Below are 56,723 nucleotides of genomic sequence, written 5' to 3'. Positions count from 1 at the left end.
TCGGACACCCGGGGCTGGCCACCTACATGCAGGTGCTGTTCCCGCGCGGCGAGGCCGGCGCGCGACTGCTGGCCGACGAGATCGCCGCGCTGGGCCGGCGCGGCTACACCGCCGAGGCTGCGGCCCTGCTCAGCAGTTCGGTGGCGGTGCTGGCCATCGGGCTGGCCGCCCAGCACGAACTCAAAGCCGAGGCCAGCGGCGGTGACGACGGATTCGTCACCGAGCGGGACGCGGCGGCCGAACGGCTGGCCGACGACGCCGCGCTGGCTCCGGTACACGCAGCGGGCACCCAACTGCGCAGCCCGCAGTACCTCGAATTTCTGATGAAGGCTCTGATCCGGGGACTGCTGACCTCCGTGGCGCCCGGCAGACCCATTACCGACATCGTGGCGGAGTTGACCGCCGTGAGAGAGGACCGCTGATGGCACGCGGATTTCAGGGAGTGATGATGCGCGGCTTCGGCGCGCGCGATCACCAGGCGACCGTGGTCGAGACCACCTACCTGACTCCCAACATGCTGCGCCTGCGCCTGCATTCGCCGACGGTGTTCGAGGATGCTGTCGCCGAGCCCACCTCGTATCTGCGCTTCTGGGTCCCGGATCCCGACGGCTCCAAGACCGAGTTCCAGCGCGGCTACACCATGTCCGAAATGGATCCCGACACCGGACATTTCGCGGTCGACGTGGTGCTGCACGAGCCGTCGGGACCGGCATCGAAGTGGGCCCGGACGGCCACACCGGGCGACACCATCCCGGTGATGAGCCTCGGCTCCAAGGGGTTCACCCTGCCGGAGGATCTGCCGGCGGGCTACCTGTTGATCGGTGACGCGGCGGCGATCCCGGCCATCAACGGGATCATCGGCATTGTGCCGCACGACATCCCCATCGAGGTGTACCTCGAGCAGCACGACGAGAACGATCGGCTCATCCCCCTCGCCGAGCATCCGCGACTGCGGGTGCACTGGGCCGAACGCCACGACGCGACGTCACTGGCCGCCGCGGTCGAGACCCGGGACTGGTCGGACTGGTACTGCTGGGTGACGCCGGAAGCCGGCTCACTCAAACACCTGCGCACCCGACTGCGTGAAGAATTCGGCTTTCCCAAGTCCGAGCTGCACGCCCAGGCCTACTGGACCGAAGGCCGGGCGATGGGTACCGATCGCACCGAGGCCGAGACGGCGCCCGAGGCCGTGCCCGAGGTCACGAAACCTGAGGCCGCCGAGCCTGTCACCGCACCGGCCGCCGCGTCGCCCGCCCGCGGTACCTGGCGCGCACAGGGAGCCGGTCGACTGCTGGCGCCGCTGAAAACCCCGCTGATCGTGTCGGGCGTGCTGCAGGCGATCATCACGTTGATCCAGCTCGCGCCGTTCGTGCTGCTGGTCGAATTGTCCCGGCTGCTGGTAGCCGGCGCCGACGAATCCCGGCTGTGGACTTTGGGTTTGACCGCGGTCTGGCTGATGGGACTGGGGGCGCTGCTGGGCGCCGGGCTCACCTTGTGGTTGCACCGGCTCGACGCGACGTTTGCCCGCGAGCTGCGCACCCGGCTTTTGACGAAGATGGCGCGACTGCCGTTGGGCTGGTTCACCGCCCGCGGCTCCGGCTCGATCAAACAGCTCGTGCAGGACGACACCCTGTCCCTGCACTACCTGGTCACCCACGCGATCCCGGATGCTGTCGCGGCGGTGATCGCGCCGGTGGCCGTGCTGGTCTATCTGTTCACCGTCGACTGGCGGCTGGCGCTGGTGCTCTTCATCCCGGTGCTCACCTACCTGGTGTTGATGTCGGTGATGACGATCCAGTCCGGTGCCAAGATCGGTCAGGCACAGCGCTGGGCGGACCGGATGAGCGGTGAGGCCGGCGCCTACCTCGAAGGTCAACCCGTCGTCCGGGTGTTCGGCGGCGCGGCCTCATCCAGCTTCCGCCGTCGTCTCGACGAATACATCGGCTTCCTGGTCGACTGGCAGCGTCCGTTCACGGGCAAGAAGTCGCTCATGGATCTGGTCACCCGGCCCGGTACATTCCTGTGGCTGATCGCCGTCGTCGGCACGCCGATGATCATCGGCGGTTCCATGGCTGCGGTCGATCTGATGCCGTTCCTCTTGCTGGGCACCACATTCGGGGTCCGGTTGCTCGGCGTGGGCTACGGGCTGGGCGGGATCCGCGGCGGCATGCTGGCCGCACGGCGCATCCAGAATACGCTCGACGAGGCGGATCTGGCGGTGCGCGACGACGCCACCAGTGCCGACGCGCAGGGCGCCCAGGGCGCTGTCGCGTTCGACCGAGTGACCTTCGGATACCGCCCGAGCGTGCCGGTGATCCACGATGTCTCGCTGACCCTGCGCCCGGGCACGGTGACCGCGCTTGTCGGCCCGTCGGGCTCGGGCAAGTCCACCCTGGCCGCGCTGCTGGCCCGGTTCCACGACGTCGACTCCGGCTCGATCCAACTGGGCGGCAGGGATATTCGATCGATGTCGGCTGAGGAGCTGTATCGCCAGGTCGGATTCGTCCTGCAAGAGACCCAACTGGTGGCCGGCACCGTCGCCGAGAACATCGCGTTGGCCGATCCCGACGCGTCCCTCGAGCGCATCGAACGGGCGGCCCGGGATGCCCAGATCCACGAGCGGATCCTGCGGCTGCCCGACGGTTACCAGACGGTGCTCGGCGCGTCGTCGGCATTGTCCGGCGGCGAGCGGCAGCGCCTGACCATCGCCCGGGCCATCCTGGCCGACACGCCGGTGCTGATCCTCGACGAGGCGACTGCCTTCGCCGACCCGGAGTCGGAATACCTTGTGCAGCAGGCGCTCAACCGGCTGACCAAAGATCGGACTGTGCTGGTGATCGCACACCGGCTGCACACCATCACCCACGCCGATCAGATCGTGGTCCTCGACGGCGGCCGCATCGCCGAGATCGGCACCCACGACGACCTGCTGACCGCCGGCGGGCGCTACCAGCAGCTGTGGCAGACCGGCCAGTCGCTGCACCCGGCAGATGCCGTCACCGCAGGAGAGGTTGCCCGATGATCCGCACTCTGATCACCCTCATCCCGGCCGACCGCCGGGGAAAGGTCAGCGTCTACGCCGCGCTCACGCTGGTCTCGGTGGTGATCCGGGCGGCGGGCACCGTGCTGTTGATCCCGCTGGTGGCAGCGTTGTTCAGCGATGTGCCACGTGATGCGCTGCCGTGGCTGGGCTGGCTCACCGCCGCGACCGTCATCGGCTGGATCGTCGACACCGCCACCTCGCGCCTGGGCTTCGATCTGGGCTTCGCGCTGCTGGACCACACGCAACACGACGTGGCCGACCGGTTGCCCAGCATCCGGATGGACTGGCTGGGCGGTGCCGCCGGCGCGAACACCGCCAATGCCCGCCAGGCGATCGCGGCCACCGGACCGGAGCTCGTCGGCATGGTGGTCAACCTGCTGACCCCGCTGATCGGTGCGATCCTGCTTCCGGCAGCCATTGCGGGCGCGCTGCTGTTCATCTCGGTGCCACTGGGCGTGGCCGCATTGGCCGGCGTGGCGATCCTGCTCGGTGCGCTGTGGGCATCGGGCCGGCTCAGCCGCAAGGCCGACGCCGTGGCCGACGAGACCAACCGCGCCTTCACCGAACGCATCATCGAGTTCGCCCGCACCCAGCAAGCGTTGCGCGCCGCGCGCCGAGTGGAACCGGCCCGCAGCATGGTGGGTGACGCCCTGGCCGCCCAGCACGGAGCGAGCATGCGGCTACTGCTGATGCAGGTGCCCGGGCAGTTGTTGTTCAGTGTGGCCAGTCAATTGGCGCTGCTGATCCTGGCCGGCATGGCCACGGTGCTCACGGTGCGCGGCACTCTCGGTGTACCCGAGGCGATCGCGATGATCGTCGTGGCCGTCCGCTATCTCGAACCGTTCACGGCATTGTCGGAGTTGGCGCCGGCGATCGAATCGACCCGGGCCACCCTTGATCGCATCGGGGCCGTGCTCGACGCCCCGGTGATGACCGCGGGCACGGCCACGCTGTCCGTCACGGACGCGCCGCGCATCGAATTCGACGGCGTCACTTTCGGTTACGGCGACACCCCGGTACTGCAGGAGGTCAGCTTCGTGCTGCAACCCGGTGGCACCACGGCGATCGTCGGTCCGTCCGGGTCCGGCAAGAGCACCATCCTGTCGCTCATCGCCGGGCTGCACCAGCCGACCGCGGGCCGGGTGTTGATCGACGGCGTCGACACAACCCAGATGGACGCGGAAACCCGCAGGGCGGCAACGAGTGTGGTGTTCCAGCATCCGTATCTGTTCGACGGCACGATCCGGGAGAACATTCTCGTCGGCGATCCGGACGCCGACGCCGAGCAGCTGGCGACCGCCGCGCGGCTGGCCCGGGTGGACGAGCTGACCGCCCGGTTGCCCGAGGGCGACGGCGCCAAGGTCGGTGAGGCCGGTACGGCCCTGTCCGGTGGCGAACGCCAGCGGGTCAGCATTGCCCGCGCGTTGGTCAAGCCGGCGCCGGTGCTGCTGGTCGACGAGGCCACCAGCGCGCTGGACACCGAGAACGAGTCGGCCGTCGTCGACGCGCTGACCGCCGACGAGCGGTCGCGCACCCGGGTGATCGTCGCGCACCGACTGGCCAGCATCCGCCACGCGGACCGGGTGCTGTTCCTCGACGGCGGACGGATCGTCGAGGACGGCAGCATCGACGAACTGCTGGCTGAAGGCGGCCGCTACTTCCGTTTCCGGGAGTTCTGGAATCAGCAGCGCGAAGCCGCGGACTGGCAGATCACGCACTAGCCGATCGCCTACTTGTACCCAACCTACTGTAACTATTACAGTTGGGCGTCCCGGAATGATGTCGGGGGCGGGTCGGGTGTTCCAGCGGGAGGTCATGGTGACGACGTCACAGGTGGTGTTCGATCCCTTCTCGGAGGACTTCTTCAACGGGCCCTACGAGACGTATCGGCGCATGCGGGTCGCCGGCTGGGCGCACGTACCGGTGCGGGTGCTGCGATGAAAAGCGGAAAAGACTGCGGCGCTGTGACTTACCGCATGCACGTGATCGCCCGTGACGCCGCGGAACTCGCCGCCAACGCCGGGGGCTTGATCGTCGACCGGATGATGAGTGGCTGGCGGGTCAGCGTGCAACTCCTCGAGAACGCCGGCGCCCCGGACGCGGCTCGGCCCGTCCAGATTCTCGGTGCGGAGCTTGTCGACGAGGCGGCAGCGCCCGGACTTCCGGATGAAGAACAGTGTGTTCTGGTCATGGGGGCCGACGCGTATGCACGTGCCATTTCCGGGGCCGGTCAACAGATCCCCACGGGGTGCGCCGAAGTGCTCGTCTGGGGTGAATCGCCGGACCCCAGCCACGTTTTCGGGCACAGCCTCAGCTCGGCCGCGCGGGCGTTCAAAGCACTGGCCGCGACCGCAGCGTGCATCTCTGCCGAAGACGTCGCCGCTGCGGAGGCCTTCACGTCGATGAACGCGAAGGGTGGCGGCGTTACCCTGCGCGCCTGAATGTCGTCATCGAATTGTTGAGCCTGCGCTGAGGGCGTTGTGGACTCGAACTGTCCCGCCCTCAGCGCAGCGTCAACGCCGGCCTCAGGCCTTGGCGAGTTGCTTCTGCTCGTAGAGGCGGGCCCACTCCGCGCGCGGGCGGATCGAGGTGTCGACGTCGGTGGCCTTGGCGCGAAGGGCGCCGACGTTGGCCTGATCGCGTGCGGTGTGCTTGAACGGATCCCAGCTGAAGAACCGGGCCGAGTTCTCCCACGTGATCTTGTTGATGTCCGAATCGCTTGCGCCGGCGGCGTTCAGCTCAGCCAGTACCCGCTCGGGGGCGTCGGGCCAGAAGCAGTCTGAGTGCGGGTAGTCGCACTCCCAGGCGATGATGTCGATGCCGATCTCATGGCGCAGCTTCAGCGACGTCTTGTCCGTCACGTAGCAGGCCAGTGAATGCTCACGGAACACATCGGAGGGCAGCTTGTCGCCGAAGTCGCGGCGCAGCCACTTCTGATTCGTGTAATGCCGATCGCTGCGGTCCAGATAGAACGGAATCCAACCGATTCCACCCTCGGAGAAGGCGAACTTGAGGTCGGGGTAGTTGCGCATCGCCGGGCCCCAGAGCAGGTCCTGGGCGCACATGGCCGAGACCTGGGTGGCCAGGATGATCAGGTTGTCGATCGGGGCGTCCTTGGCCATCGAGATCGCGCCGAACCCGGTGCCGATGTGCAGGCACATCACCACGTTCTCCTCGGACAGCGTCCGGAACACCGGGCCCCAGTAGTCCTCGTCGAAGTAGCTCGGCAGGCCTTCGAGGTGGGGCAGTTCGGGCATGGTGACCGCGCGGCAGCCTTTGGCGGCGACCCGGCGGATCTCCCGACACATGGCCTCGGGGTTCCACGTGGGCAGGATCGCGATCGGGACGAACCGGCCGGGGTACGACCCGGCCCACTCGTCGATGTGCCAGTCGTTGTAGGCCGACACCATCACCAGCGTCGACTCCTCGCGGTGCATGTTGAGGTGGCGGGCGGAGAAACCGGTGAAGGTCGGGAAACACATCGAGGCCAGGATGCCGTTGCGGTCCATGTCGCGGACCCGCTCGTGCACGTCGTACACACCGGGGCGCATCTCGGCGAAGCCGGCCGGATCGCGGCCCCACTCCTCGGCCGGCCAGGACACCACGGCGTTGAGCCCGGACACGCCCTGCGGGCGGCCCTGGTACATCCACTGGTCGACGCCCTTGTCGTCGGTGACGACGATCGGAGCCTCTTCCTTGTACTTCGCCGGCACGTGCCGGAGGAACATGTCGGGAGGCTCGACGACGTGGTCGTCGATGCTGATCAGAATCAGGTCGTCGGTCTGCATATCTAAGTAGTACGCTGCGAAAGCATGACCGTCTCTGCAACTTCGGACAGAGATTTAGCTCAATCGGCCAGGCCTCGGCACATCGACCTGCGTCGGGGCGGCCGGGCGGCAGCGGGCAGCTACCTGTACGAGGGTGAAGGGCTGATCACCGGTTGGCATTTCCACGACGTGCATCAGATCGAGTACGCGCTGCACGGGGTCGTGGAGGTGGAAACCGAGGCCGCGCACTATCTGCTGCCACCGCAACAAGCCGCGTGGATACCGGCCGGCCTGCACCACCAGGCCGTGATGAACCCCGACGTGAAGACCATCGCGGTGATGTTCGATCCCGAGCTGATCCGGGACGGGGGAGATCGAGCCCGGATCATCGCGGTGTCGCCGCTGATCCGGGAGATGATGGTCTACGCGCTGCGGTGGTCGATCGAGCGGGCCGACCGTGCCGCCGATGAACCCGAATCCGATTCGTTCTTCCGGACCCTGGCCAATCTCGTGGTCGAGGCACTCGACCACGAGGCCCCGTTGAGCCTGCCCACCACCGACCACCCGATCGTGGCAGCCGCATTGGCCTACACCAAGGAACACCTGGATTCGGTGACCGCCGAAGAGGTCAGCCGGGCGGTTGCGGTATCCGAGCGCACGCTGCGCCGGCTGTTCGCCGAAACCATCGGAATCTCTTGGCGCACATACCTTCTCCACGCGCGGATGCTGCGGGCCATGGCCCTGCTGGCCGGGCCGGAGCAGTCGGTGCAGGCCACCGCGACCGCCGTCGGCTTCGAGAACCTGAGCTCGTTCACCCGGTGTTTCACCCAGTTTTGTGGTCAGAATCCGTCGGCGTATCGGGCCCGCGCCCGGGCGGAGCTGTAGGGAGGGCCAGGCCCGCCCGCTCGACGCTGAGCAGGCTCTCGGTGTGATGCTCGGCGCGGTGCCGGCGCGGCTAGACCCGGCAGCTGAGCTCCATGCTGTCGCTGTCCCGGGCCAGGAAGTTCACGCTCACATAGCCGTTGGACGGCGCCCGCACGTGGTCCAGATACGGCTGGGTGTCGTCCATCGAGGTGTTGTCCGCGACCAATATCGCACCCGGCTTGAGTTGCGGCTCAAGGAGTTCGAGCACCGGTAGATAGAGCTCCTTCCAGCCGTCGAGCAACACGAAGCCGATGTCGCCGGTCACCGTCTTGAGCGTTTCGAGCGCATCGCCCTCGAGTACGGTGATGACGTCGTCGAGGCCGGTGTCGGCGAACGTCTGCCTGGCCGAGGCGATCTTGGTTGCGCTGAGCTCGGTGGTGAACACCCGCCCGGTTCCGTTGTCGCGCACCGCCGATGCCAGATGCAGCGCCGAGAGGCCGAACGACATCCCGAATTCGACGACGATCGCCGGCTTGGTGGCCCGCACCAGGGAGTACAACAACCGGCCGGCCTCCCGGGTCACCGGCATGTAGATGTCGCTGAGCGCATCGGCACGTTCCTGTGCGCTGGCGTGGGACAGGTCGGCGAACTTGCGGGACCCCTCCTCGCGCAGTTTCGCGAACTGTTCGGCCGACGCCGCGTACATCCGGTCCAATGTGTCTGCGACCCGGGGGTCCTCGAGAGTAGTCACCCTGTCGAAACTACGCCCGCTCGGTGAAAGATGGCCGTGTGCGAAAACTACGAGCACTGCCACTGCTGTCTGCGATCGTTCTCGTTCTTGCCACGCTGCTGGCGCCGAACGCCGGTGCGGGCGGATACCGTTCCATCACCCTCACCTTCGTCCGTCACGCCCAGTCGGCGGGCAACGCCTCGGGCCTGATCGACAGCTCGACCCCGGGACCAATCCTCACCGAGCTGGGGCGCAGCCAGGCCGTCGCCAGTGCGCAGCGGCTGGCATCCCACCGTTACGACGGCATCTTCGCCTCGACCATGGTCCGCACCCAACAGACCGCCGAGCCGATGGCCGACGCCTTGGACGAGCCGGTGACCGTGTTGCCCGGGCTCCGCGAGGTCGAGGCGGGCGTCTACGAAGGCCAACCCGAGGCGAGCGCGGTGAACACCTACTTTTCGGCGCCGGAGAAGTGGCTGCGCGGCGACCGCGCCGCCCGGATACCCGGATCGATCGACGGCAACGAGTTCGACGCCCGGTTCGACGGTGCCGTCCAGCAGATCTACGACACCGGCGACGACAATCCCGTCGCGTACTCACACGGAGCCGCGATCATGCTGTGGGTGCAGATGAACGTGGCCAATCCCGATCCCCAGCTGCTGCTGAAGCACCCACTCGACAACACCGGATATGTGGTGGTGAAGGGCAATCCCACCGACGGCTGGACGCTGGCCGACTGGGACGGGGCCGGAACCTAGCCGTCGCGGCCGGGCGCGGTTACTGTGGCAAGGCACGCGGAGATGGAGCGGGACTATGAGGTTTCTGTCATGAGGTTTCGAGTTTTGCCATACGTGACCGTCGAAGTCGACGACCGGGTCCGGCTGCGCGCGCGCCGGGCCGGGGAGCGGCTGCGGATCAACCTCAGGGCCTACCTGCGCAGTGCCGCCGACGACGTCGAGACCGCCAGCGGCCGGGTCCGCGACCTGTGCGATACCGCGGTGAACCGGGTCGACCTGGCCGTGGCAAGCGTCAACGACAAGATCGCCCCCGCTCCCGATGCGCCCGTTCCCGACGCGCCCGCTGCCACCACCGGCACCACCGACGAGCCGCCGAAGCGGCACCTGCAGGTCGTCTAGCCCCGCGCGGCGTATCCGCCGCCGGCGCTCTACGGTTGAAGGGCACGGGCCTTCTCCCCTCCGGAGAGGCCGACACACCGGCCCGGAAGGGGTTGACGAGGCTTGCTCGGCAACAGTCTTGCGGTGCTGTTCGCCCTCTGCGCAGCGGTTTTCGCCGCCGTCGGCATTGTGGTCCGGCAGCGCGCGACGATGGACGTCCCGCCCGAGAAGGGCGTCAGCAGTGTCATGCTGCGCACCTTGCTGCGCCGCAAGCTGTGGTGGGCGGGCACCGCATCGGCGGTGGCCGGGTATGTGTTCCAGGCGTTGGCCCTGGGATTCGGATCGTTGCTGCTCGTCCAGCCGGTGCTGGTCTCGGCGTTGTTGTTCGCGTTGCCGCTCAGTGCCCGGCTGGCCCACCGCCGGGTCAGCCGCGCCGAATGGCTGTGGGCGCTGCTGCTGACCGGTGCCTTGACCGTGTTCGTCGCGCTGGCCAGAGCCAGCACGGGAACCTACGCCGTCTCGGTGGCCACCACTCTCACCGTCGCCGTGGTGTGTGCGGCAGCGGTGACCGTGTGTGTCCTGGCCGCCACCCGCAGCACCAACTGGCGGCGTGCGGTGCTGCTGGCGTTGGCGGTCGGCGTGATGTTCGGCGTGGTGGCGGTGCTGACGAAGATCGTGATGCACACGATCGCCGTGGACGGGCTCCTCTCAGCGCTCACCACGCCCGCCCTGTACCTGGTGGTGATCCTCGGTGTGGTCGCGACGTTGCTGCAGCAGTCGGCTTTTCACGCCGGATCGTTGCAGACCTCGGTACCGACCATGCTGGTGCTCGAGCCCGTTGTCGCGGTGGTCATCGGTTCGGTCGTGCTGGGTGAGCACCTGGCGATCACCGGATGGGAACCGGTGGCACTGTCGATCGCCATCGGCGCGATGGCCGCCGCCACCGTCGCACTCGGCCGCGATGAGGGTGCTTACGAGGAGAAGCTCGAGGCCGAACTGGAGTACAAGGCAGCAGGCCGCTAAGGGTTGATGGTGTGCTCGCCGATCTGGCGGCCCCACACGTACTCGGTCACCAGCGGCTGACCCAGCTCGAAGTGGTTGTACGGCGCGATCGAGGCGCCGGTATCCATGACCAGGTACGGCGCCGGCCACAGATCCTTGGTGATCGGTTGCCAGCAACCGGGGCGTCCTTCCGGACCGCCGGTGGCGTTGACCCGGGGCAGGTTGTCGGGATAGACCCAGGCGTTCGGCGCGCCGACCAGGAAGTCGTGCAGTTCGAACGCATAGCCGTTGCGGGTCTGCTGCGCGAACTTCGGAGCAGCCTCGGCGTAGTTGTGGATCATGCAGTACAGCGCCGGGCTGTTGCGGTCGAAGTTTGCGCTGACCGGCAGCAGATCCTGCGCGCCGCGGACCAGATACGGGCCACCGCGTTCGAAGATGTCCCCGCCGGTGTTGCCGAAGCCGACCGCGGCCACCAACACCTGGTCGAGGTTGCCGCGCTGCTCGTTGAGCGTGTGCGCGGTGGTGACGGCGTTGGTCAGGCCATCGAACAAGTCTGGGGCCGCGTTGGCGTAGACCTCACCCAGATCGGCCAGGCCGGCGATGTCGCGGCGGATCTCGGGCATGCGCGGGTTGAGATCGCTCAAGATGTCGTTGCCGTTGACGATCGACTGACCGAACTTCTCGCCGAGGCCGTCGAGAGCCTGCGCGGTGGCGGTCAGAGTCTCGTTGAGTTTGATCGGGTCGATCTGTTCGGAGATTGCGGTGATGGTCTCGAACAGCGTGTTGAACTCCGTCGTCACCCCCTTGGCGCGAATCGGGATGGACGGGTCCACCCGCGCTGACGAGGGATTGTCGGGTGCGACGAACGAGATGTACTTGTTGCCGAACACCGTGGTGGCCTTCAGTTCGGCGGTGACGTTCTCGGGAATCAGCTTGAGGTACTTGGGCTTGACGTCCAGCGTGAGCTGGGCCTGCTGCTCGCCGTCGACATCGGCCACGCCCACGGCCGTCAACCGGCCGATGGGCACGCCGTTGAAGGTGACCTTCGATCCCGGGTCCATCGACAGACCCGAACGGTTGGACAGCACGGTGAGCTGCGTTTTCTCGTCGAAGGCGCCACGGAACTGCATCCAGGTCAACACCAGCACCGCGACGATCAGGATCGCCATGCCCGCGCAGGCGGACTTGTAAGGCGGGTCGTATCGCCAATGCTTGAACCGCTGTTGGAAGCGGTCCCGCAATGTCGCGGTGGATGAGGCCACGCGCAAAACCTCCGAATTATTGACGCAGCCAGCAACTAAAGGCCTGAAAACTGTCCCAAACAACCAGAGATAAGTGCAACTACTGAAGCCTCTGTGCGGCGAATCTCAAACCGCCGGTGCCAGGAGACCCCGATCACAGCGTAAGCCCTGAGCAGGGATTATGGCCGTGGTTCAGGCCCAACGAGCGCTCAGGCCGAGCGACGCGCCCGGGCCGCCGCCGATTCCGGCATCGGTTCGTAACGGGCAAATTCCCGGCTGAACGAACCCGCACCGTGCGAAAGTGACCGCAGATCAATGGCATACCGCGTCAGCTCTACCTGGGGAATTTCGGCTTTCACCAGGGTCCGATCGTCGTCGGCCCGGTCCGTGCCCAGCACCCGGCCGCGTCGTCCCGCCAGATCGCTCATCACCGTGCCCACCAGATCGTCGGGCACCACCACGGTCACCTCGTCGATCGGTTCGAGCAGGGTCACGCCGGCTGCCTCAGCCGCCTCACGCAACGCCAACCCGCCGGCCATCTGAAAGGCGAAGTCCGACGAGTCGACGCTGTGCGCCTTGCCGTCGACCAGGGTGACCCGGATGTCGACGACGGGATAATCGGTGATTCCCTTTTCCATCTGGGCCCGTACGCCTTTCTCGACGCTCGGGATGAACTGGCGCGGAACGGCCCCGCCGACGACCTTGTCGACGAATTCGAAGCCACTGCCCTGCGGAAGCGGCTCGACCTCGATGTCGCACACCGCGTACTGCCCGTGGCCGCCCGACTGTTTGACATGTCTGCCGTGGCCTTTTGCCTTGCCGCCCAGTGTCTCTCGCAATGGAACCCGCAGTTCTTCGGTGTCCACCGAGACCCCATAACGACGCGACAGGGCGTCGAGCACCACCGCGGCGTGGGCCTCACCCATGCACCACAGCACGATCTGATGGGTCTCCGGATTCTGCTCGATCCGCAACGTCGAATCCTCGGCGGCCAACCGCTGCAACCCGACCGACAACTTGTCCTCGTCGGTCTTGGCCCGGGGCGCGACCGCGACCGGCAGCAGCGGATCAGGCATCGTCCACGGCCGCAACACCAGGGGATCGCTCTTGTCGCTGAGGGTGTCCCCGGTCTCGGCCCGGCTCAGTCGTCCGATCGCACAGATGTCCCCGGCCACCACCGACGGCGCCGGACGCTGCTGCTTGCCCAGCGGAAAGGACAGGGTGCCGATGCGCTCGTCCTCGTCATGATCGGCGTGACCGTGTGCACCGGCCGGCGCCACGGAGCCGTTGAAGGCAGAAAAATGGCCCGACACATGCACGGTGGCGTCGGGCCTGATGGTGCCGGAAAACACCCGGACCAGGCTGACCCTGCCGACATAGGGATCCGACGTCGTCTTCACCACCTCGGCCAGCAGCGGTCCGGCCGGATCGCAGGCCAACGGTTCGCGAGCAACTCCGTTGGCGGTGAACACCTCGGGCAGCCGGTGTTCGGGCGGTGACGGAAAGCCCCGGGTCGCGACCTCGAGAAGTTCCAGTGTGCCGACTCCGGACCCACTGCACACCGGGATGACCGGGAAGAACGAACCGCGGGCCACGGCCTTCTCCAGGTCGGCGATCAACACCGCTTCGTCGATCTCCTCGCCGCCGAGATAGCGCTCCATGAGCGTCTCGTCCTCGGATTCCTCGATGATGCCCTCGATCAGGGCGCCCCGCAGTTCGGAGATCTCGTCGTCGAATGAGCCGTCGGGGGGGCGGTTGCTGAGGGTGATCAACCCGATGAGGCCACCGCCGGCGGAGCCGGCAGTCGAGCCACCGCCGGCGGGGAAGTACAGCGGCGCCACCTTGTCGCCGAAGGCCTGCTGGGCGCCGGCCAGCGCGCTGGCGTAGTTGGCCCGGGCGTGGTCGAGCTTGGTGATGACCACGGCTCGCGGCATGCCCACCGCCGCGCACTCCTGCCACAGCGCCTTCGTCGGCTCGTCGATGTCCTCGTTGGCGGCGATGACGAACAAGGCGCAGTCCGCGGCGCGCAGCCCGGCGCGCAGTTCGCCGACGAAATCGGCGTATCCCGGGGTGTCGATCAGGTTCAGCTTGATCTCGTTGTGCAGCAACGGCGCCAAGGCGAGCCCCACCGAGCGTTGTTGGCCGATTTCGGCGTCGTCGAAATCGCAGACCGTCGATCCGTCGGCCACCGAGCCCGCGCGGTTCAGCACGCCCGCGGCCACCAACAAAGCCTCCACGAGCGTGGTCTTGCCCGATCCCGACGGGCCGACGAGCGCCACGTTGCGTATGGAGGCGGGACTGTCCGCGGTGGGTACCGCTGCGTTGCCGGCCGAGTTCGACTTGTCCGCCATGGCGTTCCTCCTGGTGTCCCCCGGGGCGCCCCGCTACGGCCCGCCGGACCTGCCATCCACCATTCCCCGATGTGACCTGGAGCACAAGAGTCGTGGTCGCCGCCGCCGGGCCTCGAAGTTGGGACGCGCTGGTCGCATGGGTCTGTCGCTGGTAGCTGGACAACGCAAATCCCGTGACAAATGAGGTTGCTGGGATGCGAGAGGCAGGAGTATTCAATAGTGGTGTGACCAACGATGCTCACGATGCTGGTGCGGCGCCCGCGGGGTGTGTCGCCGTGCCGTGCCGAGCGCACACCGCACTCACCCCTGCCAACTCGCCCAACGCGTGACTCTGACCGTGATCACAGGGCCGTTCAACGCAATCCGTTCGTACTGCGGGTATTTGGCACGCAATAACCCGTAGCCGGTAGCCATCTCCTCGCCGCTGTGGTGGATGGCGGCCTGCCCATCGGCACGCACCCACCACAGATGTGTCCATTCGTCGACGTAATGATCGACCAACAGGCTGACCCGGGAATCGTTTTCGATGTTGGCCAGGCGGCGCAGACGCTGGGTGGTCTTGGGTTTGGCATCCACCGCGGTGTAAATCGTGGCCGGGACATCTGCCGACGTCGACAACTGCACGGCGAAGACCACCGGCACGAGGTGCGGTGCGCCATCGGCTCCCAGGGTGGCCAGCACCGCGACGGGCGCGTTCGCGAACTCGGTCACTGCCTCGAAACCGGCCATGGGTTCAGCTTATGGCTCAGTTGCGCGGATGCCTCGGCTGTGGGGCCACGCTGATCGGTGAGCGGGTCACCGGAGTGCGGGTCACGCCGATCTCGGGTTTCTTGGTCGGGGTCGGCCGGTGCGTGGGCCGGTACACCGGAGCTTGCTGGGTTTCCTCGGGCGGCGGCGGTGGCGGTGCCGGCGGCGCAGGTGGCACCCCGACCCGCAACGACGGTGAGGGCGACGGGCTGGTGGTCGACGGCGCGGGCGATGTCGTCGGGGACTGGGTGTCGCCCGGTGCCGAATCCCTAAGCAGCAACAGCACACCCGAGACGACGATGGCTGCAGCGGCCAGGCCGGTAGCGATCAGTGCGAGCATGGCGCGGCGGGTGCGGTACCAGGGCACCGGCGCCGGTTTGAACGACCAGTCGTGAAGATCGAAGTTGCTGACGGGTCCGGGGACAGACACCACGCGATGCTATCGCCACTGCCGCGACAATGAGCGCCCAGTTTGAAGAGGTCGCGGTAGGGTGCCGGTGCGCGTTGTCCGCGGACTCGTTCACTCCGGCGACAGGTTCGGGCAACCGCTGCGCCATGACGGCGCTTCCTGAGCATCGGAGGGTTTCGCAGTGATCACATCCAGGTTCGCGAAGGTATCCGTCCTGGCCGTCTCGGCCCTCGTCACCGTGGGACTGGCTGCGTGCGCACCGCCGCAGAAAGACACCGACGGTGCCGAAACCGACACCGGTGTGAAGATGGCCGAAGCCACGTCCGTTGCCGATTTCGGCGGCATCGACAAGCTCGTCGCGGCGGCGAAGGCCGAAGGCGAACTGAATGTGATTGCGTTGCCGCCGGATTGGGCCAACTACGGTGCGATCATCAAGGCCTTCTCGGACAAGTACGGCATCAAGGTGAACTCGGCGCAGCCCGACGCATCGAGCCAGGAAGAGATCAACGCGGCCAACCAGCAGCAGGGCAAGAGCACCGCACCCGATGTGTTCGACCTGGGGCAGTCGGTGGCGCTGGCGAATACCTCGATGTTCGCGCCCTACAAGGTGGCCACGTTCGACGACATCCCGGCGAAGCTGAAGGATCCCGACGGCACCTGGGTCAACGATTACGGCGGGTTCATGTCCATCGGCTTCGACTCGACGAAGGTGCCACCGATCACCAGCATCGACGATCTGCTCAAGCCCGAGTACCACGGCAAGGTCGCGCTCAACGGCGACCCGACCCAGGCCGGCGCCGCGTTCGCCGGAGTACTGATGGCCGCGGTCGCGCACGGCGGGTCCGCCGACGACATCGCCCCGGGCGTCGAGTTCTTCGCCAAACTCAACGAGGCGGGGAACTTCCTGCCGCTCGATCCCACCCCGGCCACGATCGAATCGGGGCAGACCCCGGTGGTGATCGACTGGAACTACCTCAACGGCACCGAAAGTCAGAAGGTGCCCGGCTGGCAGGTGATGGTGCCCCACGAAGCCCTGGTTGCCGGCTACTACTTCCAAGCGATCAACAAAGATGCGCCGCACCCCGCGGCGGCCCGGCTGTGGCAGGAGTTCCTGTTCAGTGACGAAGGGCAGAACCTGTACGCCAAGGGCGGCGTTCGGCCGGTCCGCGCCGACAAGATGATCCTGGCGGGTACGGCCGACCGGTCCGCTTTCGGCCAGCTGCCCATCATCGACGGGCCGGTCACCGTCGCCACCCAGGACCAAACCGACACCGCCAACGAGTATCTGGCCGACAACTGGGCCAAGGCGATCGGCTGAGACGCACCATGCCGGATCGGATCTCTGGCCGACGGGTGCGGGCGGGCATCCGCGACGCTGTGCCGCTGTTGCCGTTCGTGGCCGTGGTCACGGTGTTCCTGATCGTGCCCACGGTGACCGTGATCGTCATGGCGTTCTTCGCCGACGGCGCATTCACACTGGACCGCATCGCCGCCCTGTTCACCGGAACCGCGTTGACCGCGTTGTTCAAAAGCATTGCGCTGTCGGCCAGTACGGCACTGATCGGCGCGGTCCTGGGCACCGTGTTGGCCTGGTTGATCATCAGTAGTCCGCAGGCGTCGATGCTGCGGCGGACGGTGCTGGCGCTGTGCAGCGTGTTGGCCCAGTTCGGCGGGGTGGCACTGGCTTTCGCATTCCTGGCCACCATCGGGCTGAACGGGGTCCTGACGCTGTGGGTTTCCGAGCATCTGGGCTGGGACCTGTCGGGCTCCGGCTGGCTGTACGGGTTGGCCGGCCTGATTTTGGTCTACACCTACTTTCAGATCCCGCTGATGGTGATCGTCTTCCTGCCGGCCCTGGAAGGTCTGCGCGAACAGTGGCGCGAAGCCGCGGTGAGTCTGGGCGCGTCGCGGTGGCAGTACCTGCGTGAGGTGGCCGCCCCGTTGCTCGCCCCGGCGTTCCTCGGCTCGGCGTTGCTGTTGTTCGCCAATGCTTTTGCCGCCTACGCCACCGCGGCGGCCCTGGTCAGTCAGGGCAGTCCGATCGTGCCGTTGCTGATCCGGACCGCACTCACCAGTGAGGTGGTGTTGGGCCAGTCCGGCTTCGCCTATGCGCTGGCGCTGGAGATGATCGTGGTGGTGGCCGTGGTGATGTTCGCCTACAACGCCTTGGTTCGCCGGACGGCGAGGTGGCTCAAGTGAACCGCGTGATCCGCGGAGTGCTGTGGCTGCTGTTCGGCCTGTTCTTCCTGTTTCCGCTGTACGCCATGGCCGACTTCTCCACCCGCAACCTCATCGAGGGCGGACGCACCGCGGCGGCCTGGCGCAACCTGGTGGCCGACGAGGCGCTGTATCAGGCCATCGTGATCTCGCTTCTGCTCGCGGTGTTCACGGTGCTCGCAATGCTGATCCTGTTGGTACCCACGATGATCTGGGTGCGGTTGCAGGCCCGGTGGGCGGAACGGTTCGTGGAGTTTCTGTGCCTGCTGCCGTTGACCATCCCGGCGTTGGTGGTCGTGGTGGGTCTGCGCAACGTCTACCTGTGGGTCACGTACCTGCTCGGCGAATCGGCGCTCACCCTGACCTTCGTCTATGTGGTGTTGGTGCTGCCGTTCGCCTACCGGGCAATCGATTCCGCGCTGGCCGCCATCGATTTGCAGACCCTCTCGGAGGCTGCCCGATCGTTGGGCGCGGGTTGGATCTCCACGATCGTGAGGGTGATCGTGCCGAACATCTGGTCGGGGATTCTGTCCGCGGCCTTCATTTCCATCGCGGTGGTGCTCGGTGAGTACACCATCGCCTCATTGAGCGGCTTCGAGACACTACCGGTTCAGATCGTCGCGATCGGCAAGAGCGACGGACCCACCTCGGTGGCGGCCTCGCTGGCCACTCTGCTGTTCGGTTTCGCGCTGCTGTTGGTGTTGGCGGCAGTGACCCGAGGTCGCTCCCGGATGTCAGGAGCCAGGGCGTGAATACGAGTGTGGGCGTGGAACTTCGCAAACTCACCCGTACCTATGGCAACGTCAACGCGCTCGACGGGCTGAACCTGTCCATCGGGCCGGGGGAGTTGGTGGCGCTGCTCGGCCCGTCGGGCTGTGGCAAGACCACCGCGATGCGAATTCTGGCCGGTCTCGACGAGGCCACCTCCGGTGCCGTCCTCGTCGGCGGTCGTGACATCAGTTCGGTACCGGCCAACAAGCGCGACATGGGCATGGTGTTCCAGGCCTACAGCCTGTTCCCGCACCTGACCGTGTTGGACAACGTCGCCTTCGGTTTGAAGATGCGCGGAAAACCCAAGCGGCACAGGCTGTCCCGGGCTGGCGACATGCTGGACCTGGTCGGGCTGACCGCGCACCGGAACAAATTCGCCAGTGAACTGTCCGGCGGTCAACAGCAGCGGGTGGCACTGGCGCGGGCACTGGCGATCGAACCGAGAGTGCTGTTGCTCGACGAACCGTTGTCCGCGCTCGACGCGCAGGTACGGACCCAGTTGCGCGACGAGATCCGGCGGGTGCAACTCGAGGTCGGCACCACCACATTGTTCGTCACGCATGACCAGGAGGAGGCCCTGGCGGTTGCGGACCGGGTCGGCGTGATGAGCCACGGCAAACTCGAACAACTCGCCACCCCGACCGAGCTGTACGCGCGCCCGGCCACCCCGTTCGTCGCCGAGTTCGTCGGGCTGCACAACAAGGTGCCCGCGCGGGTGTCGGGCCGGCGGGCCCGGCTCCTCGGGACCGAGGTGCCGACCCTGCGCGGTTCGGTGACCGCAGGCGCCGGTACGGCCATGGTGCGGCCCGAATCCATCAGGCTGCGTGCCGATCCCGGCGGACGCGCGGTGGTGGCGTCGGTGGCCTTCCTGGGCTCGATCTCGCGGGTGTATCTAACGCTGCCGGACGGCACCGTGATCCACGCGCAGTTGCCGAGCTCGCAGGCCCGCTTCTTCGAGCCAGGTGCACCGGTGAGTGTTGCGCTGGAACCGCTGCCGGTGTTGGTGATCTAGCTCAGACCGGTGATCTGGCTCAGACGGCCCTAAACATCCTTGACCGGTTCGATTCCCAGATCGCGGTAGGTGACCAGCGCCGCGAACGGCACCCCGCGCGCGGCGAACCGTCCGGTGGCGACGTCCCCGCGGTCGACCATCGGGATGACACCGGTGACGACGGCGCCGACGGCGGTCACCCGCTCATAGGCGATCTCGGTGGACCCGCCGGTGCTGATCACGTCGTCGACCAGCAGTACACGCGTGCCCGGCTCAAGTCGGGTTCCCTCGATCCACTGTTCGCGCCCGCGGGACTTCTGTTCCTTGCGGACCGAGAACCAGGCCTTGCCGGTCACCATCGCCACACCGTGGGCCAACGGGTCGGCGCCCATGGTCAGGCCGCCGACCGCATCGAACTCGATGCCGCGCGCGGCGGCCAGGTCGGCGACCGCCCGGCTGACGATGGCCATCCGCTCACCGGTGTCGATGGCGTACTTGCCGTCGATGTAGTCGTGGCTCAATTGCCCGCTGGCGAGCCGGAACGGTTCCTCGCGGTGTTCGTAACCGCGGGTACGGATCAGATCGAAGGCGGCTTGCCAGGTCTCCGGGCGCTCGGGCATAGAGCGATCGTATTGCACGGGACCGACGGGCGCTCAGGCCTGCCTGGCGCGGCGCGCCAGCTCCGCTGTGGCAGCCCGCAACTCACCATATGAGCTGATCGGCGCGCTGTAGCCGACGCGGATGTAGGCCTGGCCGCGCTCGGTGGTGACGCGCAGATCGAGGCCGTAGCGGTCGGCCGCGGTGCACACCGCCGCGACGGTGTCGGGATAGCCGCCGAAGGTGCGGGCCATGTCGGCCAGGGAATCGGCATGGTCGGCGTTGAGGTGCTCGATCGCGCCGGCAGCCTGAGGCGAGACCGGGTCCGGCTCAGCGGCCGCGTAGGCCTGGCCGGTCGTCGAGTCCATCCGACCGTAGCCACCGACCCAGCGGACACGCTGTACCCGCAACACCCACAGGGAGAAATCGCTGAAGTCGATGTAGTAGCGGGCGGCGGCCACCGCGTCGAGGTGGGCCTGCCGGGCCGCGGCGAGCTCGTCACCGGCGGGGCGTTCGGCGACCCCGGCCAGCGTGATGCGGCTGCTCGCCAGGGGATCCGACCCGAAGCCGGGGTCAACGATCGAGATGCTGGCCCGCGGGTCACGGGCGAGGTTGCGGCCGTGCTCGGCCATGTTCGACACGCACAGCACGGGCGCACCGGCCAGCAAGCCGTAGGTGACGAAGGATGCCCACGGGTCGCCGTCGGCGGTGAGTGACGCCAGCGTGCCGGCGTTCGTCGACGCGGCGATCGTGCGGGCTTCTTCGGCTGCTGACGGACGAGCCCCCTCGGTCACCTCCGTCAACGGGGGAGGAACCGAAGGGGCGTCGCCGGGGTCACCATGATCGCGTGTCACGCTGTGACCCTATCGCCGGCTATCCGCCGAGCCGTCTCGCCGGCTCAGCCGCCGAGCGCGGCGATCAGATCCTTGATCTGAGCGGTCTCGGACTCGGTCGCGGGCTCCTCGGCCTCGACGGCCTCGATCAGATCCTTGCGCAGCCCGACGCCGTTGGCGGCTTCCTGGGTGGACAGCTTCGCGCGGTTGCGTGCGACGTAGAGACGCTGACCGAGCGTGGCGCCGGGCCCCTCGGACGCCGTCGTCATCAACTCGTCGTAGCGGTGGCGCACACCGCTGAGCGCGACGATGACCGACGGGGTGACCCGGCTGCGGCCGGCGGCCTCCGACAGCGAGGTCTGCAGCTTGCGCAGACCGCTGAGGACGAGCCCCGCGCGATCGGCGTACTCCGGGTCCCCGACGGGAGGTAGTGCGTCGATGGCGGCGATGTACATGTGCATCGCCGCATCGGACAGTCCAACGATTACTGGTGCTTCACCGTCATTTGGTGCGGACTCACCCACAGGCCATCCCTCGTCGAATGTTCGTGATCGCCGGCCCATAGCCGACGAGGAGATCAAATGCGGGAAAAACGTAACCCGTCCCGGTCTCTTATTCAACCGTTAGTTTTCCCGCAAACACGTCCCGACCGGCGAATCACGTTGCTGCAGGAACCTTTCGGAGTGTGCGGTCTCGTCCGGGTGTCGAGTACTGCCGAAGTGGGTACGTTGGGAGCCTGATGGACAACGTGCAAGCGGACAACGGTCAAGACCCTCGCGCGGTGGTCGAGCATCCGGCCGCCGAGGACTTCGTGCATGCCAGGACCCTGCCGACCGACCGTGACTGGTTCAAGCATGCGGTGTTCTACGAGGTGCTGGTGCGCGCGTTCTACGACTCCAACGCCGACGGCATCGGCGATCTGCAAGGCCTGACCCAACAACTCGACTACCTCAAATGGCTGGGCGTGGACTGCCTCTGGCTGCCGCCGTTCTACGATTCGCCGCTGCGCGACGGCGGCTACGACATCCGCGACTTCTACAAAGTGCTGCCCGAGTTCGGCACCGTCGAGGATTTCGTGACGCTATTGGACGGGGCACATCGACGTGGTATTCGGGTCATCACCGACCTGGTGATGAACCACACCTCGGACTCCCACGCCTGGTTCCAGGAGTCGCGCCACAACCCCGACGGACCGTACGGCGACTTCTACGTGTGGAGCGACACCAGTGACCGCTATGCCGACGCGCGGATCATCTTCGTCGACACCGAGGAGTCCAACTGGACCTTCGACCCGGTGCGCCGGCAGTTCTATTGGCACCGCTTCTTCAGCCACCAGCCCGATCTGAACTACGAGAATCCGGCCGTGCAGGAAGCGATGATCGATGTCCTGCGGTTCTGGCTGGACCTCGGAATCGACGGCTTCCGGTTGGACGCGGTGCCCTACCTGTTCGAACGCGAAGGCACCAACTGCGAGAACTTGCCGGAGACCCATGCCTTTTTGAAGCGGTGCCGCAAGGTGGTCGATGACGAGTTCCCCGGCCGGGTGCTGCTGGCTGAGGCCAACCAGTGGCCGGCCGATGTTGTGGAGTACTTCGGAGATCCGAAGACCGGCGGCGACGAATGCCACATGGCGTTCCACTTCCCGCTGATGCCACGGATCTTCATGGCGGTGCGACGGGAATCGCGATTCCCGATCTCGGAGATCCTGGCCCAGACGCCGCCGATTCCCGACATGGCGCAGTGGGGCATCTTCCTACGCAACCACGACGAGTTGACGTTGGAGATGGTCACCGACGACGAGCGGGACTACATGTACGCCGAGTACGCCAAGGATCCGCGTATGAAGGCCAACGTGGGGATCCGCCGCCGGCTGGCCCCCCTGTTGGAGAACGACCGCAACCAGATCGAGCTCTTCACCGCACTGCTGCTGTCGCTTCCCGGTTCTCCGGTGCTGTACTACGGCGACGAGATCGGCATGGGCGACATCATCTGGCTCGGTGACCGCGACAGTGTGCGCACCCCGATGCAGTGGACCCCCGATCGCAACACCGGGTTCTCCAAAGCTAACCCCGGCCGGCTCTATCTACCGCCGAATCAGGATGCGGTGTACGGATACCAGTCGGTCAATGTCGAAGCGCAGCGAGACAGTTCGACGTCGCTGCTGAACTGGACCCGCAACATGCTGTCGGTGCGGGGGCGACACGATGCGTTCGCAGTGGGCACATTCCGGGAGCTCGGTGGCTCCAACCCGTCGGTGCTGGCCTATATCCGTCAGCTTGAGGAGGACGGCGGGGACCGTGGGGACGCCGTCCTCTGCGTGAACAACCTGTCGAGATTCCCGCAGCCGATCGAACTGAATCTGCAAGAGTGGTGCGGGTATACGCCCATCGAGATGTCGGGATACGTGGAGTTCCCCAGCATCGGCCAGCTGCCGTACCTGCTGACCCTGCCGGGGCATGGTTTCTATTGGTTCGAGCTCCGCGAGCCCGAGCAGGAGGCCGGACAGCAATGAGTATCGAATTCGGTGAATGGCTGACCCAGCAGCGCTGGTATGCCGGTCGCGGCCGTGAGTTGGCTTCCGCCACACCGGGTCTGGTCCTCGGTCTGGGTGACGATCTGGAACTGAACCTGCTGGACGTTTCCTACGCCGACGGCACCGCAGAGCGGTACCAGGTGCTGGTGAAGTGGGACGCCGACCCGATCGACGAGTACAGCTCGGTGGCCACGATCGACAGCGTCGAGGGCCGGACCGCTTTCGACGCACTCTATGACCCCGAGGCGACGCGGTATCTGCTGCAGATGGTCGACCGGTCGGCCACCGTGGGCGAGTTGCGGTGTACCAGGGAACCCGAGGCCACCTTGCCGCTGGACGCCCCGCCGCGGGTGTCGGCGGCCGAGCAGAGCAACACGAGCGTGGTGTTCGGTCAGGACGCCGTGTTCAAGGTGTTCCGCCGGATCACCCCGGGCATCAACCCAGACATCGAACTCAACCGGGTATTGGCGCGCGCCGGCAATCCGCACGTGGCCAGATTGCTCGGGTCGGTCGAGATCGACTGGGACGGCGAGCCGTTCGCGTTGGGGATGGTCACCGAGTTCGCGGCGAACTCTGCCGAGGGTTGGGATATGGCCACCGCCAGCACCCGCGATCTGTTCGCCGAGGGCGACTTGTATGCCGACGAGGTCGGCGGGGATTTCGCCGCCGAGTCGTATCGGTTGGGGGAGGCGGTGGCCTCGGTGCACATTTGCCTGGCCGAGCAGCTCGGCACTGAGTCGGCACCGTTCCCCGCCGAGCTCATGTCCGCGCGGCTGGCCACTGCCGCCGAGGCGGTTCCTGAACTGCGCGAACATGTTTCATTGATCGAAGACCGCTACCGGAAGCTGGCCGACGAGCAGGTGCGGGTGCAGCGGGTACATGGTGACCTGCACCTCGGTCAGGTGTTGCGCACCCCCGAACACTGGCTGCTGATCGACTTCGAGGGTGAGCCCGGCCAGCCGTTGCAGCTGCGCCGCAGTCCGGACTCCCCAATCCGCGACGTCGCGGGCATGGTGCGGTCCTTCGAGTACGCGGCGTACGCGCGCCTGGTGGACCTGGCCACCGACGATGACCGGGCCCGGCAGTTGGCCGCCCGGGCTCGCGAGTGGGCCGACCGCAACAGCGCGGCCTTCTGTGACGGCTACGCCGCCGTGGCCGGTAGCGATCCGCGCGACCATGCCGCGCTGCTGGCGGCCTACGAGTTGGACAAGGCCGTGTACGAGGCGGCCTACGAGGCCCGGTACCGGCCGAGTTGGTTGCCCGTCCCGCTGGCCTCGGTGGCCCGGCTGATCGGCTGAGAATCGCATCGGTCACGGATTTCGGCGGGGTGTCCGACGTGCCCGCCTAGTAGCGACAATCGAGCGACAATCGGCACACCGGTATCGTGGCGTCTCACCAATCCCATTGTCGCTCGCCGTTTTTGACACAAGGGCACCTCTGGCCTCATGAACATCAGCTGTCCAGCGCCCGCATGCGAGCGACTCCGTCGCTGATAGCTGGACAACGCACAATCCGTGACCAATGGGGCATTTGGCATTGGAGTGACGTGAGTGGTGACCAGCGTCGGGGCGCACGGTACCTATGGTGCCGATGTGGCGATTGTCGCTGAAAAGTCGCTGCTAGGCGGGCAGATCGGCACCCCACCCGGGCGCCACTGTGCAGGCGCCGGCTCAGATAGGAACGCTAATCAATTATCTTCTGGGGATGCCTGAACAGCATGTGCAGCGATCGGCGTCCGGTGGACTGCTGATCGCCGTACTCGCGGCAGCGGGTATCAGCGTCTCCCTGATGCAGACGCTGATCATCCCGTTGATCCCGCAACTGCCCGCTCTGCTGGACACCAGCGCGGCCAACGCCTCGTGGGCGATCACCGCGACCCTGCTCACCGGTGCCGTCGCCACGCCCATGCTGGGCCGTCTGTCAGACATGTACGGCCCCAAGTGGATTCTCGTGCTGTGCGCTGCGCTTCTGTTCACCGGCTCGATCATCGCGGCGCTGACCACCTCGCTGATCCCACTGATCATCGGCCGCGGGTTGCAGGGGTTCGGTGCCCCGGTCATCCCGCTGGGCATCAGTGTGCTTCGCGCCGCCCTGCCGCCCGAACGGGTGGCCTCGGCGATGGGCTTGATGAGCGCGTCGCTGGGGGTCGGCGGCGCCTTGGGTCTGCCGTTGTCCGCGGTGATCGCCGAGCAGCTCAATTGGCACGCGCTGTTCTGGTGTGCCGCCGCGCTCGGCCTGGCCTCGGGCATCCTGTTCGTCCTGTTGGTGCCCCACCTCGAACCGCTGTCCGCCGATCACCGCTTCGATCCGTTCGGCGCCCTCACCTTGGGAATCGGCCTGGTGCTGTTGTTACTTCCGATCTCCAAGGGCGGGATGTGGGGTTGGAGCAGCGCCACCACCCTTGGACTGTTCGCGGGCGCGGCGGTGACCTTGACCTTGTTCACCTGGTGGCAGTACCGCGTGCCGTCGCCGATCGTGGACATGCGTACGACCCTGAAGCGCCCGGTGTTGCTGACGAATCTGGCGTCCATCGCGGTGGGTTTCGGCATGTTCGCGCTGTCGCTGGTGGGTCCGCAACTGCTGGAGATGCCCCGCGACACCGGGTACGGCCTGGGGCAGAGCATGATCGCCACCGGTCTGTGGATGGCGCCCGGCGGTCTGGCGATGATGGCAGCCGCACCCGTCGCGGCCCGGGTGGTGGCTGCGCGCGGCCCGAAGATCGTGCTGGTGATCGGCAGCGCGATCATCGCCGCGGGCTATCTGTCCGGCATGCTGTTGCTCGGCAGCGCCCTCGGCGTGATGGTGCTGGGCCTGATCGTCAGCTTCGGGGTCGGGTTCGCCTTCGCGGCCCTGCCGGCATTGATCAATGCCGCGGTCCCGGTCGCCGAAACCGCCTCGGCCAACAGCATCAACTCACTGGCCCGCTCCCTGGGCACCTCGACGTCGAGCGCGGTGATGACCGCAGTGCTGGCCCAGATGACGCTTACCGTGGCCGGGCAGGTGCTGCCCTCGCCGGCCGGCTTCCGCGTCGCGCTGCTGATCGCCGCGGCCGCCGCCGCCGGCGCCGCACTCATGGCGCTGGCGATACCGCGAGAACCGGCCGGGCGGTCCGGGTCAGAGCGTGGCGATCTCGTAGCTGCTCAACTGGCCGGCCAGGGTCGCTAGCTGTTCGGCGGACGTACCCAGGGTGTGCTCGATGGCGGTCAGCCGGGCGGCGTAATGGCCGATGGGGTACTCGGCGGTGACGCCGATACCGCCGTGCAGCTGGATCGACTCCTGCGCGATATGTCGCCCCGAGCGTCCGATCTGAAGCTTGGCCCGTGCCGCAATCACCGGATCGACCCGTTCGTCGGCAATCGACATCGCCGCGTAGGTGCCCATGCTGCGGGCCAGCTCCAGCGACATGTACATGTCGGCAGCGCGTTGCGTCAGTGTCTGGAACTTGCTCAAGGTGACGCCGAACTGCTTGCGGGACTTGAGGTAATCGGTGGTCAGGCGCAGCGATTCGTCCATCGCGCCGACCGCCTCGGCACACAGACCCGCCGAGATCCGCACCAGCGCATTGGCGATCGCGGCACCGGCAGCGTCGGCGTCGACGGCCTCACCGAGCGGCTCGGCAGCCGTGGCATCGAGGGTGATCTGCGCGCCGCGCTGGCCGTCGAAGGTGCGGTAGCCCTGGCGGCTCACGTTTGCGGCGTCGACGAGGAACAGGCCGGTGCCACCATCGGGCAGGGCCGCAGTGACGATCAGGGTGTCGGCGACATCGCCGGCGAGCACCGGGTTCTTGGTGCCGGTCAGCGTCCAGCCGTCGCCGCTGCGCGTCGCGGTGGTCGTCACACCGGACGCCCCGCGGACGCCAGGCTCGGTGTGGGCGAAGGCCAGGATCCGCTCACCGGAGGCGACCTCGTCGAGGAGGGCACGCTGGGCGTCGGTGCCGACCTCAGCGATGATCGCGCCGGGGCCGAGAGCACCGTGCAGTACCGGCTCGGGGGCCAGCCGGCGCCCGATTTCGTTGAGCACCACCATGATCTCGATCTGGCCACCGGAGTCCTCGTCGAAACCCAGGCCCAGAACCCCGATCTCGGCGAGCTGTCCCCACACCTGGCGGTCGAATCCGGGCTCGGTTTCCACCACCTTGTTCCGCTTTTCGGTGTCGTAGCCGCTCAGCAGGTCACGGGTGGTGTCGGCCAGCAGGTTCTGTTCGTCGGTCAGCTGAAAGTCCATGGCTCAACTCACAATCCGAGAATGGTGGACGCGATGATGGTGCGTTGCACCTCGTTGCTACCGCCGTAGATCGAGGTCTTGCGGTAGTTGAGGTAGTGCGGGGCGGCGTGCTGGGCCCAGTCCGGTGAGGCGATGTCGCCGGCCTCGTACGGCAGCGCGTCGGCGCCGGCCACCTCGACCAGGAGCTCGGTGGCGATCTGCTGCAGCTGGCTGCCGCGCAGCTTGAGCACCGAGGACGCCGGGCTCGGCTTACCGTCGGCCGAATCGGAGGTGACCCTCATCTGTGTGAGTTCCAGTGCCAGCACGTCGTTTTCGGCCTCGGCCAGCCGGGCGGCGAACAGCGGGTCGGCGATCAGACCGTTGGCGGTGGCACGTTCCTTCACCTCGGCGAGGCGCACCTTGGTGCGCGCCACCTGGGCGATGCCGGTGCGCTCGTTGCCGAGCAGGAACTTGGCGTAGGTCCAGCCCTGGTTCTCCTCGCCGACGAGCTGGTCGGCGGGGACCCGGACGTCCTCGAAGAACACCTCGTTGACCTCGACGCTGCCGTCGATGAGCTTGATCGGGCGCAGTGTGATGCCGGGCGTGTTCATGTCGATCAGCAGGAACGAGATACCGGCCTGCTTCTTGGGGGCCTGTGGGTCGGTGCGCACCAGGCAGAAGATCCAGTCGGCGTGCTGGCCCAGTGTGGTCCAGGTCTTCTGACCGTTGACGACGTAGCTGTCACCGTCGCGGAGCGCGGTGGTGCGCAGCGACGCCAGGTCGGACCCGGCCTCGGGCTCGGAGAAGCCCTGGCACCACCAGATGTCCAGCGCCGCGGTCGGCGGCAGGAAGCGTTCCTTGACCTCCTGTGAACCGAACTCGGCGATCACCGGGCCCACCATCCGGGCATTGAAGGTCAGCGGTTCCGGAACGCTCGCCAACTGCATCTCGTCGAGCCAGATCTGGTGCTGGTTGGGCGTCCAGTCCTTGCCGCCCCATTCGACGGGCCAATTGGGCACAGCCAGGCCGTGCTCGTGCAGGATCTTGTGCGCCGAGACGATGGCGTCTTTGCCGAGCGGCAGGCCCAGCCGGTTCCGTTCCCGGATCTCGGCGGGGATCTTCGTGGTGTAGAAGGTGCGCAGCTCGTCGCGGAAAGCTGCTTCCTCCGGTGTGAGCGCCAGTTGCATGACCGTCTCCCTCTCGGTGGATCTGACTGCACACTAAACCACCCGGTTGGTTGGGGATCGGGAGGGGCGAACGCGAGCAACACCCATACTTATAGTTATTAGTCTGGAATTAACCCAACATGTATTGATAAGCAAGCAGGACCGGGGCCATTCTTGACGGCATGCAAACCCTCAAGCGCTACGACGTCGTTGTCGTCGGAGCCGGCATCGTCGGCCTGGCCCACGCCTACCACGCCGTGCGCCACGGCTTGTCCGTTGCGGTGATCGAACAAGCCGACCGGGTCGTCGGGGCCTCAGTGCAGAATTTCGGCCACGCTTGCATCACCGCCCAATCGGGTCCGGCGCTGCGGTATGCCCGCGCCGGCCGGGCGCACTGGCTCGACCTGGCGCGCAGCGCCGGATTCTGGGCCGCCGAGCCCGGCACACTGTGCGTAGCCCGGCATGACGACGAGCTGGCCCTCATGGAGGAGTTCGCCGCACTGCGCGGGCCGGAGGAAGTGGAACTTCTCGACCGTCGCGCGATCCTGGCGCGGTTGCCGATCCGCGACGAGGGTGTCACCGGCGGGATGCACATGCGCGACGACCTTCAAGTCGATCCGCGGACGGCGGCTCCCGCCATCGCCGACTGGCTCGACAGCGTCGGTGTCGACTTCCACTGGCGCACAGCCGCGGTCGGCTTCGATCCCGGAGTGGTACACACATCGCGTGGCGACGTGGCAGCCGAGTGGATCTTCGTCGCGGTCAATGTCGACGTGGACCGGTTGTTCCCCGGTTACGCCGACCGTGACCGACTGCAACGCTGCCGACTGCACATGCTGCGGGCCCGGATGCCGTTGCGCTTTGCACTCCCGACACCGTTGTTCACCGGCTGGTCCATGGTGCGATACTCCGCATTCGACCAGTTGACAGCCAAACCGGCTGTGCTGCAACGGCTCCACCGGCAATACCCGGACTATGCCGAACTCGATCTGCACCAGATGTACACACCCCAGCCCGACGGCACGATCCTCATCGGCGATACCCATGCCAGGGACACCTCGACCTCCCCGTTCCAATCCGAACGGGGATTCGCAGCGCTGATCGATGCGGCCGAGGCGCTGTTCGGGGTTCCGGTGACGGTGACCGAACGCTGGCAAGGGGTCTACTCGTCTGCTCCCGACAAGGAGTTTCTCATCGAGGAGCCGATGCCGGGCGTGCACGTCGCCACCGTGACGACCGGGATCGGCATGACCACGTCGATGGGGCTGGCCGCCGAAAGCGTCGAACGTTCGCTGAACCACGATGGCATCCCGGTCGAAGTCTGAATTCTCTGTCCGACAAACCAACTCACCCCAAGGAGAAAACTGATGTCAGTTCAACTGGTCGTGTTCGACATGGCCGGAACCACCGTCGAAGACAGTGGGCTGGTGCAACAGGCCTTCCTGATGGCCGACGACCATGCCGGGCTCTCCGGTACTCCCGCGGAGCGAGACGACATGCTGCGCTACGTCACCGAAACCATGGGCCAATCGAAGATCGAGGTGTTCCGGCATCTCAGTGGCGGTAACGAGGAGCAGGCGCAGGCCGCGAACAAGGCCTTCGAGGCCGGTTACGCCGGACTGGTCGCCCAGGGGCGGTGCAGTGAAATCCCGGGTGCGACCACGGTCATCGCCAACCTGCGGGGGCGGGGGATAAAGGCAGCGCTCACAACCGGCTTCGCTCATGAGACGCAACAGGCGATCATCGACACCCTCGGCTGGAACGAGGTCGCCGACATCGTGTTGTGCCCGGGGGACGGCCTGCGGGGGCGGCCATACCCCGACATGCCGCTGGCCGCTCTGATCCGCACCGGGACCGACTCGGTGCGCGAGATGGTCGTGGTCGGCGACACCGCCTCGGATGTACTGAGCGGGGTGCGCGCCGGCGCCCTTGCCGTGGTCGGGGTGCGGACCGGCGCACACCACGACGATCAGTTGCGGGCCGCCGGCGCCACCCACGTGATCGACAGTGTGGCCGACCTGCCGGCACTGCTCGACACCTTGGGCTGATGATCCGGCTGCACAGCCACCGTTTTCGACGATTACCGATCTGCCCGCGGCCGAGTGAGGCCGAGCCCTCGACCCGTCGCGGCCATCGCGTCGCGCGGGTCGATGGTGCGTGAGTTGATGATGCTGAAGGCAACCCGGTCGGGGCGATAGCGGTCATCCGCGTACTCGAACGCTTCTCCGGCGGAATTCCACGAGCACCGTCGCTCCCGCAGAAGGGGCGCACCGGTATCGATTTCGAGAGTCTCACTGTCCACCGCGTCGGCCGCCACCGCGTCGAGCACATGCCTCATCGAATCGAATCGCACCCCGTTGGAGGTGAGATAGTCGGTGATCGAACCCGAGTCGGTGTCGAAATCGAACAACAACGAGCCGACCTCCTCGGTGTACGTGGCCCGTTCCAGCATCGTCGGTTCACCGTCGAGCAGGCGCAGCCGCAGAAGCTCGACGACGAAGTCGCCCTCGGTCAGACCCAGTGCGGTACGGGCGGGTTCGGACACTCTGCGGCGAGCGATCTCTACCGTGCGGCTCCCCGCGGTGCGCCCGGTCAGGCGCGCCCACTGGGTGAACGGGGTGAAGGTGTCGAGTGTCTGGGTGGCGTCGAAGCTTCGCACCACGGCGGGCTTTCCCCGCGACACCGAGACCATCCCCTCGTTCTTCAGCATGGCCAGTGCCTGTCGGACCGGACCCCGTGACACCCCGAATTGTGCACACAGCATGCTCTCGCTCGGCAGTGAGTCGCCGACGGCGTACTCCCGGCGCAGGATCTGCAGCCGCAGTTCACGCGCAACGATCTCGTAACGCGGCTCAGTCACGGCCGAAACCTCCGTTCGACTCACGGGTTGATGTCCGATTCTAAAGAACCCGGTTACGGCACCAGCCTCCGCGAGGCGAGCGAGTGGCAGTCAGGTGAACACCGAATGAATCGGGAAGGCGGCGCACGCGGCAAACCCGCTGAGAAGCCGCAGCCGTGGCCGCAGGGTAGTTGCCGCCGCTCTTCGGCTCGTACCCGCCGGCCCGCCCGGCCGGTGACATCGAACTAGCGCTCAACGTCTACTGAGGCGGCCACGGCTGCTACATGTTCAAGGTACCAGACTTCCTGGTTACGGCAGGCGGATCGACGCGATGAGCAACGCTTCGAATTGACGCTCAATCTGATTCGGCGTGGAGGACAAGCACCGCGCGGGCGTCGACGCTGACCGTGTCGCCGGCGGCGATCGGGTCCGCGCTCGAGTTTGCCGACGTGCTGATCGCCGGAACCCATCGCGCCGCGAATTGTGCCGGTGGTAAAGCAAACTCGATCGGTTCGTGATGCGCGTTGAAGCACAGCAGGAACGAGTCGTCGACGACGCGCTGACCGCGCATGTCGAGATCGGCGATACCCTGCCCGTTCAGATAGACCGCCACCGACTTCGCGTACCCGGTCTCCCAGTCCTCTGTCGTCATGTCCGATCCGTCGGGGGCGAACCAGGCGATGTCGGGCAACACCGCCGCCCCCGCCTCGCGGACCGGTCGGCCGTCGAAGAACCGGCGGCGCCGGAACACCGGGTGCGCGGCGCGCAACGCCGACACCGAACGGGTGAACTCGATCAGATCCGTGTCGGCACTGGCCCAGTCGATCCAGGAGATGTCGTTGTCCTGGCAGTACACGTTGTTGTTTCCGCGCTGCGTGCGACCCAGCTCGTCGCCGTGCGAGATCATCGGAACACCCTGGGAGAGCAGCAGAGTGGTCAGGAAATTACGTTGTTGACGAGCCCGTAAGTCGTTGACGGCGGGATCGTCGGAGGGCCCTTCGGCGCCGCAGTTCCACGACTTGTTGTTGCTCTCCCCATCGCGGTTGTCCTCGCCGTTGGCCTCATTGTGTTTCTCGTTGTAGGACACCAGGTCACGCAACGTGAAACCGTCATGGGCGGTGACGAAGTTGATCGAGGCGAACGGTCGTCTGCCGGTCTGCTCGTAGAGGTCGGCCGAACCGGTCAGCCGGGAGGCGAACTCATCGAGTGTGGCCGGCTCGCCACGCCAGTAGTCACGCACGGTGTCACGGTATTTGCCGTTCCACTCTGTCCATTGCGGAGGAAAGTTGCCCACCTGGTAGCCGCCGGGCCCGACGTCCCACGGTTCGGCGATCAGTTTGACCTGGCTGACGACCGGATCCTGTTGCACCAGTTCGAAAAATGTGCTCAGTCGGTCCACATCGTAGAACTCGCGGGCCAGCGTGGCGGCCAGGTCGAACCGGAACCCGTCGACGTGCATCTCGAGCACCCAGTAGCGCAGCGAGTCCATGATCAGTTGCAGTGCGTGCGGATGTCCGACGTTGAGACTGTTGCCGGTGCCGGTGTAATCCATGTAGTACTGCTTGTCGTCGTCGACCAACCGGTAATAGGCGGCATTGTCGATGCCGCGCATCGACAGCGTCGGACCCATGTGATTGCCCTCGGCCGTGTGGTTGTAGACCACATCGAGGATCACCTCGATCTCGGCCTCGTGCAGGGCCCGCACCATGGCCTTGAACTCCTGCACCTGACCGCCCGCGGTCGAGCTCGAACTGTACTTGGCGTCGGGCGCCAGGAACCCGATGGTGTTGTAGCCCCAGTAGTTCGACAAACCCTTGTCGATCAAGGTCGAGTCGTTCGCGAAGTGGTGCACGGGCATCAGCTCGACCGCGTTGACCCCCAGCGCCTTCAGGTGCTCGATGATCACCGGGTGCGCGACGCCGGCGTACGTGCCGCGGATGTTCTCCGGGATGTCGGGATGGGTCTGCGTGAGCCCTTTGACGTGCGCCTCGTAGATGACGGTGTCGGCGTATTCGTGACCGGGCGGTCGGTCCACACCCCAGTCGAAGTACGGGTTGATCACCACGGACTTGGGCATGCTGGGCGCGGAATCGTCGTCGTTACGGGTGTCCGGATCGCCGAAGGTGTAGCTGAACAGTGACTGATTCCAGTCGAAGGTGCCGTCGATGGCCTTGGCGTACGGGTCCAGCACGAGCTTGTTCGGGTTGCACCGATGTCCGGCGGCCGGGTCGTAGGGCCCGTACACCCGGTAGCCGTAGCGTTGGCCCGGCTCGATCCCGGGAATGAACCCATGCCAGACGAATCCGTCCACCTCGGGCAGCGGCAAACGGGTCTCGTGCTGGGCACCGGACTCGTCGGTGTCGAACAGGCACAGTTCGACGCGTTCGGCGACCTCGCTGAACAGCGCGAAGTTCGTGCCCGAGCCGTCGTAGGTGGCACCCAGCGGGTAGGCCTTGCCACGCCAGATTTCCAGGGCATTTTCGTCGGTTCGTTCCACGGCGGTCACAAATCGACCATACGGCGCTCGGCGGACTGCGGCCCGGCGAATGAGCAGCGGTACGTTGGGCAACCGTGGGCAGTACGTCTGATCTGCCGGACTACCGGACGCTGCGGGTCACCGTCGACGGGGCGGTGGCGACCATCACCTTGGACCGGCCGCAGCAACGCAATGCGTTCGGTGGCGGAATGCGCGAGGAGCTGGCCGACGCGTACACGCGGTGCGACGGCGACGACGCGATTCGGGTGATCGTGCTGACCGGTGCCCCGCCCGCGTTCTGCGCCGGAGCCGACCTCGGCGCCGGCGAGCACACCTTCACCGGACCCGGTGAGCAGTTCAGCGCGGCCGGTCTGGCCGCCCCGGCCTGGGACCTGTCCAAGCCGGTGATCGCGGCGGTCAACGGACACGCCATCGGCATCGGGCTCACCCTGGCATTGCAGTGCGACATCCGGTTTTTCGCCGCCGACGCCCGCTACGGCGTGGTGCAGGTCCGTCGCGGCATGGTGGGGGACGCCTACTCGCATTGGGTGTTGCCACGGCTCGTGGGCCTGGCCAACGCAGCGGAGATCCTGTTGGCCGGGACCACGTTCGACGGCCACCGCGCCGTGGAACTCGGTCTGGGCAGTCGCGCGTTACCTGCCGAGCAGGTGCTGCCGGCAGCGCTGGAACTCGCCACGGACATCGCCGTCAACACCGCGCCGATGTCGGTAGCGGCCAGCAAGCGGTTGCTGTGGGACTCCTACGACCTCGACCGGGGCGCAGTCGGCGCCCGGGAGACTCAGATCCACCTGCGGTTGATGGCACACGACGACGCCCGCGAAGGCGTGCGGGCCTACGTCGAACGGCGCGAACCACATTGGACCGGCCGTCCCGTCGACCCGACTAGCTGATTTCCACCCCGGCCGAACGTAATTCGGCCAAGGCGGCCGCAGAACTCTCGGGCGCCACCCCGGCCGTCAGGGCGGTCAACACCCGGGTTCGCAACCCGGCCTTGACGGCGTCGGCAGCCGTGGCCGCGACGCAGTAATCGGTGGCGATGCCCACCACGTCGACGGCCGCGGCGTTCCGTTGGCCCAGCCAATCCGTCAGCGTCGTCCCCGTATCGTCGATTCCCTCGAACCCGCTGTAGGCCGCCGAGTAATGCCCCTTCTCGAACACTGCCTCGACCGGGGCGGGGTCGAGATCGGGGTGGAAATCCGCGCCGGTCGTCTCGGCGACGCAGTGCCGTGGCCAGGACGTGCGGTAGTCGGGAGTCTCCGAGAAATGGTCGCCCGGATCGATGTGGAAATCCTTGGTGGCCACCACGTGGTCGTAGCCGTGGTCGGTGGCCAGCAGATCGGTGATGCCCTGCGCCACGGCCGAACCGCCCGAGACCGCCAGCGAGCCGCCCTCGCAGAAATCGTTCTGCACGTCGACGATGATGAGCGCGCGGGTCTGCCTGGACCTCTGCATGCCCCCGAGGCTACCCGCCGAACAGCAGGTAAAGCCCGGTGAAGGTATAGCCGACCATCACCAGCATCGTCGCGAGCTGCCCGGTGAGCTGATGCTGCTTCGGCAACAGGCGAAGGGCACGGTCGTGCGCCGCGATCACCCCGGCGACATGACCGGCCAACACGAACCCGACCTTGAGCGTGGCCAACACTGAGGGGTGCGCCGAGAGGAAATAGCTCACCTGCAGATCGTGCAGCCCGAACAGCAGGATCACCGTCTGCTGCCCGCGCTCCACCAGGTAGGACAGATAGTGCGCGAACACGTAGCCGATGACGATCGGCACCAGGGAATGCGCCATCAGTCCGGGTAGCTCGCGTCGTAACCGGCGATCGACCCCGCCGGTGGTGCGGGTGGCCGCCCAGAAGGTGACCGCCACCGTGGTGGCGAACACCAGCAGTCCCGCGGTGCGGATCAGGCTGGCCTCGACCGCGGACCCGGAGTGCGCGTCGACGAAATTGCGCCACTGGGGCATTGCCGAGAAGCTGTCGAACGCGGTCGAACCCAGCAACACCGCCAGCAGTGCCACCAGCCCAGAGCGCACCGGTAGCGACGGCAGGTGATCGAACGGGTTGCCGATCACGAACCGCCCGTCATGGCGGCGCAGCGGCGAGAGCTTCGAGGCGGCCATGCTGTACACCTCGAACGGGTCGGCGCTCTCCAGCCAGCGCGGCCCGCAACACACCGCACCGGCCAACGTCACCACGAGGTAGATCAGGAGCCAGTTGCGAATGGCGGCAAGCGATCCCGGATCCGGGCTGGCCAGTTCCAACCACACGAACGCGAACAGCCCGACGGCCGCCGGCCAGTAGCCGAGCCGCTCCGGGTAGGCCAGCCGGCCCGTTCCCGGGACGAATCGGTACAGCGCCCGCACCGGTGAGATCAGCCGCCATACCGGTCCGAACAACACCGAGGCTGCCACCACACCCACCCACAGCAGCACGTAGAAGACCCCGGGCAGCGGATTGGCGTTCGGCGCCCGGGTGACCGCGGTGAATGCCACCCACCCGACGACGGCGAGTGCGAGCAGGCTGACCGCCCACCGGGTCACCGCGGAGTCGACCACCGACGTCACCCAGGACGGCAGCGCCACACCGGGTTTGCCCGGATCAAACCGGGGCCGGCGCCAGGCCAACGCCACGACCGCAAAGGTGAACGTCAACGTCCACGCCGCGCCGATCAGCGCGTACGTGTAGGGAATCGGCAGGTCAGTCGAGCCGCCCAGACCATGGGCCAGGACCGCGGTCGACTCGGGCGTCACTGCTGCACTTGCACGCTGGCGATCGTGCGGTTGGCGTGATGCAGCTCGATGTCCACCACGCCGGGCACGTCGACCGTGAACTGGAACTGCTGGCCGTCACGCGGCTCGACCTTGAAGCTGTGCTCAGGGTTGGAGTGCACATGCAGTTCGTCGTCGGCGTCGCTGTTGACCCGCACCACGATCGGCTGGCCGACCTTGCCCTGCAGCCGCTCGTTGGTGGGGGTCACCTCACCGCCCTTGATCGTGACGTCGATGAGGAGGCGGGGCGGACCCTGCTGCTCATCGGTCATGTCCGACGGGCTGATCGTGGTTGCCGTGGGACTGCCCGAACCATCGGCATTCTCGGCGGTTTTCGAGCCGCCACACCCCGCCGTCACCAGCGCGAGAGCGGACGCCACAACGATGACACTGCTTTTGAGGTTGATCACGGTGAACCATCTTCGCTTGAGGTGTCCGACTCTTCATCTCGACCGCGGCGCCGGTCCCGCATGGCGACGTACACCACGACGCCCACCACGACGACGGCCGGGGCGAAGGCCGGCAACGCCAGCAACAACGTGTGATCGGCCTGGTACTGAACCTGACTCACCGTCATGTCTGTCCAGCGGGTTCCCGGCCGGAGGCCAACTCCTTGGCATTGATCCGGCCCGCGCCCCAACTCAGTCCGGCGATCAGGATCAAGGTGCACACCAGGACCACCAGCGAAGCCACGTTGTACAGCCAGGCCGGATGGTTCAAGTTCCGTTCGCGCTGCAGGATCGTGATCTCCTGCACGAACTCCCGGTCGCTGGACGCCAACGCCGGGGTCTCGGTGGCGCCGATCCCCGGATCGGCAGGTAGGTAGATCGGTACCCCGGCCATGGTGGTGCCGTCTTGTACCCGCAGCAAGGTCTTCCAGCTTCCCGACACCGGGATCGGTTGCGTCGAGCGGTAATGCCCGGGCCCGACGTTCTCCAGCCGGTCGATCACCAGCCCGTGCTGATTCGCCAGGCCACCCTGCCAGGCCAGGATCGACACCCACTCCGGGTTGTCGCTCACCAGATCGCTCGGGGTGATCTGGACGTCGGCCGAGACCATGCGGTGGCCGTTATGTTCCGGAAGGTCGGTCAACGTGATTGTGGCGCGGGCGTTCTCCGGCACCTCGGTGCGCAGCCCGTTGGCCACGGCACCGCCGATCACCAGGACCGTGATCACCACGATGGAGATGCCTGCGGCAGGCCGCGGCAGCGGTTGGCCGTTGAGCACCAACGCCAGCAGCGCGCCACACATCCCCATGGCGACGGCCACCGGGATCGCCATGGCCAACGCCTCACCCCACATGCTCGTGGGCCACGGATAGTGATAGACCGCGCCGATCCAGAACGACTCCAGCCACAGCCCGACGGTGGCCACGCCGACACCACCGATCGCACCAAACAGGATGGGCCGCTTGATCAATGGGGTCAGGGCGATGAGCTCGACCACCAGCGCGGGCCCCAGGTAGAGCGCGAACCAACTGGTCGGGGCGCCGAGAACCGGCCCGACGATGACGGCGACCGCCCCGCGCAGCACGATGGCGAAGGCGGCCCCGATCAGCGCGCCACCCGGGCCGAGTACGAGCCGGGCGGCGACGGCGGCAAGTGCGGCCGCTGCGGCGATCATCATGGGTTGCAGCACCAAACGGAACTGCTCGACGCCGAAGTCGTACTCGATCTGGAACACCGAGAGCCCGATGAACAGACCGCCGAACGACAGGTAATAGAGGAACCGGTTGAACTTGGTGTCCTCGCCGGCGTCCGGGCCCATCGCCACCCGGCCTTCATGTTCGAGCAGCAGCACCGCGATCAGAGACAGCCCGGCGCCGCCGATCAGCATCAAATGCGTTGGCCCCCAAAGCGTGACATCTTGGCCGAAGATGCGGTGCCAGATGTCGTCGAGCGGGAAACCGATGAGCGCGTACAGCCCGCAGGCCGCCATCAGGACGCCACCCACCGGGGCGTACCAGCTGCGGGTGATCCGGAGGGCTGCCGGGCCGGGCTTGTCGTAGGGCAGGACGATGGCCATCGAACCGGCGATGAACAGCAGGAACAGGCCGATCAGGATGAAGTAGTGCGCCGGGTTCGCCAGTGGGCCCGCGTCGCGTCCCTTGCCGATGTGCAGGCTGACATCCCAGATGAAACCGAACAACGCGCAGATGATGGTCGCGGTGAACAGAAACACCTGCAGCGCCACCCACGGCGGCCGGTGGAACTTGCGGCCCAACCGTTCGGCGAAGTCGTTCAGCCACGTGATACGGCGGTTGCGGTGCAGGTAGCCGATCCACAGCAGCGCGACGGTGACGATCGTCGCGGCCACCGACATGCCGATCACCTGGTCGAGCGCGGCGCCGCCGCCCTCGGTGCCCGCGGCCGCGGTGAGCGTGACATCGGACGAGCTCATCGTGACCCCCGATCGAACCGACTGAGTGTTCGATCAGTGATGTTGCCAGAACTAGGCGGGCAGAAACAGGCGTTCGCCCTCGATGAAGACGTCGACCCGCTCGTCGAAGAAACAGACCCGGTCGCGGATGGGCTCCGCCTCGACGAGGGGTTCGTGGTACGACCAGGCCAGGTCGGCCGGCCCGCCCGGCAGCGAGTAGTAGGTGGCCCGACCCTTGTACGCGCAGTACGTGACGGTCTCGCTCAGGTGCAGCCTGGTGACGACATCCTCCCGCGGCAGGTAGTAGCGGGTGCGTAGTCCGGTCTCGAACAACAATGCGGGATGGGATGATTCGGCCAGAACCTGGCCCTCGAGCTCGATGCGGATGCGTCGTCGACTGCGCCGGATGTCGATCCGGTGGAACGGGTCGTGCGGATGGGCGACGATCGACTCGTCCTCCTCGCGCCATTCGAAGGATGCGAAATCCAGGATCAGATAACCGGCCAGATCGGCGTCGTCGGGTTGATACGCGGCGGCCGCGCCCGTCTCGTCACCGGCGATGACATCGAACGCCGTTCCCGGGCACGTGTGCGCAGTGAATGGGATCGACGGATCGAGGAAGCCGGGGATCTCGTCGTCCCCGACGTCCCCGCCCGCCGGAACCAGTTGCGCGGTCAGCGCCGAACGTGGCACGGCGTACGTCGGCACCACCCGGCGCGGCTCCCACACCAGGAGCGCGTCGGTGGTGTCGGCCACCGGTTCGCCACCGAGGCAGACTCGAATTCGCTTGGGGGTGGCCTGATATCGCAGGGAACCGAGCCGGCTGCCCAACAGATCGGCCATCTTCACCGCCATCGGGCCATTATCGACTGCGAATCCGTCGTTGTCTCCTACTTGACGTCGACATATACGGTGCGTTGGGTGACCGCGCTCAGCGTGTCGGTGCGGCTGTAGCTCGGCCCGGGTCGCACGGCCACGACCGTGGCCTGATCCAACGGTGTTGCGCCGAGGCGGTTGACGACCACCGCGTAGCCCTGGGACTGCAACTGCTTGATGGTCTGCTCGGCATTGCCCGATCCGCTGGGAGCGGCGCCGGCCGGCCCGGCCATGCCGATGACGGCGGCCGCCAGACCGCCGAGAGTGGCGACGAGGATTCGTGACTTTTCGGTATTTCGCACTGGATGTCCTCATTTCTGGAATTCGCTACGCTGCGATATGTCGGTTCAAACCGGCAGCTCACAGGGTTTAGTTCCGATGGCAGGAATTGAGCGCCAAGATGACCGGATCTGTGTGAAGCCAGGGAAACTGGCGGCGTTACGGCTACGGCAGCGCGACGGGGTCACGTGTGGCCCGACGGTCGCGGTGGTGGCCGGCGCCATGCTGGACCCCGTATACCGCGCGGAGTTGCTGACCCCCGACGGCGATATCTGGTTCGCCGCCGAGCAGGGCCGAATCCACGGTCTGGTCAACCGGATCTGGCCCCGCCGACTCGGGACCACACCGGCGGGTATGGCCCGTGCTCTCACCGAGCACAGTGCGAAACGTGGTGTGGCATACCGGTGGCGCCACTTCCGCGGTGCGCGCGACACGTTGTCGGATGTGCGTCGCGCCGTTGCCGAGGAGTGGCCGGTGGCCATGCTGATCGGTGAGCGCGGCATCCCGCGGCACTGGGTGTTGATCGTCGGCGAGTGCCGCGAGGTCCTGCAGTGCTACGAACCGTCGTCAGGCAAGGTGCTGCCGGTAGAGCTCGAGGCCGTGCGCGGCGCACGGCTGACCGGGCTGGGATTCCCGCGGCCGTTCGCGTTCGTGCTGCCCGGCTAACGTCGAATCATGGCCCGAAAATATGCGACCGCCGACACCGTCGGGATCGACGAACTCCTGGACTTCATGCGGCCGAGGCATCACATGGTGCTCACGACGTTCCGCGCGGACGGCTCGCTGCAGACCTCGCCCGTGACGGGCGGGGTGGACGAGCAGGGCCGCATCGTGATCGCCAGCTATCCGCAGCGGGCGAAGGCGGCCAATCTCCGTCGTACGCCCCGGGCGAGCGTCACCGTGCTGTCCGATGAGTTCAACGGGCCGTATGTGCACGTCGACGGCGACGCCGAGGTGATCGGACTGCCCGACGCGGTGGAGCCGCTGGTCGACTACTTCCGGGCGGTCGCCGGTGAGCACCCGGACTGGGATGAGTACCGACAGGCGATGGTCGACCAGGGCAAATGCCTGATTCGGATCACGCCTACCGGCTGGGGTCCGGTGGCCACGGGCGGCTTCCCGCCGGCCTGAGCACTGCCCACGCGTTGCGTCCACTAGCAGGTCAAACTATAGTCTGGACACATGTCCAGAGGGTTCGGAAACGACGCGTGAGCGTGTATTTCCAGCTCAGCACGTCTCCGGCCGTCGGGTGATCTGAATTATGCGTATCGCGTTGCTGTCCTATCGGAGCAAGACTCATTGCGGTGGCCAGGGCGTCTACGTGCGCTATCTGAGCCGCGGGCTCGCCGAACTCGGCCATGAGGTCGAGGTGTTCTCCGGCCAGCCCTACCCGGAGGGGCTGGACCCTCGGGTGAAGCTGACCAAGGTTCCGAGCCTGGACCTCTACCGTGAGCCCGACCCGTTCCGCGTGCCCAAGCCCAGCGAGATCCGCGACCGTATCGACGCGCTCGAGCTCGCCACGATGTGGAGCGCCGGGTTCCCGGAGCCCCGGACCTTCACCATGCGCGTCGCCCGGATCCTGGCCGACCGCCGCGACGAGTTCGACGTGGTGCACGACAACCAGAGTCTGGGCTCGGCGCTGCTGAAGATCGCCGAGAGCGGTCTGCCGGTCGTGGCCACCGTGCACCACCCGATCACCCGCGACCGCGTCGTCGAGATCGCCGCCGCCAAGTGGTGGCGCAAGCCGCTGGTCCGGCGGTGGTACGGGTTCGCCGAGATGCAGAAGAAGGTGGCCCGCCAGATCCCCGAGCTGTTGACCGTGTCGTCGTCCTCGGCTGCCGACATCGCCGAGGACTTCGGGGTGACGCCGGACCAGCTGCACATCGTGCCGCTGGGCGTCGACACCGAGCTGTTCAAGCCGGCCGAGCACCGGGTGAACGGACGCATCATCGCGATCGCCAGCGCCGACGTGCCGCTCAAGGGGGTCAGCAATCTGCTGCACGCGGTGGCGCGGCTGCGGGTGGCACGCGACCTCGACGTGCAGCTGGTCTCCAAGCTCGAACCGAACGGCCCGACCGAGAAACTCATTGCCGAACTGGGCATTTCCGACATCGTGCACAGCTCCAGCGGATTGTCCGACGAAGAGCTCGCCGCGCTGCTGGCGTCGGCCGAGGTGGCCTGCATCCCGTCGCTGTACGAGGGTTTCTCACTGCCGGCGGTGGAGGCGATGGCCAGCGGGACCCCGATCGTGGCCAGCCGCGCCGGTGCCCTGCCCGAGGTGGTCGGTGACGACGGCGCCTGCGCCCGGCTGGTACGTCCGGCCGACGTCGACGAGCTGACCACGGTGCTCGGCGAACTCCTTGACTCGCCGCTGGAGCGACGCAAACTCGGCGCCGCCGGGCGGCAGCGGGCGCTCGACGTGTTCAGCTGGGAATCGGTTGCCGCACAGACGGTTTCGGTGTACGAGATGGCCCGGGAGCGGGCCAGGAAGGTGGCGCCATGCTGACCGTCGACTTCGATCGTCTCGGCGTCGGGCCGGGCACGCACGTGATCGACGTCGGGTGTGGCGCAGGCCGGCACACCTTCGAGGCGTACCGGCGCGGGGCCAACGTGATCGGCTTCGACCAGAGTGTGTCCGACCTCAACGACGTCGACACCATGCTGCAGGCCATGCGGGAGGCCGGCGAGGTGCCGTTGTCGGCGAAGGGAGAGGCCGTCAAGGGCGACGCCCTGGACCTGCCGTATGCCGACGCGAGCTTTGACTGCGTCATCGCCTCGGAGATCCTCGAGCACGTACCACAGGACGACCAGGCGATCGCCGAGCTGGTGCGGGTGCTCAAACCTGGTGGCTCACTGGCGATCACGGTGCCGCGGTGGTTGCCGGAGAAACTGTGCTGGCTGTTGTCGGACGAGTACCACGCCAACGAGGGCGGGCACATCCGGATCTACAAGGCCGACGAGCTGCGGGACAAGGTGCTGGCCCACGGGCTTCGTCTCACCCACACCCATCATGAGCACGCCCTGCACTCGCCGTACTGGTGGCTGAAATGCCTCGTCGGTACCGAGAAGAACGACCACCCCGCCGTCAAGGCGTACCACCAGCTGCTGGTGTGGGACATGATGGGTCGGCCCTGGCTGACCCGCACCGCCGAATCGCTGCTGAACCCGGTGATCGGCAAGAGCGTCGCCCTCTATTTCCGCAAGCCGGAACTCACCAGGTAGGCCGCCGTGCTGATGCCTGAGATCCCCGGTGTGCCCGGAGTTTTGACACCAGAAGATTGCTTGCAGACGGCGAAATCGATTGCCGCCACCCAGGAATCCTCAGGCGCCCTGCCGTGGTTCGACGGCGGACACACCGACCCGTGGGATCACGTCGAGAACGCCATGGCGTTGACCGTGGCCGGGTTGATCGAACCGGCTCGCGCAGCCTTCGACTGGTGTCGCACCGAACAGCGCGCCGATGGGTCCTGGCCGATCCAGCTTCGCAATGGCGTCATCGAAGATGCCAACAGCGACAGCAACTTCTGCGCGTACGTGGCCACCGGGGTGTGGCACCACGTCCTGATCACCGGAGACCGGGCCTTCGCCGAGCTGATGTGGCCGGTGGTGACCCGGGCCCTGGATTTCGTGCTCGGCCTGCAGGCCCCCGGCGGTGAGATCTATTGGGCAGAAAGCCCGTCCGGGCCGGTTTCCGAGGCGCTGCTGACCGGCTGCGCCAGCGTGTACCACAGCATCCGGTGCGGCCTGGCTTTGGCGGAGTACCTCGGTGATCCGCAGCCGGAGTGGGAGGTCGCCGTCGGGCGCCTCGGTCACGCCATCGCTGACCATCCAGAAGCGTTCTCCGCCAAGGACACCCACGCCATGGAGTGGTACTACCCGGTGCTGGGCGGTGCGCTGCGCGACAGTGCGGCCCAGGCCCGCATCGATGACCGCTGGGACGATTTCGTGGTGCCCGGACTGGGCATCCGGTGCGTCGACCATCGGCCCTGGGTCACCGGCGCCGAAACCTGCGAACTGGTGATGGCCCTGGACGCGATCGGTGACAGCCGGCGGGCCCACGAGCAGTTCGCGGCCATGCAGCATCTGCGTGAGGATGACGGATCCTATTGGACCGGGCTGGTTTTCGCCGACGGCAAGCGCTGGCCCGAGGAGCGCACCACGTGGACCGGTGCGGCCATGATCCTGGCCGCCGACGCGTTGTCCTCGACCACCGCGGCCAGCGGCATCTTCCGGGGTGTCGGGCTGCCGCGTGGCCTTGAGGGTGAGTACGACTGCGAGTGTGTCGCAGGCCGTTAGTCGAGCACTCCCGGTTCGCCGGAGGTCCGCTGCAGCACCCGCATCGAACCCATTGCCATCACTTCGTCGAACGCGCCGGTGCCCAGCGCCCGCTGGTAGATGTGGAACGGGGCCTGCCCGCCGTCGTTCGGATCCGGGAACACGTCGTGGATGACCAGCGCGCCACCGACCTCGACCCAGCGGGCCCAACCGTCGAAGTCCCGCTGCGCGGCCTCCTCGGTGTGCCCGCCATCGATGAACAACAGCCGCAACGGCATTCGCCAGCCGCGGGCCACCACGGGTGATCTACCGACGACGGCCACGACGTGGTCGTCGAGGCCGGCGGCATCGAGCGTGTGGCGCATGGTGGGCAGCGTGTCGAACAGCCCGGTGACGGGATCGACCATGGTGGTGTCGTGGTATTCCCAGCCGGCCTGATGTTCTTCGGAGCCGTGGTGATGGTCGACGGTGTAGAGCACCGAGTCGGTCTCCTGCGCCGCCGCACCCAGCATCACCGTCGACTTGCCGCAGTAGGTGCCGATCTCCACCCCGACGCCGCCGCCGAGGTAGCGCACCCCGGCGTCATAGAGGGCGCGGCCCTCGTCGGCGGGCATGAAGCCGGTGACCTGCTCGGCCAGGGTGAACAGGCGCTCGGCGCGCGGCGGTAGGGCGGTGTCAGCGGAGCTCATGAATGCACAACCTACCGTTGCTGGCCATCAGCGGTTGTAGTAGCGTCCGGACACGTGTCCGATGCGGCTCTGGAGTCGACGCGCCGCCGCCTGAGTGCACGGCAGGCTGACACCGTCGAGCGTCTCGGTCAGGCTGCCCTGCAACTGATCATCCGGGACGGGTTCGCCGGGCTCACCGTGCGCCGGGTTGCCGCCGAAGCCGGCGTCGGCGCCGCGACGGCATACACCTACTTCTCGTCCAAAGAACACCTCGTGGCCGAGGTGTTCTGGCGTCGGCTCTCGGCCGCGCCGCCGGCCGCGCACGAGTCGGACGATCCGGCCACCCGGGTGGTGGAGGTTCTGCAGCACATCGCGTCGCTCGTGGCCGATGAACCCGAGTTCGCCGGGGCGGTGACCAACGCCCTGCTCGGTAAGGATCCCGATGTGGAGGCGTTGCGGCAGCGGATCGGCGCCGACGTGCGGGGCCGACTGGTCGCCGCACTCGGACCCGACGTCGACCTCGATGTGATCGAAGCGCTCGAGTTGCTCTACACCGGCACCCTGGTGTGGGCGGGGATGGGATACGAGACTTATCCGGGCGTTGTGCGCCGGCTGGAGAAGTCAGCCCGGCTCGTGCTCGGTCAGACCGGGTCGTCGCGCATCGTGGAGTACCAGTAGGTGAGCGCAGCCGCAGTGAACTCGACGGCAGCGGAAGCCACGAAGATCCAGTGCGGCCTACCGGTATCGACCATCGAGATCACTCGCGCAACCGCGAGAAGCGCCATGGTCGCCGCGAGGAAACGCAGGAGGGCCGACGGAACCGTCCGCTGGCATACCGCCCAGACGTAGCCGCAACCAAAGGCGATCAGCGCGATTCCTGTGACGGCACCGAGAGTTCTGAGGATCTTGATGATCACGGTGACCTGCTCAAGCTGTCAGGACGGTCTTGAGGGCGTCGCCGTAGCAGTGTTCGCGCAGGGCGGCGGGGGCGTCGTCGAACGAGGCGATGTTGGTCGTCACCAGTTCGGGCTGGAACTCGCCGGTCGCGATCATGCCGAGAACGTCGGGCATCACGGAGCGCACATGGGCGCGACCGACGTGCAGCGTGACATTGCGTACGTAGCAGGCCGCCAGTGGCACCCCGGCCCTGCGGTGCAGTGACCACACGCAAGTGCAGATCCCGTCGGGAGCGGTGTGCCGTAGAACGTGGCGTAATCCGGACGGAGTCCCCGTGGCATCCACAGTCAGTGCAGCCGTGGGCCACGTCCGCGGTCGGTGCGGATCCCAGGCTTGAAAACCCAGCTTCACGGCGCGCTCCCGCAGCGCCGGCCACGTGTCGACAACGCTGATGCGGCGCGCTCCCAACGCGCGGGCGATCAGCGCAGTGAAGAGCACGGTACTGGAGGTGAACGGGTGGTTGCGTTCCAAGCGGCCCACGATCAACACTTCGGCGTCGGGGTCGGTGGCCAGCAACCCGGGAAGGTGGGGCGCGACCTGCCGGTAGGCGTCGCTGATGTTGTCTGCCACACCGGCCGCGGCAGCTGGATCGACACCGTCGGGGAGTCTCACCAACATCGCGTCGGCGAACGGTACCGCCATCAGGTCAGCCAGCGCCCCACCCCACAATCCGCCCGCAATCCCGAACCCGTACATCGATGTCGGAGGTACCGCGAGGCAACTCGCAGTGTGACCGCGCAGGCATGCACTGCAAGTCCCGCAGCTGATCTGGAATGGAACCACGACTCGATCACCGACCCGAACGGTACTCACCTGCTCGCCCACCTCGACGACTTCGGCGGCGCATTCGTGCCCGAGGTGCAGGGGCAGTGGAAAGATGGTGCGGCCCAACATCATCGCTCGATCGACGTCGCACGTAGCGACAGCGAGCGGACGTACCAGCGCGCCGTGTGGCCCTGGTAGGCCAGGCCTCGGCACCGCACGCCACCGAAACCTCCCGCCGGCAGAGACCATCAGGCTCCGCATCCGCCCGTGGTTGCGGCTGAGTGGGCCGCGGGCCACTTGAGTGATGCGCTCGACCCGCATCGGCAGGTCACGGGCCAGCGGCAGCTGCGCGGCGGCCAACGCATCAGGTGTCAGCAACCTCGCGTAGTGCCCCACCCGACTACGCGGCCGGATCCGCGGATTGGTGTCCAGCACATTCTTGTCGGCAAGCATTACCCACCCTTTCGGGAACGATGTCGTTCTAGTTTTCTATCAGGAACCGCGATGTGTCAATATCGATGTGTGCAACCACGGACGCGGGTCTATCGAGGTGCAACACCGCTACAGCGCGTCGAGCAGCGTCGTGCGCAAATAGTCGACGCGGCTGTGGACGTGTTCGGAACCGTCGGGTACGGCACCGCCACCGTCGACCACATCTGCGCGCGGGCGGGGTTGTCCAAGCGGTACTTCTACGAATCGTTCACCGACCGCGAAGCTCTGCTGCTGGCCTGCTACGAGCGCTGCGCAGACGAGATACACAGCGCGATGGTGTCCGCCGTCGCCGAGGCGACAGACAACGTCGATGCCCAGTTACGCGCTGCCCTCACAGGCTATTTCGGCGCCATCGATGCCGATCAGCGTAGAGCGCGGATCACCCTGCTGGAGATCCTGGGGGTCAGCCCCGCTGTCGATGCCGCGTACGCGGCCCAAACCGAGCGGTTTGCCAATTCGGTCCAGGTTCTGGCCGATCGTTCCTTCAAAGCCAGTGCCCTCACGAAACCGCAGCTGCACATCATCGCGCAAGGCATCATCGGAGCGGTCACCACGATCGCCACGCAGTGGCTGCTCGATCACCGCCGCCGCCCGCGCGCGCAATTGATAGATGCCGCCCACGTTCTGGTCCTGGCTGTTCTGGACCGGCTGCCCAACGCCACAAAGTGATACGGCGCGGTTCTTATCGCGGTCGAGCGCCTTCGCCGGTCAGGCCGGTGCGGAGCCCAGGATTGCTTTCGACGCGGCCACCGCGGGCCCGTAGATCTCCTGGATGTCGCGGCCGTCCTCGACGATCCGCGCGGTCAACTCGCGTAGGCCGCCGAGCAAGATGATGGCCATCGGCTCGGTGAGCCGAAGTATGCCGGCCCGCTGAAAGCCGGCGCTGCCACTGAGTTCGATGAGCAGATCGGTCAGCTCGCGCAGGGCCTCGCGTTGCAGCGGGCGAGCTCGGCTGCCCAGTGCGGGCAGTTCGCGGATCCAGCTCAGCGTGATGGCTGGGGCGGAGGCGATGTGATCGACGTAGGCGCCCACCGCCTGCCCGATCTGATCCGGCCAGGGTGCCTCTGGGTCCACTGCGGTCTGAATGCCGTTGACCAGCGCGGTGTTGTTGGCGCGAAGCAGTTCGAGGAAGCCGTCTTCTTTGGTGCCGAACTGGTCGTAGAAGGTGCGCTTGGAGGTACGGGCGTGACGGACGATGTCGGCGACCGTGGTGTCGCGGTAGCCCTTGTCGTCGATCGCCGCCGCGAGCCCGTCGAGTAGGCGCAGGCGGTAGGTGTCGGCCGGTGAATCGGCATGGCCGAGCGTCGTCATGGTGCTCGACCCCCTTGCGTCGCCTGGTACCTGAGAGTACCGTACCTCACAACCGATGGTACCGTGCGGTACCAGAACCTGGCTGGAGATGGTATGACCGAGCTGGCAGCAGCTGAGAAAACCACCGCGAAGTCGACCGAGAGCGCTGCGCCGGGCCGGATGCCACCTGCCGCCCGCGTGCCGAAGCCGTTACAGGCCATCGGCTTTGCCCTGACCAGGCGCTGGGTGGTCAAACAGATCGCTGCGCGTCAGGGCGACGTCTTCCGCCTCAAACTCCCGATCTTCGGTCCGACCGTGATGATCGCCGACGCCCAACTGGCCAAGCAGCTCTTCTCTGCCAACACCGACGACGTCGGCAACATCCAACCCAACCTGAGCCGCATCCTCGGCTCCGGTTCGGTGTTCGCCCTCGACGGCACCGATCACCGGCGGCGGCGCAAGCTGCTCACGCCGCCGTTTCACGGCAAGAGCATCAAGAACTACGAGAAGATCTTCGAAGAAGAGACCCTGCGGGAAACGGCGACCTGGCCCGAGGGCGAGCAGCTCGAGACGCTCGAACCGATGATGCGGATCACCCTCAACGCCATCCTGCGGGCGGTGTTCGGCGCGGACGGAGAACAACTCGACGAGTTGCGTCGCATCATCCCGCCCTGGGTCACCCTGGGCTCTCGGCTGGTGGTGGTGCCGACCCCGAGCCGCACCTACGGCCGGTTCAGTCCGTGGGGCCGGTTGGCCAGATACCGCCGGCAGTACGACGCCGTCATCGACCGGCTCATCGACAAGGTCGAGGCCGATCCGGACTTCGACCAACGCGACGACATCCTGGCGCTGTTGTTGCGCAGTACCTACGAAGACGGATCAGCCATGTCCCGCAAGGACATCGGCGACGAACTGCTGACCCTGCTGGCCGCCGGGCACGAGACGACGGCCTCGACCCTGGGTTGGGCCTTCGAGCGGATCAGCCGGCACCCACACGTGCTGGCCGAGCTGGAGGCCGAGGCGGACACCGACGGCAACGAATACCGCCAGGCCACGATCCTCGAAGTCCAGCGCAACCGTACCGTCATCGATTTCGCCGGCCGCCACGTCTACGCACCATCGATCCGGCTGGGGGAGTGGGAGATTCCCCGTGGACACTCGGTCATCGTGGCGATCTCGCAGATCCAGGAGGCCGAGAAGGAATTCACCGACCCGGACCGGTTCGACCCGCAGCGATTCGTCGGTAACCGCCCCGGCCTGGGCTGGCTGCCGTACGGGGGCGGCACCCGCCGCTGTGTCGGCGCAGTGTTCGCCAACGTCGAGATGGACGTCGTGCTACGAACCGTGTTGCGTCACTTCGCCATCGAGACCACCACCGCCCCGGGTGAAAAAGTGCACTCCCGGGGAGTGGCCTACACGCCGAAGGCCGGCGGGCGCATCACGGTCCGCCGCCGCTAGCTGGCGGTCTGCCGCTTGGGCAGCTTCCACCCCGCCCGCGGGAAGTGGCAGGTGTATCCGTTCGGGTAATGCACCAGGTAGTCCTGATGCTCGGGCTCGGCCTCCCAGAAATCGACAGCCGGGGTCACCTCGGTGACCACCTTGCCCGGCCACAATCCCGAGGCATCCACATCGGCGATGGTGTCCAGTGCGATGCGCTTCTGCTCGTCGTCGAGGTAGAAGATCGCCGACCGGTAGCTGGTTCCGACGTCGTTGCCCTGCCGGTCCTTGGTGGACGGGTCGTGGATCTGGAAGAAGAACTCCAGCAGCGCACGGTAATCGGTCTGCGTCGGGTCGTAGACGATCTCGACGGCTTCGGCGTGACCTGGATGGTTCCGGTACGTCGGATGGTCGTTGCGACCGCCGGTGTAACCCACCCGCGTCGAGATCACGCCGGGCTGCTTCCGGATGAGGTCCTGCATACCCCAGAAGCAGCCGCCGGCCAGGATCGCTGTCGAATAGTTGCCCATGCATCCCATTGTGCTCCGCGCCGGCTTTCTCGGCAGAGTCCTCGACAAAGGCTGGTAGAACGTGTTCTAGTTTTGGGGTGACGAGCAGGTCTTTCAGCCGCGATGAACTCGCCGCCGCCTTCGAGACGTTCGAGCAGACCGTGGACCGGGCGGCCCAGACCAAGAACTGGGACATCTGGGCCGACCACTACACCGTCGACGTCGACTACATCGAGCACGCGGTGGGCACCATGAAAGGCCGCGAGCAGGTACGGCCGTGGATCTGGAAGACCATGACCACCTTCCCGGGCAGCTACATGACGGCGTTCCCGTCGCTGTGGTCGGTGATCGACGAACCCACCGGCCGGATCATCTGCGAACTGGACAACCCGATGCGCGACCCGGGCGACGGAACCATCATCAGCGCCACCAACATCTCGATCCTGACCTACGCCGGTGACGGCCTCTGGTCCCGTCAGGAAGACGTCTACAACCCACTGCGATTCGCCTCCGCAGCGCGCAAGTGGTGCCGCAAGGCCGCCGAACTCGGAACCCTGACCGACGAGGCCGAGGCCTGGTTGCAGAAGTTCGGCCGATGAGCGCAAAACTGGTCATCGGCGCCAACGGATTCCTAGGCTCGCATGTGTTGCGGCAACTGGTCGCGGCTGATGACGGATCCGAGATCCGGGCCATGGTGCGGCGCGGCGCCAACACGATCGGGATCGACGACCTCGACGTGAAGCGCTTCGAGGGCGACGTCTTCGACACCGAGGCGCTACGCGAGGCGATGACCGGTTGCGACGTCGTCTACCACTGCGTCGTCGACGCCCGTGGCTGGCTGCGTGACCCCGCACCGTTGTTCCGCACCAATGTGGACGGCACCCGCAACGTGCTGGAGGTGGCCGCCGAGGTCACGGGTCTGCGCAAGTTCGTCTACACCAGCAGCTATGTCACCGTCGGCCGCAAGCGCGGCAAGCGGTCTACCGAAGCCGACGTGGTCGACGTCGCGAAGGTGACCCCCTACGTCCGGTCCCGCGTGCAGGCCGAAGAACTCGTGCTGCAATACGCGCGTGACCGCGGCCTGCCGGCCGTGGCGATGTGCGTGTCCACCACGTACGGCAGCGGCGACTGGGGACGCACCCCGCACGGCGCGATCATCGCCGGGGCCGCTTTCGGCAAGCTGCCGTTCGTGATGAGCGGGATCGACCTGGAAGCCGTCGGGATCGACGACGCGGCTCAGGCCATGCTGCTCGCCGCCGAACGGGGCACACCCGGTGAGCGGTACCTGATCTCGGAGAAGATGATCAGCAACGCTGACGTGGCGCGATTGGCTGCCGAGGCGGCCGGTGTCGCCCCGCCGCAGCGGTCCATCCCCCTGCCGGTGTCCTACCTGTTGGCCGCCGCCGGCACACTCAAGGGCGCGTTGCGCGGCACCGACGAACGGCTCTCTCTGGAATCTCTGCGGCTGATGCGGGCCGAAGCCGAACTCGACCATTCCAAGGCTGTGCGCGAACTGGGTTGGCGGCCAAGGCCGGTGGAAGAATCCATCGTCGAAGCGGCCAAGTTCTGGGTGGGCCTGCGCGCGGCCAAACGTGCACGTAACGGCGGCTGAACACCACGCCGTGCGGTGTTAAGTCACTGGGCGGCAGGCGCATTGCGGCCTAACCTGGCGCTATGACCGACAAGCTCAAAGTCGACCTCTCCGGTGCGCCACAGACCATGCTGGCGACGTTCTATGCCAAGGCCCTCGACGCCGGGCTGCCGAATCCGATCCTTGGTGACCAGCTGGCCAAACAGATTGCCGAGCGGATCGACTACGACTGGAGCCGCACCGCGATCACCGAGGCGACCTCACCGTCGGTGACCACCCGCAGCGCCCACTTCGACCGGTGGACCCGCCAGTTCCTGGCAGTGCACCCGGATGCCGTCGTCCTGCATGTGGGGTGCGGACTGGACGGCCGGTTCTTCCGGGTGCAGCCCGGACCCGGTGTCGAGTGGTACGACATCGACTATCCCGACGTCGCGCACCTACGCGAGCAGCTCTACCCCTCGTCCGAGCACTATCACGTGGTGGCCGCATCGGTGACCGACCCGGCCTGGCTGCACGACATCCCCGCCGACCGGCCCACGCTGATGCTCGGAGAAGGCCTCACGATGTATCTCACCAAATCCGACGGGGTTGCCCTGCTGCGCCGCATTGTCGACCGATTCCCTTGCGGAGAACTGCAATTCGACGCATTCAACACGTTGGGTATCAAATCGCAGTGGGTCAACACCGTGGTGCGGCGGTCCGGAGCCAAGCTGCATTGGGCCATCGATGAACCCGAAGACATCCTGCACTCCGTACCGGGTACCCGACTGCTGGCTTGGGCGTCACCGTTCGACGACCCGGTCTTCAACACGCTGCCCTGGTACTACCGGCTGATGCTCGCCGTCATGAAACCGGTGCCGGTGCTGAGATACATGGCGCAGTATCACCGCTACGCGTTCTGAGTTGTCGATCTCATCGACCGCTGTGGCGCACCGAGGTGTCCACCTTCGGCACCATCGGCTTGGGATGGATCTGATCCAACCAGTCCAGGTGATCGACACCGGTTGAGATGGTGACGGTGCTGGGAGCTGCGGCGTGAGCGGGCTCGGCGGCCTGCGCCGGTCCGGCCAGACCCAGGACGGCTGCGCCCAGTCCGCTTGCGGCGATGACGGCGAATCCGAACTTCTTCATTTCCCTGCCTCTTCCTGTCTCGACCGGCGTTGAGTTTGGTGCTCTTCGTGCCGGTATGACTGTCCAAACCGGCTGGCCGGACCCAGCATTTCCGGTGGCAGAAATTGATCCCCGATTGGCAGAAAGAACTATGTTCTCCCCGCGCGTTCTGCCCGTGCCCTGGCAGAATCCAGCGGTGGCCAACACGGTGAACGGCAAGGTTTCCCACTGGTTCGACGAACTACCCTCGCCGCGCCCCGCGCTGCCCGGGGACCGGGACGCCGACGTGTGCATCGTCGGCGCCGGCTACACCGGGTTGTGGACTGCCTACTACTTGGCGCGGGCCGATCCGTCGCTTCGGATCACCGTGCTGGAGGCCCGTTTTGCGGGCTTCGGAGCCTCCGGACGCAACGGCGGTTGGCTGTCCGGCTTGGCGCCCGGCGATCGGCACCGGATGGCCGCGCAGCACGGCCGCGATCCGGTGCTGGCCTGGCAACGAGCCTTGAACGATGCGGTCGACGAGGTCGTTGCGGTGGCAGACCGTGAAGGCATCGACGCCGGCGCGGTCAAGGGCGGAACCATGGAGATCGCCCGCAATCCCGCCCAGGCCGCCCGGCTGGCCGCCGCGGTGGCCGAAGAACAATCATGGGGCGTCGATGTGGTTTCGCTGACGAAAAGCCAAGCAGCCGAACGCATTCGATTTGACGGCCTGGTCTCGGCCTACCACACCCCGCACTGCGCCCGGATCCAACCGGCCCGGCTCGTCCGTGGGCTGGCCGAGACCGTCGAACGGCTTGGCGTGACGATCCACGAAGACACCCCGGTCACGATGATCGCCGGTGCTGTCTCGTCTTCGCGCGAGCGCTCATCGGCGGCACGCGCCGTCACCGCCCGGGGCACGGTGCGGGCGCCGATCGTGCTGCGAGCCACCGAGGGCTTCACCCCTTCGCTTCCCCGGTTCCGCCGGACCTGGCTGCCGATGAACAGTTCGATGATCGCCACCGAACCGATTCCGGCCGAGATCTGGGATGAAATCGGTTGGGCCGGACGGGAAACCGTGGGTGACAGCGCGCACGGTTTCTTCTACGCCCAGCGCACCGTCGATGACCGGATCGCGATCGGCGGGCGCAGCGTGCCCTACCGCTTCGCCTCACGCACCGATGTCGACGGACAGGTTCCGGCCCGCACGATCCGTCTGCTCACCGGCGTGCTGCATTCGATCCTGCCGCAGGTGCGCGACGTGCCGATCGCCCACGGTTGGTGCGGGGTGCTGGCCGTACCACGCGACTGGCAAGCCGGCGTCGCACTGGACCGGGCCAGCGGTCTGGGCTGGGCCGGCGGATACGTCGGACACGGGGTGACCGCGACCAATCTGGCCGGCCGCACCCTGGCGGACCTGGTGCTGGGCCGCGATACCCCGATCACCGAACTGCCGTGGGTCGGTCACCGATCTCGCAACTGGGAGCCTGAACCCTTGCGTTGGCTCGGAGTGCGTGGCCTCTACGTGGCGTACCGACTGGCCGACCGCCATGAGGCCAGGGGACGGGCGACCACGTCGCCGATCGCTCGCGTCGCCGACGTCCTCACCCGCAAACCGCACTGACCTCGGCGGCCAACCCTCGTCGAGGTGTTGAGAAACGCCTAGGCCGGACTGCTCGAATGCGCCACGCACCTTGATGGCCTGGTCCTTGACCTCATCGCTCAATACCGAAGGGCTGGGCTCCGGCCGTCGAGTTCCGGGTTCGAGCACCGCCCCGCGAGGTGCGTTATCGGGCCTTTGGGCGATCGCGAGGCGGACACGAGGATCGATGGATTCATTGACGGCCACCGCCAGAGCTTGAGGCCAGAAGTGTCACCACCAAGACCACCGGAACTGTCACCGATGTTTTTGCGACAAACGCATGCGCGTGGCAATGTGTGGTGGCATAATCGAACATGTGTTCGACAGTGATTCTGATGCCGCTCTCATCGACGCGATGAGCGCCGCCGCACGGGCAGAATCGAGCGCGATCGCCCACCGGCTGGCAGCCATCGGTGAACTGGACACCCGCCGCGAACACGAACTGGCCGAAACCGTGTACTGGCGCACCGACCCCTTCGAAGCCGTCGCCGCCGAAATCTCGGCCGCGTTGAACATCAGCCGCCACCGCGCCGGGGAACAGATCCGCCAAGCCCGCGTCCTGCGCGACCGCCTCCCCCACGTGGCGGCCCTGTTCGCTGCCGGGGACATCGACATGCGGATGGTGTTGGCCATCATCAACCGCACCGACACCGTGGACCCCTCGGCCTGGGCTGCCGTCGACCAAGCCCTCGCCTCCCGCGCCGCGTCCTGGATGCGGTTATCCAAACCCAAACTGCGGGACCGCATCGATCAATGGGTGGCGCGGCTGGACCCCCACGGCGAACGAGTCCCCCCACAGGTCGATGAGGGCCGGCATTTCACCGTCGAAGCCGGCACCATCCCGGGCATGGCGATGGTGTGGGGCCATCTGCGCGTCGGGGACGCCGCCGCCATCGATCAACGCCTCGATGCCCTGGCGGCCACCGTATGCCCCGACGATCCGCGCACCCTGGATCAGCGGCGCGCGGACGCTGCCGGGGCGTTGGCCCGGCTGCAAGATCACCTGCCGTGTCTGTGCCGATCGCAGGACTGCCCGGCAGCGGGCACGCGGGCTGCTGCCGATGCGGCGGTGTTGCACGTGCTGGCTGATCAGGCCACCCTCGACGCCGACAGTTCCACCCCCGGCTACCTGCCCGGCTACGGCATCCTGCCCGCTCAAAGCGTGCGTGACCTCGCCGCACATGCGACCAGAAAACCCGTGCGTGTACCCGGGGACACCCAAACCCGCGAGGACGACACCAGCGCCAGTGAGGCCAGCGGCACCGCGGACACTTCCGCTGCGCCCAGCGACACCCACGAGACCACGGAATCGGCGGCCGCCCGCGACACCCGCGGCGCCACTAAACGGGCGGCAACTACCGCTACCGACACCACCGACACCGCGGACGTGACCGGTGCCGCGCCGACCACCACCGCCAAGCCCACCACCGCCAAGCCCACCACCACCAAGACCCCAGCCGGTGCGGCGGGGTATCGCCCCTCGGCCGCGCTGCGCGAATTCATCACCTGGCGGGATCTGACCTGCCGATTCCCCGGCTGCGACCGGCCCGCACAGTACTGCGATATCGACCACACCGTGCCCTACCCGACCGGACACACCCACCCGTCGAACACCAAATTATATTGCCGCACACACCATTTGGTGAAAACCTTCTGCCCCGGCTGGAACGACCACCAAACCCCCGAGGGCACCATCGTGTTCAACACACCCACGGGGCACACCTACAGCACCGAGGCCCACGGCGCCACCCTGTTCACCGCCCTGGCCACCCCCACCGAAGACCTCAATCT

58 protein-coding genes (1 of these 58 running past the window's edge) are annotated in these 56,723 nt (G+C 66.8%); 32 read left to right on the top strand and 26 right to left on the bottom strand.

Translation table 11 applies throughout. The features are described 5' to 3' along the window. The 5 genes from A5740_RS08805 to A5740_RS08790 all read left to right on the top strand — a co-directional run. Positions 1-422 carry the 3' portion of a TetR family transcriptional regulator gene (locus A5740_RS08805; RefSeq protein ID WP_076193233.1) on the top strand. Its footprint begins 292 nt before the window's first position, so 422 of the gene's 714 nt are visible here — the last part of the coding sequence; its start codon lies beyond the left edge, outside the window; its stop codon occupies positions 420-422. Beyond that, complete coding sequence (locus A5740_RS08800; RefSeq protein WP_076193231.1) at positions 422-3,022, top strand: ABC transporter ATP-binding protein/permease; 2,601 nt, start codon at positions 422-424, stop codon at positions 3,020-3,022. Before A5740_RS08805 ends, A5740_RS08800 begins: the two co-directional genes overlap by 1 nt. Further along, positions 3,019-4,764 (top strand): ABC transporter ATP-binding protein, encoded by a 1,746-nt coding sequence (locus tag A5740_RS08795; protein ID WP_076193229.1) that lies wholly within the window; start codon positions 3,019-3,021, stop codon positions 4,762-4,764. Before A5740_RS08800 ends, A5740_RS08795 begins: the two co-directional genes overlap by 4 nt. Positions 4,765-4,861: 97 nt before the next feature. Next, a complete protein-coding gene (locus A5740_RS29305) occupies positions 4,862-4,984 on the top strand; it encodes a hypothetical protein (protein ID WP_256386353.1) in 123 nt (40 codons plus the stop codon). Between the two features lie 23 nt (positions 4,985-5,007). Beyond that, positions 5,008-5,484: a hypothetical protein gene (locus A5740_RS08790; RefSeq protein ID WP_254849123.1), complete on the top strand. Its 477-nt coding sequence runs from the start codon at positions 5,008-5,010 to the stop codon at positions 5,482-5,484. Positions 5,485-5,568: 84 nt separating this feature from the next. Here the strand turns inward: A5740_RS08790 and A5740_RS08785 are convergent, their stop codons facing one another. Next, positions 5,569-6,831: an amidohydrolase family protein gene (locus tag A5740_RS08785; RefSeq protein WP_076193225.1), complete on the bottom strand. Its 1,263-nt coding sequence runs from the start codon at positions 6,829-6,831 to the stop codon at positions 5,569-5,571. A 24-nt stretch (positions 6,832-6,855) separates the two neighbouring features. Between A5740_RS08785 and A5740_RS08780 the strand changes: the two genes are divergently transcribed. Further along, entirely contained in the window at positions 6,856-7,695 is an 840-nt protein-coding gene (locus A5740_RS08780) for a helix-turn-helix transcriptional regulator (protein ID WP_076193223.1), read from the top strand. Between the two features lie 70 nt (positions 7,696-7,765). On the opposite strand, the gene A5740_RS08775 is transcribed toward A5740_RS08780, so the two are convergent. Continuing rightward, entirely contained in the window at positions 7,766-8,380 is a 615-nt protein-coding gene (locus tag A5740_RS08775) for an O-methyltransferase (RefSeq protein ID WP_076193222.1), read from the bottom strand. Positions 8,381-8,463: 83 nt separating this feature from the next. Between A5740_RS08775 and A5740_RS08770 the strand changes: the two genes are divergently transcribed. The 3 genes from A5740_RS08770 (at position 8,464) to A5740_RS08760 (ending at position 10,542) form a co-directional block, all read left to right on the top strand. Then, positions 8,464-9,162, top strand: coding sequence for a histidine phosphatase family protein (locus A5740_RS08770; RefSeq protein WP_076193322.1), 699 nt, complete (start codon positions 8,464-8,466; stop codon positions 9,160-9,162). A 69-nt stretch (positions 9,163-9,231) separates the two neighbouring features. Continuing rightward, on the top strand, positions 9,232-9,540 hold the full coding sequence (locus tag A5740_RS08765) for a hypothetical protein (RefSeq protein ID WP_076193220.1): 309 nt from the start codon (positions 9,232-9,234) through the stop codon (positions 9,538-9,540). A gap of 102 nt (positions 9,541-9,642) precedes the next feature. After that, the gene (locus A5740_RS08760) at positions 9,643-10,542 is read left to right on the top strand and encodes a DMT family transporter (RefSeq protein WP_076193218.1); all 900 of its coding nucleotides are present in this window, start codon (positions 9,643-9,645) and stop codon (positions 10,540-10,542) included. Here the strand turns inward: A5740_RS08760 and A5740_RS08755 are convergent. From A5740_RS08755 to A5740_RS28255, 4 genes are all read right to left on the bottom strand, one after another. Continuing rightward, positions 10,539-11,690, bottom strand: a complete 1,152-nt coding sequence (locus A5740_RS08755; protein WP_076193320.1) for an MCE family protein — start codon at positions 11,688-11,690, stop codon at positions 10,539-10,541. The two genes, A5740_RS08760 and A5740_RS08755, sit on opposite strands and share 4 nt — an antisense overlap. 281 nt (positions 11,691-11,971) lie before the next feature. After that, positions 11,972-14,113: an elongation factor G-like protein EF-G2 gene (locus A5740_RS08750; RefSeq protein WP_076193217.1), complete on the bottom strand. Its 2,142-nt coding sequence runs from the start codon at positions 14,111-14,113 to the stop codon at positions 11,972-11,974. Positions 14,114-14,413: 300 nt separating this feature from the next. Then, a complete protein-coding gene (locus A5740_RS08745) occupies positions 14,414-14,842 on the bottom strand; it encodes a TIGR03668 family PPOX class F420-dependent oxidoreductase (protein ID WP_076193215.1) in 429 nt (142 codons plus the stop codon). A gap of 16 nt (positions 14,843-14,858) precedes the next feature. Beyond that, positions 14,859-15,290 carry a hypothetical protein gene (locus A5740_RS28255; RefSeq protein WP_139335018.1) on the bottom strand — a complete coding sequence of 144 codons (432 nt, stop codon included), beginning with the start codon at positions 15,288-15,290 and terminating at the stop codon, positions 14,859-14,861. A 160-nt stretch (positions 15,291-15,450) separates the two neighbouring features. On the opposite strand from A5740_RS28255, the gene A5740_RS08735 reads away from it, so the two are divergent. From A5740_RS08735 to A5740_RS08720, 4 genes are all read left to right on the top strand, one after another. Then, positions 15,451-16,587: an ABC transporter substrate-binding protein gene (locus A5740_RS08735; RefSeq protein ID WP_076193211.1), complete on the top strand. Its 1,137-nt coding sequence runs from the start codon at positions 15,451-15,453 to the stop codon at positions 16,585-16,587. Positions 16,588-16,595: 8 nt separating this feature from the next. Further along, positions 16,596-17,468, top strand: coding sequence for an ABC transporter permease subunit (locus A5740_RS08730; protein ID WP_076193210.1), 873 nt, complete (start codon positions 16,596-16,598; stop codon positions 17,466-17,468). 65 nt (positions 17,469-17,533) lie between these two features. Next, entirely contained in the window at positions 17,534-18,238 is a 705-nt protein-coding gene (locus A5740_RS08725; protein ID WP_371454737.1) for an ABC transporter permease, read from the top strand. Beyond that, positions 18,235-19,269, top strand: a complete 1,035-nt coding sequence (locus A5740_RS08720) for an ABC transporter ATP-binding protein (RefSeq protein ID WP_076193207.1) — start codon at positions 18,235-18,237, stop codon at positions 19,267-19,269. The genes A5740_RS08725 and A5740_RS08720 overlap by 4 nt, the downstream gene beginning before the upstream one ends. Before the next feature lie 29 nt (positions 19,270-19,298). On the opposite strand, the gene A5740_RS08715 is transcribed toward A5740_RS08720, so the two are convergent. The 3 genes from A5740_RS08715 to A5740_RS08705 are packed head-to-tail and all read right to left on the bottom strand — an operon-like array spanning position 19,299 to position 21,133. Further along, positions 19,299-19,868: an orotate phosphoribosyltransferase gene (locus A5740_RS08715; RefSeq protein WP_076193206.1), complete on the bottom strand. Its 570-nt coding sequence runs from the start codon at positions 19,866-19,868 to the stop codon at positions 19,299-19,301. Positions 19,869-19,901: 33 nt separating this feature from the next. Then, positions 19,902-20,699: a HugZ family protein gene (locus A5740_RS08710; RefSeq protein ID WP_076193204.1), complete on the bottom strand. Its 798-nt coding sequence runs from the start codon at positions 20,697-20,699 to the stop codon at positions 19,902-19,904. A gap of 44 nt (positions 20,700-20,743) precedes the next feature. Continuing rightward, positions 20,744-21,133, bottom strand: coding sequence for a hypothetical protein (locus A5740_RS08705; protein WP_076193202.1), 390 nt, complete (start codon positions 21,131-21,133; stop codon positions 20,744-20,746). Between the two features lie 284 nt (positions 21,134-21,417). Between A5740_RS08705 and treS the strand changes: the two genes are divergently transcribed. The 3 genes from treS to A5740_RS08690 all read left to right on the top strand — a co-directional run bounded on the left by treS (position 21,418) and on the right by A5740_RS08690 (position 26,376). After that, positions 21,418-23,190 (top strand): maltose alpha-D-glucosyltransferase, encoded by a 1,773-nt coding sequence (gene treS, locus A5740_RS08700; RefSeq protein WP_076193200.1) that lies wholly within the window; start codon positions 21,418-21,420, stop codon positions 23,188-23,190. Beyond that, entirely contained in the window at positions 23,187-24,509 is a 1,323-nt protein-coding gene (locus A5740_RS08695) for a maltokinase (RefSeq protein ID WP_076193198.1), read from the top strand. Before treS ends, A5740_RS08695 begins: the two co-directional genes overlap by 4 nt. 406 nt (positions 24,510-24,915) lie before the next feature. Then, positions 24,916-26,376 carry an MFS transporter gene (locus tag A5740_RS08690; protein ID WP_139335017.1) on the top strand — a complete coding sequence of 487 codons (1,461 nt, stop codon included), beginning with the start codon at positions 24,916-24,918 and terminating at the stop codon, positions 26,374-26,376. Here A5740_RS08690 and A5740_RS08685 read toward each other — a convergent pair. Beyond that, positions 26,326-27,435 carry an acyl-CoA dehydrogenase family protein gene (locus A5740_RS08685; protein WP_076193196.1) on the bottom strand — a complete coding sequence of 370 codons (1,110 nt, stop codon included), beginning with the start codon at positions 27,433-27,435 and terminating at the stop codon, positions 26,326-26,328. The genes A5740_RS08690 and A5740_RS08685 overlap by 51 nt on opposite strands. Positions 27,436-27,443: 8 nt before the next feature. Next, on the bottom strand, positions 27,444-28,601 hold the full coding sequence (locus A5740_RS08680; RefSeq protein ID WP_076193194.1) for an acyl-CoA dehydrogenase family protein: 1,158 nt from the start codon (positions 28,599-28,601) through the stop codon (positions 27,444-27,446). Positions 28,602-28,762: 161 nt separating this feature from the next. Between A5740_RS08680 and A5740_RS08675 the strand changes: the two genes are divergently transcribed. Beyond that, positions 28,763-29,905, top strand: a complete 1,143-nt coding sequence (locus tag A5740_RS08675) for a TIGR03364 family FAD-dependent oxidoreductase (protein ID WP_076193192.1) — start codon at positions 28,763-28,765, stop codon at positions 29,903-29,905. A 42-nt stretch (positions 29,906-29,947) separates the two neighbouring features. Further along, a complete protein-coding gene (locus A5740_RS08670; RefSeq protein WP_076193190.1) occupies positions 29,948-30,628 on the top strand; it encodes a phosphonatase-like hydrolase in 681 nt (226 codons plus the stop codon). 32 nt (positions 30,629-30,660) lie between these two features. Here A5740_RS08670 and A5740_RS08665 read toward each other — a convergent pair whose 3' ends face one another. Then, positions 30,661-31,440, bottom strand: a complete 780-nt coding sequence (locus A5740_RS08665; protein ID WP_076193189.1) for a GntR family transcriptional regulator — start codon at positions 31,438-31,440, stop codon at positions 30,661-30,663. 334 nt (positions 31,441-31,774) lie between these two features. Beyond that, positions 31,775-33,925, bottom strand: a complete 2,151-nt coding sequence (gene glgX, locus A5740_RS08660) for a glycogen debranching protein GlgX (RefSeq protein WP_254849122.1) — start codon at positions 33,923-33,925, stop codon at positions 31,775-31,777. Positions 33,926-33,990: 65 nt separating this feature from the next. On the opposite strand from glgX, the gene A5740_RS08655 reads away from it, so the two are divergent. Further along, positions 33,991-34,806, top strand: a complete 816-nt coding sequence (locus A5740_RS08655) for an enoyl-CoA hydratase/isomerase family protein (RefSeq protein ID WP_076193187.1) — start codon at positions 33,991-33,993, stop codon at positions 34,804-34,806. Here the strand turns inward: A5740_RS08655 and A5740_RS08650 are convergent. Genes A5740_RS08650 through A5740_RS08625 form a run of 7 tightly spaced genes read right to left on the bottom strand, consistent with a single transcriptional unit; the run spans position 34,799 to position 40,171 of the window. Then, the gene (locus tag A5740_RS08650) at positions 34,799-35,368 is read right to left on the bottom strand and encodes an isochorismatase family protein (protein ID WP_076193186.1); all 570 of its coding nucleotides are present in this window, start codon (positions 35,366-35,368) and stop codon (positions 34,799-34,801) included. The two genes, A5740_RS08655 and A5740_RS08650, sit on opposite strands and share 8 nt — an antisense overlap. Before the next feature lie 10 nt (positions 35,369-35,378). Beyond that, positions 35,379-36,665 carry a hypothetical protein gene (locus A5740_RS08645; protein WP_076193184.1) on the bottom strand — a complete coding sequence of 429 codons (1,287 nt, stop codon included), beginning with the start codon at positions 36,663-36,665 and terminating at the stop codon, positions 35,379-35,381. Continuing rightward, positions 36,662-37,093, bottom strand: coding sequence for a hypothetical protein (locus A5740_RS08640; protein WP_076193182.1), 432 nt, complete (start codon positions 37,091-37,093; stop codon positions 36,662-36,664). The genes A5740_RS08645 and A5740_RS08640 overlap by 4 nt, the downstream gene beginning before the upstream one ends. Then, positions 37,090-37,254, bottom strand: coding sequence for a hypothetical protein (locus tag A5740_RS28710; protein ID WP_175616200.1), 165 nt, complete (start codon positions 37,252-37,254; stop codon positions 37,090-37,092). Before A5740_RS28710 ends, A5740_RS08640 begins: the two co-directional genes overlap by 4 nt. A gap of 2 nt (positions 37,255-37,256) precedes the next feature. Beyond that, positions 37,257-39,083 carry a hypothetical protein gene (locus tag A5740_RS08635; RefSeq protein ID WP_076193180.1) on the bottom strand — a complete coding sequence of 609 codons (1,827 nt, stop codon included), beginning with the start codon at positions 39,081-39,083 and terminating at the stop codon, positions 37,257-37,259. A gap of 51 nt (positions 39,084-39,134) precedes the next feature. Continuing rightward, on the bottom strand, positions 39,135-39,917 hold the full coding sequence (locus A5740_RS08630) for a DUF427 domain-containing protein (protein WP_076193179.1): 783 nt from the start codon (positions 39,915-39,917) through the stop codon (positions 39,135-39,137). 35 nt (positions 39,918-39,952) lie between these two features. Further along, positions 39,953-40,171 (bottom strand): hypothetical protein, encoded by a 219-nt coding sequence (locus tag A5740_RS08625; RefSeq protein ID WP_076193316.1) that lies wholly within the window; start codon positions 40,169-40,171, stop codon positions 39,953-39,955. Between the two features lie 145 nt (positions 40,172-40,316). Here A5740_RS08625 and A5740_RS08620 point away from each other — a divergent pair, with 145 nt between their 5' ends. The 5 genes from A5740_RS08620 to A5740_RS08600 all read left to right on the top strand — a co-directional run bounded on the left by A5740_RS08620 (position 40,317) and on the right by A5740_RS08600 (position 44,513). Further along, positions 40,317-40,883: a hypothetical protein gene (locus A5740_RS08620; protein ID WP_254849121.1), complete on the top strand. Its 567-nt coding sequence runs from the start codon at positions 40,317-40,319 to the stop codon at positions 40,881-40,883. Positions 40,884-40,892: 9 nt separating this feature from the next. Then, positions 40,893-41,348, top strand: coding sequence for a PPOX class F420-dependent oxidoreductase (locus A5740_RS08615; protein ID WP_076193175.1), 456 nt, complete (start codon positions 40,893-40,895; stop codon positions 41,346-41,348). 130 nt (positions 41,349-41,478) lie between these two features. Then, complete coding sequence (locus A5740_RS08610; protein ID WP_076193173.1) at positions 41,479-42,723, top strand: glycosyltransferase family 4 protein; 1,245 nt, start codon at positions 41,479-41,481, stop codon at positions 42,721-42,723. Beyond that, positions 42,717-43,439 carry a class I SAM-dependent methyltransferase gene (locus A5740_RS08605; RefSeq protein ID WP_076193171.1) on the top strand — a complete coding sequence of 241 codons (723 nt, stop codon included), beginning with the start codon at positions 42,717-42,719 and terminating at the stop codon, positions 43,437-43,439. The genes A5740_RS08610 and A5740_RS08605 overlap by 7 nt, the downstream gene beginning before the upstream one ends. A 12-nt stretch (positions 43,440-43,451) precedes the next feature. Continuing rightward, on the top strand, positions 43,452-44,513 hold the full coding sequence (locus A5740_RS08600; RefSeq protein ID WP_076193314.1) for a prenyltransferase: 1,062 nt from the start codon (positions 43,452-43,454) through the stop codon (positions 44,511-44,513). Here the strand turns inward: A5740_RS08600 and A5740_RS08595 are convergent. Beyond that, on the bottom strand, positions 44,510-45,181 hold the full coding sequence (locus A5740_RS08595; RefSeq protein ID WP_076193169.1) for a class I SAM-dependent methyltransferase: 672 nt from the start codon (positions 45,179-45,181) through the stop codon (positions 44,510-44,512). The two genes, A5740_RS08600 and A5740_RS08595, sit on opposite strands and share 4 nt — an antisense overlap. A gap of 54 nt (positions 45,182-45,235) precedes the next feature. On the opposite strand from A5740_RS08595, the gene A5740_RS08590 reads away from it, so the two are divergent. Then, a complete protein-coding gene (locus A5740_RS08590) occupies positions 45,236-45,838 on the top strand; it encodes a TetR/AcrR family transcriptional regulator (protein WP_076193167.1) in 603 nt (200 codons plus the stop codon). Here the strand turns inward: A5740_RS08590 and A5740_RS08585 are convergent. After that, on the bottom strand, positions 45,802-46,077 hold the full coding sequence (locus A5740_RS08585) for a DUF4345 family protein (protein ID WP_076193165.1): 276 nt from the start codon (positions 46,075-46,077) through the stop codon (positions 45,802-45,804). The genes A5740_RS08590 and A5740_RS08585 overlap by 37 nt on opposite strands. A gap of 10 nt (positions 46,078-46,087) precedes the next feature. After that, entirely contained in the window at positions 46,088-47,335 is a 1,248-nt protein-coding gene (locus A5740_RS08580) for a zinc-binding dehydrogenase (protein WP_083653978.1), read from the bottom strand. A 51-nt stretch (positions 47,336-47,386) separates the two neighbouring features. On the opposite strand from A5740_RS08580, the gene A5740_RS08575 reads away from it, so the two are divergent. Next, positions 47,387-48,043 (top strand): TetR/AcrR family transcriptional regulator, encoded by a 657-nt coding sequence (locus tag A5740_RS08575; RefSeq protein ID WP_076193163.1) that lies wholly within the window; start codon positions 47,387-47,389, stop codon positions 48,041-48,043. Between the two features lie 39 nt (positions 48,044-48,082). On the opposite strand, the gene A5740_RS08570 is transcribed toward A5740_RS08575, so the two are convergent. Further along, positions 48,083-48,685, bottom strand: a complete 603-nt coding sequence (locus A5740_RS08570; protein WP_076193161.1) for a TetR/AcrR family transcriptional regulator — start codon at positions 48,683-48,685, stop codon at positions 48,083-48,085. Positions 48,686-48,844: 159 nt separating this feature from the next. Between A5740_RS08570 and A5740_RS08565 the strand changes: the two genes are divergently transcribed. Beyond that, positions 48,845-50,122 (top strand): cytochrome P450, encoded by a 1,278-nt coding sequence (locus tag A5740_RS08565; RefSeq protein ID WP_076193311.1) that lies wholly within the window; start codon positions 48,845-48,847, stop codon positions 50,120-50,122. Here the strand turns inward: A5740_RS08565 and msrA are convergent. Continuing rightward, positions 50,119-50,631 carry a peptide-methionine (S)-S-oxide reductase MsrA gene (gene msrA, locus A5740_RS08560; RefSeq protein ID WP_076193159.1) on the bottom strand — a complete coding sequence of 171 codons (513 nt, stop codon included), beginning with the start codon at positions 50,629-50,631 and terminating at the stop codon, positions 50,119-50,121. The two genes, A5740_RS08565 and msrA, sit on opposite strands and share 4 nt — an antisense overlap. Positions 50,632-50,708: 77 nt before the next feature. Between msrA and A5740_RS08555 the strand changes: the two genes are divergently transcribed. The 3 genes from A5740_RS08555 (at position 50,709) to A5740_RS08545 (ending at position 53,103) form a co-directional block, all read left to right on the top strand. Next, on the top strand, positions 50,709-51,209 hold the full coding sequence (locus A5740_RS08555) for a polyketide cyclase (RefSeq protein WP_076193157.1): 501 nt from the start codon (positions 50,709-50,711) through the stop codon (positions 51,207-51,209). Further along, positions 51,206-52,222: an NAD-dependent epimerase/dehydratase family protein gene (locus tag A5740_RS08550; RefSeq protein WP_076193155.1), complete on the top strand. Its 1,017-nt coding sequence runs from the start codon at positions 51,206-51,208 to the stop codon at positions 52,220-52,222. Before A5740_RS08555 ends, A5740_RS08550 begins: the two co-directional genes overlap by 4 nt. A 62-nt stretch (positions 52,223-52,284) precedes the next feature. Continuing rightward, positions 52,285-53,103 (top strand): class I SAM-dependent methyltransferase, encoded by an 819-nt coding sequence (locus A5740_RS08545; protein WP_076193154.1) that lies wholly within the window; start codon positions 52,285-52,287, stop codon positions 53,101-53,103. A gap of 10 nt (positions 53,104-53,113) precedes the next feature. Here the strand turns inward: A5740_RS08545 and A5740_RS08540 are convergent, their stop codons facing one another. After that, on the bottom strand, positions 53,114-53,332 hold the full coding sequence (locus A5740_RS08540) for a hypothetical protein (protein WP_076193153.1): 219 nt from the start codon (positions 53,330-53,332) through the stop codon (positions 53,114-53,116). 130 nt (positions 53,333-53,462) lie between these two features. On the opposite strand from A5740_RS08540, the gene A5740_RS08535 reads away from it, so the two are divergent. After that, entirely contained in the window at positions 53,463-54,914 is a 1,452-nt protein-coding gene (locus A5740_RS08535; RefSeq protein WP_076193151.1) for an FAD-binding oxidoreductase, read from the top strand. 334 nt (positions 54,915-55,248) lie between these two features. Next, positions 55,249-56,723 (top strand): HNH endonuclease signature motif containing protein (locus tag A5740_RS08525; RefSeq protein ID WP_076193149.1); only part of this gene is annotated, 1,475 nt, incomplete at its 3' end.

The organism is Mycobacterium sp. GA-1841, assembly GCF_001954135.1.
Lineage (GTDB): Bacteria > Actinomycetota > Actinomycetes > Mycobacteriales > Mycobacteriaceae > Mycobacterium.
The sequence above is the reverse complement of the archived record's forward strand: the minus strand, read 5'-3'. Positions and strand labels throughout refer to the sequence as shown.

Bases quoted from the DNA above. Each gene is read 5' to 3' on its own strand.
- A5740_RS08605 (WP_076193171.1), top strand. From the start codon at position 42,717: ATGCTGACCGTCGACTTCGATCGTCTCGGCGTCGGGCCGGGCACGCAC.
- A5740_RS08575 (WP_076193163.1), top strand. From the start codon at position 47,387: ATGTGTCAATATCGATGTGTGCAACCACGGACGCGGGTCTATCGAGGT.
- A5740_RS08670 (WP_076193190.1), top strand. From the start codon at position 29,948: ATGTCAGTTCAACTGGTCGTGTTCGACATGGCCGGAACCACCGTCGAA.
- treS (WP_076193200.1), top strand. From the start codon at position 21,418: ATGGACAACGTGCAAGCGGACAACGGTCAAGACCCTCGCGCGGTGGTC.
- A5740_RS08580 (WP_083653978.1), bottom strand. From the start codon at position 47,335: ATGCTTGCCGACAAGAATGTGCTGGACACCAATCCGCGGATCCGGCCG.
- A5740_RS08595 (WP_076193169.1), bottom strand. From the start codon at position 45,181: ATGAGCTCCGCTGACACCGCCCTACCGCCGCGCGCCGAGCGCCTGTTC.
- A5740_RS08565 (WP_076193311.1), top strand. From the start codon at position 48,845: ATGCCACCTGCCGCCCGCGTGCCGAAGCCGTTACAGGCCATCGGCTTT.
- A5740_RS08685 (WP_076193196.1), bottom strand. From the start codon at position 27,435: ATGGACTTTCAGCTGACCGACGAACAGAACCTGCTGGCCGACACCACC.
- A5740_RS08610 (WP_076193173.1), top strand. From the start codon at position 41,479: ATGCGTATCGCGTTGCTGTCCTATCGGAGCAAGACTCATTGCGGTGGC.
- A5740_RS08675 (WP_076193192.1), top strand. From the start codon at position 28,763: ATGCAAACCCTCAAGCGCTACGACGTCGTTGTCGTCGGAGCCGGCATC.
- A5740_RS08600 (WP_076193314.1), top strand. From the start codon at position 43,452: ATGCCTGAGATCCCCGGTGTGCCCGGAGTTTTGACACCAGAAGATTGC.
- A5740_RS08705 (WP_076193202.1), bottom strand. From the start codon at position 21,133: ATGTACATCGCCGCCATCGACGCACTACCTCCCGTCGGGGACCCGGAG.
- A5740_RS08730 (WP_076193210.1), top strand. From the start codon at position 16,596: ATGCCGGATCGGATCTCTGGCCGACGGGTGCGGGCGGGCATCCGCGAC.
- A5740_RS08625 (WP_076193316.1), bottom strand. From the start codon at position 40,171: ATGGCCGGGCCGGCCGGCGCCGCTCCCAGCGGATCGGGCAATGCCGAG.
- A5740_RS08540 (WP_076193153.1), bottom strand. From the start codon at position 53,332: ATGAAGAAGTTCGGATTCGCCGTCATCGCCGCAAGCGGACTGGGCGCA.
- A5740_RS08635 (WP_076193180.1), bottom strand. From the start codon at position 39,083: ATGAGCTCGTCCGATGTCACGCTCACCGCGGCCGCGGGCACCGAGGGC.
- msrA (WP_076193159.1), bottom strand. From the start codon at position 50,631: ATGGGCAACTATTCGACAGCGATCCTGGCCGGCGGCTGCTTCTGGGGT.
- A5740_RS08715 (WP_076193206.1), bottom strand. From the start codon at position 19,868: ATGCCCGAGCGCCCGGAGACCTGGCAAGCCGCCTTCGATCTGATCCGT.
- A5740_RS08765 (WP_076193220.1), top strand. From the start codon at position 9,232: ATGAGGTTTCGAGTTTTGCCATACGTGACCGTCGAAGTCGACGACCGG.
- A5740_RS08545 (WP_076193154.1), top strand. From the start codon at position 52,285: ATGACCGACAAGCTCAAAGTCGACCTCTCCGGTGCGCCACAGACCATG.
- A5740_RS08755 (WP_076193320.1), bottom strand. From the start codon at position 11,690: ATGGCGATCCTGATCGTCGCGGTGCTGGTGTTGACCTGGATGCAGTTC.
- A5740_RS08750 (WP_076193217.1), bottom strand. From the start codon at position 14,113: ATGGCGGACAAGTCGAACTCGGCCGGCAACGCAGCGGTACCCACCGCG.
- A5740_RS08690 (WP_139335017.1), top strand. From the start codon at position 24,916: ATGCCTGAACAGCATGTGCAGCGATCGGCGTCCGGTGGACTGCTGATC.
- A5740_RS08570 (WP_076193161.1), bottom strand. From the start codon at position 48,685: ATGACGACGCTCGGCCATGCCGATTCACCGGCCGACACCTACCGCCTG.
- A5740_RS08745 (WP_076193215.1), bottom strand. From the start codon at position 14,842: ATGGCCGGTTTCGAGGCAGTGACCGAGTTCGCGAACGCGCCCGTCGCG.
- A5740_RS08780 (WP_076193223.1), top strand. From the start codon at position 6,856: ATGACCGTCTCTGCAACTTCGGACAGAGATTTAGCTCAATCGGCCAGG.
- A5740_RS08795 (WP_076193229.1), top strand. From the start codon at position 3,019: ATGATCCGCACTCTGATCACCCTCATCCCGGCCGACCGCCGGGGAAAG.
- A5740_RS08785 (WP_076193225.1), bottom strand. From the start codon at position 6,831: ATGCAGACCGACGACCTGATTCTGATCAGCATCGACGACCACGTCGTC.
- A5740_RS08695 (WP_076193198.1), top strand. From the start codon at position 23,187: ATGAGTATCGAATTCGGTGAATGGCTGACCCAGCAGCGCTGGTATGCC.
- A5740_RS08680 (WP_076193194.1), bottom strand. From the start codon at position 28,601: ATGCAACTGGCGCTCACACCGGAGGAAGCAGCTTTCCGCGACGAGCTG.
- A5740_RS08550 (WP_076193155.1), top strand. From the start codon at position 51,206: ATGAGCGCAAAACTGGTCATCGGCGCCAACGGATTCCTAGGCTCGCAT.
- A5740_RS08800 (WP_076193231.1), top strand. From the start codon at position 422: ATGGCACGCGGATTTCAGGGAGTGATGATGCGCGGCTTCGGCGCGCGC.
- A5740_RS08725 (WP_371454737.1), top strand. From the start codon at position 17,534: ATGGCCGACTTCTCCACCCGCAACCTCATCGAGGGCGGACGCACCGCG.
- A5740_RS08650 (WP_076193186.1), bottom strand. From the start codon at position 35,368: ATGCAGAGGTCCAGGCAGACCCGCGCGCTCATCATCGTCGACGTGCAG.
- A5740_RS08615 (WP_076193175.1), top strand. From the start codon at position 40,893: ATGGCCCGAAAATATGCGACCGCCGACACCGTCGGGATCGACGAACTC.
- A5740_RS08535 (WP_076193151.1), top strand. From the start codon at position 53,463: ATGTTCTCCCCGCGCGTTCTGCCCGTGCCCTGGCAGAATCCAGCGGTG.
- A5740_RS08775 (WP_076193222.1), bottom strand. From the start codon at position 8,380: ATGTACGCGGCGTCGGCCGAACAGTTCGCGAAACTGCGCGAGGAGGGG.
- A5740_RS08620 (WP_254849121.1), top strand. From the start codon at position 40,317: ATGGCAGGAATTGAGCGCCAAGATGACCGGATCTGTGTGAAGCCAGGG.
- A5740_RS08630 (WP_076193179.1), bottom strand. From the start codon at position 39,917: ATGGCGGTGAAGATGGCCGATCTGTTGGGCAGCCGGCTCGGTTCCCTG.